The organism is Kribbella antiqua (genome assembly GCF_004345665.1).
In the GTDB taxonomy this organism is placed as follows: Bacteria; Actinomycetota; Actinomycetes; order Propionibacteriales; family Kribbellaceae; genus Kribbella; species Kribbella antiqua.
Genome location: NZ_SLWR01000007.1, coordinates 342074 through 397353, shown reverse-complemented (window position 1 = coordinate 397353; position 55280 = coordinate 342074). Strand labels below are relative to the sequence as shown.

The following is a 55280-nucleotide window of genomic DNA, read 5'->3' as shown; positions in this document are numbered from 1 at the left end:
AGGTAGAACGGCGCGTACTGGTTGACCATCGCGCCGTTCGCACGGTCCTGGATCAGGTACGCCTTCAGCCCGAGACCCTCGAAGTCGTCCAGCCGATGCCCGGTCGTCTCGACCCGGCGCCGGATGATCCCCATGTCGTAGTCGGTCGGCAACGAGATCTCGTACTGCATCGCGAACACGTCGTACCCCTCTCGATCGGTCCGGAACATACTAGTAGGTACAGAGCTAATTCGGGAGCGGATTCACCCGGGCATCCGGCAGGCTGGGGCGATGGGAGACGTGAACGAACGGGTCTGGGCCAAGCTGCCGGAGGGCAGCCGCGACGCGTTGATCGACGGATTGAGCCCGACGGATCTGCAGTCGGTGCTGCTGGACGTGAGCCGCGGCCGGGCCGCCAAGGTGACGCCGGCACGGCTGCTGCAGCGCTGGCAGCAGGATCGCTTCGTACGGCCGTCGACCACCGATCCACGGCAACTGGTGAAGACCCAGCAGCGGCTGTGGGACGCGTTGCCGGCGCAGTTCGAGGGCGTGGAGCTGTCTCCGGTGACGCCGCTCGGCACGTGTTCCGCGATCGCCACCATCAACCAGCACCAGGTGCTCAGCACAATGCGCACCACCGAAGTCGCCAGCGACCCCACCAACGAGCTCGCGATCGAGGCCGCCGTACGACGTCGTGCGGGGCAGGCGCGGGTCGACCTCGCCGCCTGCCAGCGCGTCGTACGGGCGCAGGCGGTGGAGGGGCCAGGGATGTTCGCGCATTTCCAGTTGTTCGCTCTCGTGTCGAGTGCGCGGGACGCCGGCTCCGGGCGGACCGAAGCCGAGCTGCTGCTCGATCACCTGCGCTACTGGTACGACGTACTCGGTGACGCGGCTGAGTTCACCTTCACCACCTTCAGCCCGTCCGCTGTGCGGGAGCTGATTGACGACACGGTCCGGCCGGCCTTGAAGGTCGGCTTCACCGAGGACACGGAGCGGACCAAGGGCGCGAACTACTACTCCGGTACGGCGATCGGCATCGGCCAAGGCGGCGCAGAACTGGGCGACGGAGGCTTCACACGATGGACCGCCGACCTACTCGGCGACGCCAAGGAGCGCTGTCTGATCTCCTGCATCTCGACCGAACGACTGACCGCTATCTCAACTTGAGCAACGCGGCGTCGGTCGGCCGGAAGCCGCAAGCGTCAACGTAGAAGGCGGTCAGGTGCGGCTCGTAATCCACATGCAACCACTCACACCCGGCCGCCTTCGCCTCCTCCGCCGCCGCAAGCACCAGCCGCTTCCCGATCCCCTTGCGGCCATGCTCAGGATGTACGGCGGTGTCCAGCACGAACGCATGGGCGCCGCCATCCCAGCACACCTGCACGAAGCCGATGAGCTGGTCGTTGCTAAAGGCACCTACCCACGTCAGCGCATGCCTGGCAAGCCGCGCGCCCCACGCCGTCACCTCGACCTCGCCCCCAAAGGCAAGCGCATGGAGAGTCGACAGCTCGCGGTCGTCCACCGCGAACTTCACGCGGATATCCGTCACGGGTGGGCTGCCTCCGTGCTGATGAGGATGATTGTGCTGTCGCGGCTGAGGTCAAGGCGGGCCGCTCGGAGACCGGCGAGAGTGGCGGCGCCGCTAGGCCCGGAGGAGATGCCAGCCGCTGCGAGGTCGGCTGCTGCCTGTAGGGCCGCGTCGTCTTCGACTGTCACGGCGTAGTCCAGGCCGGAGCGCAGTATTGGCCAGGCGAGAGTGGACGCCGTACCGCAGTTCAGGCCGGCCATCACGGTCTTGCCGGTGGGCACAGTGATCAGCTCACCGGCCAGAAGGCTCGTGGTGACGCAGGAGGCGCTGGCGGGCTCCACACCGAGCAGAGTGGGTGCAGCCGGACCACTGCGATAGTGCGTGACCGCAGCCTGAGCCACAGACCCCACCCCCATCGGTACAACGACCAGGTCAGGCTGTACGTCGATCTCCCGGAACAGAGTGGAGTAGCCGTCGACGATGTACTGCGGCACCACCTCGTAGCCAGGCCAAGCCGAGTCCTGGATCAGCAGCCGGTTGTCCACGGCGTACGACGCTGCCTCGGCGACTGCGGCGTCGTACGAGTCCGGGACGACTGTCACCGTCGCGCCCTCGGAGCGGATGGCGTCGATCGCCGCGTCACTCACGACGTCAGGGACGAACACGTGCGACGGCAGGCCGAGCATGGTGGCTCGGCGGGCGACCGCGCGGCCGTGGTTGCCGTCAGTCGCGGTGACGAGCTCCACGGGACCGGGGTGGTCCTGCAGCACGCGGTGGATCGCCCACCAGGCGCCCAGTGCCTTGAAAGCGGGCAGGCCGAGTCGCCGCGACTCGTCCTTGACCAGAACCTGACCGACGCCCAGCTCGGCCGCCAGGGCCGGCACAGGTGTCAGCGGGGTCGGGCGGTAGCCGGGCACGCTCTGGTGGAACGCCAGTACCTCGTCCGGGGCAGGCGTCGTACGCCAACCGCGTGCGGTCGGGTTCTCGTACCAGCGCACCAGCTAGGCGACCAGGGCGAACGCCTGAGCGGAGGCGGAGTAGGCGCTAGGCGAGGAGGTGATGCGCTGGGGAGCGGACTGCTCGACGCGGATCGCGGCGGTCTGGAGCCGGATCGGCAGCGTGGACCGGACCGCGGTGGTGAGGTCGAACTGCACCGCGGCCAGCAGGTCGGTCAGCTCCAGGTCCAGCGCGCGGCAGATCGCGGCGAGGATCTCCGAGGACGGCTCCTTGCGGCCGCGCTCGATCTCGGACAGGTAGGGCACCGACACCTGAGCCAGCTCGGCGAGCTCGCGCAGGGTGATCCCCCGCTCGCGCCGCAACCGGCGGAAGACGTTCCCGATCACCTGGCGTAGCAACACGTCTGGCCCTCCTCGCCTCCGGATGTCCTGTACCGAGTGTGCCATCCTCACCAGGTCTGCGGACGGCAGATCTGCCACGGGCAGATTCCTGAGCTTCAACAGGCAGTGTGCGCGCAGGCTGGACGACATGAGTGAGATGCCTTTCAGCAACCTCGACAGTCACATCTACCAGCGCCTGCTCTGGCAGCGCATCCTCGTGCTCGGCGACGAGATCAAGGACGAGAACGCCAACGCCCTGTGCGCGCAGCTGATCCTGCTGAACGCCGAGGACCCGAAGGCGGACATCTCGCTCTACATCAACTCCCCCGGCGGCTCGGTGTCGGCCGGGCTGGCGATCTACGACACGATGAATTTCATCAGCAACGACGTGGCGACGTACGCGATGGGGCTGGTCGCGTCGATGGGTCAGGTGCTGTTGACCTGCGGGACGCCGGGCAAGCGGTACGCGCTGCCGCATGCGCGGATCATGATGCACCAGCCGACGGGCGGGATGGGCGGTACGGCGTCCGACATCAAGGTGCAGGCGGAACAGGCGATCAAGGCGCGGGAGGATCTGGCTCGACTGATCTCGGAGCGCACCGGGCAACCACTGGATCGGATCGAAACCGACTTCGACCGGGACCGCTGGTTCACCCCGGACGCAGCCCGCGACTACGGCATCATCGACCGAGTTCTCACGCGGCCCACGCCGGTGCCCGCCTGATTCAGACCTGGGCGAGGGCTTGGGCCAGGTCGGCGGTCAAGTCCTCGGGGTCTTCCAGGCCGAGGCTGAGGCGGAGGAGGTTGGTTGGGGGTTTGGCTTCGGGGGTGACCAGGCGGTGGGTCAGGGCGGCGGGGTGCTGGATGAGGGTGTCCACGCCGCCAAGCGAGACCGCGTGGGTGATGAGCTGGAGGCTCGCGGCTACTCGGGCTGCGGCTTCGTAGCCGCCGGCGACCGTGAACGCGAGTACGGCGCCTGGGCCTGATTGTTGGCGTCCGATCAGCTCGTGCGGGCCTGGGTAGTAGACCTGCTCGACGGCGGGCTGGGCTGAGAGCCAGTCCGCCACCTTCATAGCGGTCGCCTGCTGCGCCCGTACTCGCACTGGCAACGTCTGCAGTCCCCGGTGCAGTTCGTACGCCGCCAGCGGGTGCAGCAGCCCACCGGTCACAGCCCGGATCTGGCGGAGCCGGGCAATCCACTCCACGCCGGCCGCGACGACGCCGCCCATGACGTCGCCGTGGCCGCCGAGGTACTTGGTTGCCGAGTGCATCACCAGGCTCGCTCCGTGCCGAGCCGGCTGCTGCAGGATCGGCGTCGCGAAGGTGTTATCCACAAGCACCGGGACATCACCCGCCTGCCGCGCCACCGCCGCGATGTCCACCAGCTCCACCGTCGGGTTCGCCGGCGTCTCCACAATCACGAATCCGGTGTCGGTCCGGATCTCCGCCGCGACATCGCTCGGCCGGGCCCAGCTGACCGTCGTACCCAGGAGGCCTGTGGACAACAGGTGGTCCGAGCCGCCGTAGATCGGTCGTACGGCGACCACGTGCGGACGGCCGGCGGCGACGGTGGCGAGCAGGCAGGCGGTGAGCGCGGCCATGCCGGAGCCGAACGCGACGGCGCCGTCGGTGTGCTCCAGCTCCGCGAGCGCGGTCTCGAAGCGGGCGACCGTCGGGTTCCACAGGCGCTGGTAGACGAGGCTGCCGCCGTCCGGGCCGTTGCCTTGGGCGAGTTCGTCGTACGACGTTCCGCCGCGACCGACGTCGGGCAGCGGATAGGTGGTGGACAGGTCGATCGGCGGGACGTGAACGCCGAGCGCGGTCAGGTCGTCGCGACCGGCGTGCACGGACCGGGTGTCGAGCTGGAACATGGCCTGCCTCCTCGGGGGGTGACTCGGCGACGAGGATGGAATCTTCTGCAGATTGATGGCAATGGTTCCGAAGAAAATTCATCCACAGGGTCATGCACACGCTGTAGATTCTGTGGATGAGCTCTACAGTGGTGCCATGCCGAAGGATCGTCGGAGCCCTGGACCGGCTCCGCGGCCGGTTCCGGGCGGGCTCGACGAGGTCGATCGGGAGCTGGTCCGGCTGCTGACCGCCGACGGGCGGATGCCGAACAACGCCCTCGCCGAGGCGACCGGGATCGCGCCGTCGACCTGCCTGACGCGCGTACGGTCACTGCGAGAGCGTGGGGTGATCCGCGGGTTTCACGCGGAGGTGGATCTGGCGGCCCTGGGCCAGCCGATCCAGGCCCTGGTCGCGGTGCGCATCGGGGCGCACTCGCGCGACGAGATCAACCGCTTCCGGACGAAGGCGCCGGAGCTACCGGGAGTCCTGTCGCTCTTCCATGTCAGCGGTGCGAACGACTACCTGCTGCATGTGTCAGCGCCGTCGCCTGACGCGCTGCGTGAGTTCGTGCTCGATCATCTGACGGCCGATCCGGCGGTTGTGCACGCCGAGACGAGCCTGATCTTCGAGCACGTCCGGGGTGCTGGGGTCTAGGTCCCGTCTGGTAATCCAGCGCCGTAGCGAGCAGGTGCTCGGTGCGGTGCATCGGCGTGCTGGAGCGCAGGTCTCGATGCGGAGCATCGTGGCCTGTGCGCCAGTGCGGCGAGGTGCCGTGCCGAGTGCCGCGCAGTAGGCGATGGATTGCCAGACAGGGCCTAGCGCAGGCCCCAGGCCTTCGCGAGCAGCTCGAAGGACTGCCGGCGTTCGGCCGGGTTGTGGATATTCGTGGTGATGATGAGTTCGTCGGCGTCCGCGGACTTGGCGCGGCGGGACAGGTCCGTGGCGACTTGGTCAGGGGTGCCGACGGAGACCAGGCCGGACCATTCCTCGACGGCGGCACGCTCCGCGTCGCTCCACGGGTAGGCGGCAGCCTCCTCGGGCGACGGGAGTGGGCCGGGCCGGCCGGAGCGGAGGCGGAGCATGGAGAGTGCGTTCGCCTGGGCGAGTTGCTGAGCGCGTTCCTCGGTGTCGGCGACGATCGCGGCCAGGGCGAGGATGACGTGCGGCTCCGACTGGTGATCCGAGGGCTGAAAGTTCTCCCGGTACGACGCGATCACCTCGGCCGGATCCAAGGTGCCGAAGTGGCCGGCGTAGGCGAAGCCCGTGCCCAGCGCGGCGGCCGCCTGACCGCCGTACGTGCTGGATCCTAGGATCCACACCGGCGGCAGCGGTACGTCGTCCGGTTGGGCGGAGATCGGGGCGAACGGGTGGCCGGCCGGGAAGCCCTCGGCGTACGCGCGCAGTTCGGCGTACTGCTCGGGGAAGTCGTCGGCACCGAGTGTCTCGCGGCTGCGGCGGAGGGCGAGCGCGGTGCGCTGGTCGGTGCCGGGGGCGCGGCCGATGCCGAGGTCGATGCGGCCGGGATGCAGGCCGGCCAGGACGCGGAAGGTCTCGGCGACCTTGAGCGGTGAGTGGTTCGGCAGCATGATGCCGCCGGAGCCGACGCGGATGCTCGAGGTGGCCGCGGCGACGGCCGCGATCATCACCTCGGGACTGCTGCTGACCACGCTCGGGATGTTGTGATGCTCAGCCAGCCAGTAGCGGTGGTAGCCGGCGGCCTCCGCGGTGCGGGCCAGCTCGAGCGTCTCGTGCAGCGCCTGCGACGGACGTGATCCCGTCGGCACCGGCGAAAGGTCGAGCACGGACAGGGGCATCGGTTCGGCGCTCACTTGAATCCCCAACCGCCACTCGCCCCCACCTATTCCGAAGCCCGCCGACCCCATTTGATTGGTTCACCCACGAGATGGTGGGTTCCCCAACCGCATACGGGCTGCGAACCCACAATTTGATGGGTGAACCCATCAAAGGTCGGCACGTGGGCCGGGGCGGCGGGGTGGGGTTAGGCGGGGTAGGGCGATTGGGTGCGGGCGTCGCGGAGGGGGCGGGACCACCAGGCGAGTTGGGCGAGGAGGGCGGAGGCGGCGGCTGGGGTGGTGGGGTCGGTGGGCTCGCCGGCGGCCGTGAAGTCGGCCTCGTGGAAGCCGAGGGTGTCGCGGATCGTGACTGCGTGCAGCTCGGCGAAGACCAGCCGGAGCTGCTCGGCCGCGCGCAGTCCACCGGACCGGCCGCCGTAGACGACGAACGCGACCGGCTTCCCATACCAGGGCCGTCGTACGGCGTCGATCGCTGTCTTCAGGTCGCCCGGATAGGCGTGGTTGTACTCCGCTGTGACGATCACCACGGCGTCGGCTTCGTCGATCCGGGCCGGCAGCTCAGCCAGCGGTACGGCGCTGAGGTCGATCAGGTCGAGCTTGAAGTCGTCGGATCGCTCGGCCTCGCGGGCGAACCAGCGCGTGACCAGCGTGCCGAACCGCCCGGCGTCGACGTTGCGCGTGAGCAGCGCGAGCCGGAGCGGATGAACAGTCACCGGCGTGACGCTAGTACCTCAACAACGCTTGAGGTCAAATGCATCTCAGCCCTCGGGTGCGGCAGGTGGTAGCGATGGCGGTGTGCTCGGTTCGAGTTCTGTCTGGGCGGCACGCATGAGGTCTTCCGACGAGGCCGCCCCGGTCAGAACGCCGACGGTTTGCCAGGCCTTGGTGACTGCGGTCAGTTGGGGTGAGCCGTCGCCGAAGAGGTTGCGGGCGCAGGCCTGGGTCGCCTCGGCGAAGTCGGTGAAGGTCGCGGTTTCCGCGAGGGCGCCGGAGGTGAGGGTGGCGTACCAGATCTTGCCGGGGTCGTCGTACGCGTTGCCGCCGAGCTCCGCTGCGACCAGGTAGAACGCGCGGTTGGGGATGCCCGAGTTGATGTGCACGCCGCCGTTGTCGTCCTCGGTCTCGACGTAGCCCGACATGCGCGAGGGCTGCGGATCCTTGCCGAGCCGTGGATCGTCGTACGCCGTCCCCGGTTCCTTCATCGAGCGGAGAGCCACGCCCTGGACGCTGTCGGTGAAGAGGCCGGCGCCGATCAGCCAGTCGGCAGCCTCGGTGCTCTGACCGAGCTGATGCTGCTTGGCGAGCGAGCCGAAGACGTCGGAGATGCTCTCGTTCAGCGCACCCGATTGGCCTTCGTACGAGAGCTTCGCCGTGTACTGGGTGACGCCGTGGGTCAGCTCGTGTCCGGTCACATCGATCGAGCCGGTGAAGCCCCGGAAGATCTCGCCGTCACCGTCGCCGAAGACCATCTGCGCGCCGTCCCAGAAGGCGTTCGCGTACCCGCGGTCGTAGTGCACCGACGACGTCAGCACCAGCCCTTGACCGTCGATCGAGTCGCGGCCGAAGCACTCGCTGAACATGGTCCAGGTCGCGCCGGTCCCGTCGTACGCCTGATTCACCGCCTCGTCCTCGACCGGGTCCGCGCCCTCGGCCCGGGCCGGTCGACCTGGAAGCGTGGTCTCGTTCTCGGCGTCGTAGACGGCTCGCTGCAGACCACCGGCAGCAGCCGTGGCAGTCCCGGCCGCGGGACGGGTTCGCAGTACGGCGTCGTGCTGCAGCGACTGGCGATAGCGGGCACGGAGGTTGGGGTCGTCCACGGCTCGCTCGAGCTGCTCGAGCAGGTACGGCGGGACGATGTAGTGGCGAGCCATGCGGCAGATCCTGCCCGTTCGGGCAGTCCACATAACAGAGGCGCTACAGAAAATGTGCGGGAGAAGATAAACTCAAGGATTTGTGGCTGCTACCAGAGAAATTCCACAAATGATTCTCTGGGAACCAACGGCGCATAGTTTATCACAAGGGGTTGGAATTGCCGAATCCGGTCCAGGCTGAACAGGTTCACCTGACGACGTTCTACGCCGCGCTCGACGCCGAGCGCGAGCGCACCGAGGCCCGCAAGCGCGACGAACAGCTCGTCGGTACCCGCAACGCCCAGGCCCTGCACCAGCGCGACGGCCGGATCCGCGACCTCAACGTGCGGCTGGCCCGGCTCAACTCGGCGGAGGAAGGGCTGTACTTCGGCCGGCTGGACGACGTCGACGGCGAGGTCCTGCACATCGGCCGCCTCGGCCTGCACGACGACGACTACGAACCCCTGCTGGTCGACTGGCGTGCACCCGCGGCCCGCCCGTTCTACATCGCGACCGCGGTGGCGAACGAGGGCGTCGTACGACGGCGGCACATCCAGACCCGGCTGCGGAAGGTGGTGGACGTCCAGGACGAGCAGCTCGACCTCGAGCACGACGCCGCCGACGCGTCCAAACCCGGCACCGGGGTGATGGGCGAGGCGGTGCTGCTGAAGGCACTGGAGGCCCGCCGGACCGGCCGGATGGAGTCGATCGTCCAGACGATCCAGGCCGACCAGGACCGGATCATCCGCTCGGAGCTGCCCGGGATCCTCGTCGTCCAAGGCGGTCCCGGGACCGGCAAGACCGCTATCGCCCTGCATCGCGCCGCCTATTTGCTTTATACGCACCGTGAGCAACTGGAAAAGCGCGGAATTCTCGTGGTCGGGCCGAATGCGGCGTTCCTGCGGTTCATCGGCCAGGTGTTGCCGTCGCTCGGCGAGGACGGCGTACGCCTGGTCACGGTCGCCGAGCTGTATCCAGGGCTGACCGCGACCCGGCCCGAGGACGCCGAGAGCGCCGAGGTCAAGGGCCGCGCGGTGATGGCGGACGTGATCGCCAAGGCGGTTGCCGACCGGCAGTGGGTCCCGAGCCGGCCGATCCGGGTGACCGTCGACCGGACCGAGCTCCGGCTCGACCCGTCAGTGTGCGAAGAGGTACGGCGGCGAGCGCGCGCCCGCAACCTGAGCCACAACCAGGCCCGGCCGCTCTTCCTGACCGAGATCATCGATCACCTGACGAACCAGTACGCCGAGCTGATCGGCACCGACCCCCTCGACGGCGAGATGATCCTCGACGAGTACGACCTTGCCGAACTGCGCAAAGAGGTCGTCGCCGAGCCGGCGGTCCAAGCATTGCTCGACCAGCTCTGGCCGATGCTCAGCCCGCAGAGACTGCTCGAGGACTTGTACGGCGATGAGGACCGGCTGGCTCTGGCCGCACCGCAGTTGAGCGTGCTGGATCGTGAACACCTGCTGCGATACGGCGACGATTGGAGCCCGTCCGACGTACCGCTGCTCGATGAGGCGGCTGAGTTGCTCGGCGATGACGGACGCGAGGCGGCCCGGGAGAAGGCGGCGCGAGCGCGCGCAATCGCTTATGCACAAGGCTCTTTGGATGTGCTGTCCGGCTCGGGATCGACCGACTTCGACGAGGACGACGAGTCGGAAGTCCTTACTGCCAAGGACATTCTCGACGCCGAGGCACTGGCCGAACGGTACGAGGCTGAGGACGACCGTACGCTCGCCGATCGCGCTGCGGCGGATCGGCGCTGGACCTACGGGCACGTGATCGTGGACGAGGCGCAGGAGCTGACCCCGATGGCGTGGCGTGCGATCGCGCGGCGGTGCCCCTTGCGCTCGATGACCGTCGTCGGCGATGTCGCCCAGACCGGTGCGATCGGCGGCGGCACCAGCTGGTCGGCCGCGCTGGGCGAGACGTTCGGGGACCGCTGGCGACTGGCCGAGCTGACGTTGAACTACCGCACCCCCGCCGAGGTGATGGAACTCGCCGGCGACGTCCTCCGTGAGGTCGACCCCTCGATCCCCGCGCCACGTTCGGTCCGGTCGACCGGCATAAAGCCTTGGTACGCCGATGTACCGGCCCCCGAGCAGGCCTTGTACGTCCACAAGATTGCCGGGGACGAGACCCAGCATGGTCAGGTCGGGGTCATCACATCGCGGCGCCGACTCGAGCTGGTCCAAGAGGCGGTCGCGGATCTCGCCGACGTCACCGTGCTCACCGCACGCAACGCAAAAGGGCTCGAGTTCGACTCGGTCCTCGTCGTCGATGCCGACGGCATCATGATCGAGTCCCCGCGCGGCCTCCGCGATCTGTACGTCGCCCTGACCCGATGCACTCAGCGACTCGGCGTCATCGGCACTCTCCCCGACGTACTGCGCTCCTCAACCGCCTGGAGTCAATGATCCGCGCAGCACTTTTGCTGGTGTTGGAGTTCGAAGGGGATGAGGAGGTTGCCGGCGGCCGGCTGGAGTTGGAGGACCAGGCGGCTGTCACGGCGGATCGGGCGGAGGAAGTCGCGGGTGTCGACCAGGGTGTCGTCGGTGATGGGCACGCCGCCGACGGCTTCGAGGTGGTCGATGCCGCAGCGGATCCGGAGCTCTTTGGCGAGGAGGATGCCGCGGGCTTGTTCGTGTCCAGGCCAGCGGACGACGCGTCCCGCCGTACCCAGGGCTGCTTCGACGGCGGCGACGTACGCACCACGGACGAGGTGACTGGGGCCGGCGAGCTCCGGCTCGGACGCTTGAGGGCGGGTGATCGCCAGGCCGACGTGGTGCTGGTTGAAGCGGTGGCGAATGTCGTCAGCCAGGTCCGCGGCGCTCATGATCGAGACGGCGACGTGCGGGAGGTCGCCGCCTGACACCATGTGGGTGCAGGCGACGACAGGCTGGTCCATAGCGTCCAGCAGCTCGTACAGCAGGTGGTCGGCCTCGGCCGTGTCCCGGCTGTCCGCGTCGATGGCGACGATCACTTGGGCAGCACCCAGATCGGGTTGGTGTAGAACCACAGGTCGACCCACGGGTCCGCGTCGCCGACCACGTCGAGCTTCGGGCCGGCCGGATCGACCGCCGCGCCGAGGTAGCCGGGCTGGCTGCGGTTCCCGTCGGTGCCGCGAACGCGCACGTAGAACGGCTCCTCCGCGTTGCCCAGCGGGTAGACCAGCTCGAACGTGCCGCGCCGGCCGGACGTGTCCCACTGCCGGACGACCTTGGTGTTCGGCGTGGTGAAGGTGTCGCGGTCGGTGACCAGGCCGTTGACCGAGCCCTGGATCACGTCGACGCGGTTGAGACTCGGGACGAAGTTCGCCCAGTTCGGCAGTGTTTGCGCGGTGATCCGTACGACGAGCTCCACCGGGCGGCCCTTGCGCGTGACCAGCGCGCCGCCGAGCGGTTCGCCGTACCGTTTGCCGACTTCGCGGACCTCGACGTCGACGCCCTTGACCAGCGCGCCGTGGTCGACCCAGACACGGCCGTTGCGCAGACCCTCCATCACCGCGAGGTAGTCGCGGCGATCGGCGCCGACGTGGGTGCGGCTGTAGAAGCCGGGCCAGAAGTCGCTCGCGGTGGAGTTGACCGCGTTGCTGTACACCGGGTCCATGTAGCGGCCGTCGCGGTCGAACTGCGCCTGGCTCGAACCGTCGGGGCGACGGGCGGTCTCGTTCCAGTTCTGGTGTGAGTCGGAGTTGGCGCTGATCCACCACGGCTTGCCTTCGGCGAGCAGGCTGCCCCACAAACCGCCGACGGTCGCGGTCATCCAGTCGAAGCCACCCCAGGTGCGGTAGCTCTCGGCCGGGTAGCCGGGGAAGGAGTTCGCGTTCGGCGAGTTGCCGTAGAGACCGCGGGCGCTCGCCGCCCCGTACGGCAGACCCGCGGCCTGGTGACCGGGCGCACCCTCGAAGCCGACGGCGATCCGCGGGTCGGCGTCGCGCCAGTTGCGGATCTCGTGCGGGCTGTCGATGCCGTTGCGAGCCGGGTGGTTGGCGAGGAAAAGGGCGTCCGCGACCCGGCGCTGGTCCACCTGTTGACCGAGCCACTGGATGCCGGACACCGCGAGCGCTTCGTTGGTGGGGGTGTTCGCCCCGGCGCCCTTCACGCTGCCGTCGTACTCGTTCTCGAACTGCTTGAGTACGTCGACCTCGCGGCTGCCGGGCGCGACGAAGATCGTGCCGTGTTCGGCGGCCGGAATGTTCCACTCCAGGCCCTGGAAGATCAGCGTGTTCTTGAGCTCGGAGCGGGCCGCCTTGATCTGCGGGTTGACCAGGTCGACGCCGATCCGGGCGTGCGTCGCGCCGCCGTGGTCGGTGATGACGAGCCAGTCGAGCCCGTACGCCGCCGCGTGCCGGGCCTGATCGATCACCCGGTACAGACCGTCGGAGCTCAGCTGGGTGTGGATGTGGTGGTCGCCGGCCAGCCAGACGTTCGGGCGGTTGCCTGGCTGGAAAACCCAGCCGTAGTCGTTGGCCGCGGCGACCTGGGCTCCGGTGATGCCGAGGGCCGCCGTACCGCCGAGGATGCCGGCTGAGCGGAGGAGAGCGCGGCGGGAGACCTCGGTCGGCGAGAGGTCGCTGTCCGGCACCGACTCGTCGAGCGCGGCCAGCGTCGCCGCGTCGAGCTCGGTATTCGGGTGGTGGTGGTCGTGACCGTGCTCGTGGGTGTGACCGTGCCCGTGCCCGTGTCCATGCCCGTGGCTGTGCGGGTGGTCGTGCGTGTGACCCATCGGGGTGTCCTCTCGGATGGCGGAATCCGGCGAGATCATCACCTTTTCCCATGACCGGAAGGTGTTCCCCCGGTGAACGCTCAGCCCGCCCAGGGATCGGTGAACTCCCCACGAGCGATCGCCGCCAGCGACGCCCCGTCGTTCCGGTAGCGCAACGGAATCACCGACAACGGCAACGCCTCACCGGTCAGCCGTGACCGCGCCGCCACCGGCCGAAGCGCCGTACGCGGACCAGGCCCCCGCTCCATCCACTCCGCCAACGTCGGCCACAAATCCCCGAACGGATGCCGAATCAGTACCTCGACGTCCTCCGGGCGGATCTCCATCCCGCCACTAGACATCACAGAGCGACGAAGCTTCAATGCCACGTGGGCAATCTCGTGTCGGCCGCGGCGGTGGTGACTGGGATCGGTCTGCTCGCGCTGTCCACAGCCTGCACGTCGAACCCACCGGCTGGGGATGTCGCTCGTACGCCGACAACCAGCGCCACGACCACACCCCCGGTGACGAGCACCGCCACTAGATCCCGCCCGCAGCCGTCGCCATCGTTGCCGTCGGCTTCGTTGCCGTCGGCAAAGACTGTCTATGTGTTTCCGATCGCGGGCTGCAAGGCGTCTGCGTCGCAGAGTCATCATGACTATCCAGCCTCGGACATTTTTGCCCCAGTCGGGTGTGAGTTCGTTTCACCGGTGGACGGTCGGGTCGACGAGGTGACGACGGTGGATCGTTGGAACCCGAAGACCAACATCGGGCGGGATCGCGGCGGTCTGGCCGTCTCGGTGGTCGGCGTCGACGGCGTCCGGTACTACGGCTCACACCTCTCCGCGATCACCACCGGCATCAAGCCCGGCCTACAGGTCCGTGCCGGTCAGCGCCTCGGCTTGACCGGCAACACCGGTAGCGCCCGCGTCACTCCACCCCACCTGCACTTCGGCATCAGCTGGCCCACCCCCGCCAACCACTGGTGGATCCGCCGCGGCACCGTCCCACCCCAACCCTTCCTCACCGCCTGGCGCAACGGCCGCCAACTCTCCCCCGCCCCCACAGTCCTCAAAACCAAACGCACCTACGGCCCCGACACCACCTGCCGCTCCTACTGCTAGCCAAGTGGCGCTCAACTCCTGAAGACGGCTTCGGCACCGTCCACCAGCAGTTGTGCTTGCTTGACCGCCGCTTTGGCCTTCTGCGAACCGACGAACACCATGCCGTAGTGTGCGCCGTCCTTGATGTCGAGCAGCCGGTCCAGCGCCCGAGCCATCGCGCCGCCATGACCCGCGATCGTTCGGACGAGATCGACTGCCTGGCGGTGGTCCTTGCCACGGGGCCGCTCTCCCAGCGCGATACAGCACCCGGCGTCGGCTGCGGCAATTCCTGCAAGCGAAGCGGCCACGCCGGGATGTGCGAGGTCGTCCTCCTCGCTGTCGATGAGCTCAGCCACCTCGAGAAAGGCCCTGGCCTGGGTCAGGCGAACGCGCGCCTGCTCGCGACCGCACTGCTGGGTTCGGCCGGATGCTTTCGGAGTCATCGCCCGTCCCGTTGCGACGTACGGATGTGACGAAAGTCGACCCCGGCAACGGTGATCGCGTCGCGGTGCCATTCTGCGACGATCGGCTCGTCGGCGGCGAGATGCTCATCGAGTTGCGAGAGGCTGAGCTCGTACATCTGAGCGCGATTCCCGGTCCAGCGGTACACCTGCTGGGCGAGGTCGTCCACCTGGTCGGCCCACTCCGCTGGTGGTAAATCCGGGTAGTTCTCGTGGATCAGCAAGATGTCAATGTCGCTATCCAGACCACCCTCGCCGCGAGCCGCCGAGCCGAACAGGCTCGCGTGCACTGGCGGGGTCGGCCAGTCTGCGATGGCGTCGTGGATTCTGTCGATCAGACGTTGCCGCAGGTTGATCAACTGCTCGATCGTGGCGGCCGCGATGTGCTGCCTGTTGAGGAGATAAAGGGTGCTCGCACCTGCCTGGGAGGCTCCGACCAGGCCGGTCTCCGTCAGCCGCAGAAGGACCTTTCGCACGCCGGATTCACTGCCGGCACCTGCCAGCTGCTGAATCCTGCGGCCCGTCAGTGGCTCCGTGGTCCGGGCGAGCACGGTCAGCACGGGGCCGTCGAGCGACGGAACCACCGTGCTGATCGGGTGAGACAAGTCCACGCCGCAATCCTTACTATAGTCTCTATATCAGCACTATAGTATCAGAATCATCACTTTAGTCGTGATCGCCTGAGCGCTTGGACATCCTCGAGCATGGCGTTGGATGGCTCAGCGGGCTCGGCCTTCTGCGAGCAGGGTGATGGACTTTTCGAGGCGGCGGGTGCGGGTTTCGGGGGTTTTGGCGGAGGTGGCTTGGGTTACGTGCCATTGCTGGTTGCTGTAGCTGAGGGTGTCCCAGAAAGCCTTGGCCTTCGGGTTGGCGGCCAGGGCGGCGGCGAAGTCGTCGGGGACCTCGACCTCGCGGGGTGCGGTGTCGAGGTCCACGTCGACGTCGAGGACGTCGCCGGCTGAGATACCCGCGGCGGTACGGCGTTCCGCGCTGACGCCGAGCAGGTAGCGACCGCCCATCCGGGCGATCGAAGTGCGGAAGGTGAAGCCGTTGACGGTCACGCTGACCTTCGGGTGCGCACCGCCGCCGAGGCCTTCGACGACCTCTTCGGGTACCTCGAAGCCGGCTGTCGTCTTGCCGGTGGACTCGAGTTCGGCGTTGAACCTCATCACACACTCCCCTCCGCGCGACTGCGCTGCACGATGTCTCGGACCGTAGCCCGCCGAGGGTCCATCAGAGGTTGGCGTAGTACTCCGGCTTCATCTGGATGAGCTGGACGTAGTTGCCGTCTGGGTCGATCAGGGTGGCGAAGTGGCCGATGCCGCGGTCTTCGGGGTGGACCAGCCAGGTGACGTCGAGGGTGCGGAGGTGGGCGGCGGCTGTCTCGATGTCGTCGACGGCGAAGTTGATGATGAAGCGTCCGGGTTCGACGGTTTTGGTGGCTACGTCGTCGCGGTGTTCGATGACCAGGCCGAAGCCGCCGAGGTCGAGGTTGCCGTAGCCGTCGACTTTGGCGTGGAAGCCTTCGCGGTACCAGGCCTTCAAGCGGTCGGGGTCGGTGCTGCCGAGCAACATGCTGTTCAGAATCACGAGCTTCTCCAACGTCTCGGGGACCTAACGCCTGGTACGTCGGAACTCGCCGGCGCCGCTCGACATCGCCGTACAAAGAAAAACGCCCGCACCGGGACCTTGGGGAATCGCCGGTGCGGACGGGGTCTTTTCTGTTGTCAGGCGCATTCAGGGGAGAAATGGGCGGCAGGCGAGGGGCAGAGCGCCCGCGCTCGCCTGCCGCCGATTGGCCGGTACCTTTGGTGATCGAGGTGAGGTTCTCGACCTGCCGCGTTCCGGGTGGGTTGTCTGGTGAGATACGGAACGCGAAAAGGTACCGGGTGTCTTCTCAGCGGGGTGCTACGTCCCACATGCGCTCGCCGGGCAGGGGGTCGGGGAGCCGATCGACGGCCGGCATCGGGTCGTTGGTGACCCGCAGACCGGCGAACCGGCGGCTCATGGCGTGTGCGTACCGCTCGGCCAACGCCGGCTCGGCGTTGTAGTCGGCGATCACGTGCTCACCGAACCAGACTCGGACGCGCCGGCGCTCAGACGTCTGGGTGGCGGTGGCGGTTGTCACTGTTCCTCCTGGCTGTTCTTTCGAGAGGTGGCCGGCCTGGAAACGCGGAGCGAGCGCGGTGCCGGTGCGCCGTGTGTTCACCGTCACGTCAGATCCAACGGAGGACGGAGACCCTAGGTCACGCCCCGATTCCGATTTGTCCGGGTCGCGGGAAACTTTCTCGAGAACAACCAGGCTCGAATTCTTCGAGCCTTTGTTCGATTACCAATCCGGCCGGGGTTCAGCTGAATGGACCGCGCACCGAAACGCCGCCGTCCAGGACCAGCTGCTGGCCGGTCATGTAGGCGGACTCGTCCGAGGCGAGATAGACGACCGCGGCCGCCACCTCCTCGGATCTGCCGAGCCGGCCGACCGGCACCTCGTCGACCCAGGAGCCGTCGCCGGCCGCATTCGCCACCGCCGTCGCGACCGCACCGGCCGCCGCGACGTTCATCCGGATCCCGTCAGCCGCATACTCGGCCGACACCGTCCGGGCCAGGCTGAGCAGGCCTGCCTTCATCACCCCGTACGCCGCCTGCTGGGGCGCGGCCATGAAGCCGGTGACCGAGCCGACGCTGACGATCGTGCCGCCACTGCCCTGCTCCAGGAAGACCCGCAAGGCCGCTCGTACGGCGCGAGCGACGTACCGAAGGTTGACCTCGTAGATGGTGTCCCAGTCCCTGTCGGCCATCTCGTGGAGCTTGACCGCGGGCACGAACGCGACCTGCCCGCCGACCACGGTGACAAGGACGTCGAGACCGCCGAGCTTCTCCACCGCCCCGGCGACCATCGCCTCGATGTCGGTGAGAGACCGGACGTCGCCGGCCACGCCGTACGCCGTGAAACCCTGCTCCCGCAGCGCATCGGCCGCCTCCGAGGCACGGTCGGCGTCGATGTCCGCCACCACCACCGCAGCACCTTCAGCTCCGAACGCGTTGGTGACAGCCCGCCCGATCCCGGCGCCACCTCCACCGATCACCAGCGCACGTTTCCCGCTCAGCCGCATGAGCGCGAGCGTATCAGCGGCGACCGAAGCCTTGTTCGAATACCGATTCATAGCGTTCTCTCAGGAAAGACACGCCGGGCTGTCGGCGGGACTCCGTACGCTGGATCGCGTGACCATCGAAGACGCTGGAACGAAGGCCCTGGCGGTGCCCGAACGGGTGGCTGACGGGGTCGTGCAACCGCAACCCACTGGTCTCGCAGCAGTTCAGACCGAGCAGCTGATCAGCGATGTCGGTGACGCCCTCCGCCTGCTCGATGCGGTCGAGCGAGTCCGCGGCCACGCTCACCCGTTGATCCTCGGCCTGCAGGACGCGGTCGGGATGAAGATGCCGGCCGCGCTGGTGCTGAGCGCGATCGCGAACGGATGCAACACCATCGACGCCGTTGCCGAACAGGTCGGTACGACGTCCGGCGAAGCCGAGCTCGCCATCGCCGAACTCGAGGCGCTCGGCATGGTCCGGACCGACCCGCGGCTCGTCGTCAGCTCGCTCGGCCACGCCCGGCTCTCCCAGCTCGACGGCCTGACGGTCCGCGTCCTCGACGTCGTCACCGGCATCCTCGGCCCAGCCGACGCCGCGCACCTCGTCCGCCTTCTTCACACCGTCGCCGACGGCCTGGAGTCCGCGGCCGTCTCCGCCTCGGTCGCCCAGGTCGTCCCGCAAGCAGCCCTGCACAACTGATAGACCGAGCCGCCGCGCGGGTGCAGCATGTCGAGAGAGGCACCTGTGGCCTCGACGTACCAAGAAAGGCGCCTGTCCAGGGGCGCTGGGAGGAGAGGTGCGTGATGTTGCAGGACGCGAAGGCATTCAGCAGTTTCTCGGCGAATGACATCGGGGCGGCGAAGGAGTTCTACGCCGGCAAGCTCGGGCTCGAGGTGACGGAGCGGAACGGGATGCTCGGGCTGCACACCGGCGGCAGCGAAGTCATGGTCTACCCGAAGGACAACCACGTCCCGGCCGAGCACACCGTGCTGAACTTCCAGGTCGACGACATCGACAAGACCGTCACGGAGCTGACCGAGCGCGGCATCACCTTCGAGCGGTACGGCGACAAGCACGACGATCTCGGGATCCTCCGCGAAAGCGAGGGCCCCGCGATCGCCTGGTTCAAGGACCCGGCGGGAAACACCTTGGCGATCATTCAGGAGTAGCTCGTGGCTGGTGATCCAGCGCCGTAGCGAGCAGGTGCTCGGTGCGGTGCATCGGCGTGCTGGAGCGCAGGTCTCGATGCGGAGCATCGTGGCCTGTGCGCCAGTGCGGCGAGGTGCCGTGCCGAGTGCCGCGCAGTAGGCGGGGGATCACCAGCCACGACCTTTAGGTACGGCGTCGTTGTATTGACCCAAGCGGCCCTGGTAGCGGATGCCGTTGAAGTACGGCCATGAGTACGGCGTGCAGCCGTGTAAGCCGAGGGTCTGCTGCTGCATGACCGGCGCCGGCCGGCCGGGTCCCGGGCACAGCTCGTGGCCGCGGCCAAGCCGGTGGCCGGTCTCGTGGTTGATCATGTACTGCCGATACGCGGTCAGCGGAGCGCCGTAGTTCGGCACACCGTGCACCCAGCGGGCGACATTGAGGACGACGCGATCGCCGATCCGGCAGCTGGTGTAGCGGTCGTAGCCGCCACCGCACAGGATGTCGCGCGTCGCCGGAGTCACCAGCATCAGCGTGAAGTCAGCGGCCTGGCCCGGGCCGACCTGCCGGAACCGCCAGAGCCCATGAGAGGCCCAGCCCTGCGGTGCGCCGTACGTCGCCCGCACGAACTGCACCAGCGCGTTCCGGTCGACTCCGTTGATCCCACCCTCGATCGCGATCTGGAACGTCATCAGCCGTCCACCCTTGCCGATGATCCTCGGGTCACCGGGCAGAACGCCGTACGAGACCGTGCCTTGGGCGGGGTAGGTGATGCGCACCGGCGCACGTTTCGGAGGCGGAACTGGGCGCTCTGAAGGTACGACGGCCGGTCCGGATGTCGTGGCCTGTACGGCCGGGCGTTCGGCGTAGCCGCGGCGGGCCAACGGGCTGGCCGGCAGTTGGTACAGCGCGCAGATCGCGACGACCACCGCGACCGCCAACCCGGTCATCCGGGCAACACTCCTACGGCGCATCTAGCTGAGCTCCTCACAGCACCCAGGCGGGCGTTCTCACTTCGTTCTTGCCTGTGTGCCCAAAAACCCTTCTCAACCTACGCGGGTCACCCGCAGGCGCAAGCTCGGGTAGTGGCTGTCCACGAAGCCGAACGCACGGTACAGGTCGATGCCGTCGTTCGTCGCGTGCAGCTCGACCTGACCGACGGCGGTCTCGTCGCGGAACCAGTCGAGCAGCGCGGCCACGCATGCCCGGGCCAGACCGCGGCGGCGGAAGGCGGGCTCGGTGCTGACGTTGTAGAGGTGACCGCGGAGGGTGCTGAGGTCCTTCGGGCCCGGCGCGTGCGCATAGACGTTGCCCGCCGCGCCCGCGACCACGCCGACGGCCGGGTCGTCGACGACGTACGCCGCGAAGGTGTCCGGCGACGCCAACTGCTCGGTGAACCACCTGAGGGCGACGTCCCGCCAAGGTCCGCTGACGTCCACACCCATTGCCGCCAGCATCAATCCTCTGAGCCGGACGAGTGCCTCGGCGTCGTCCGGCTTCGCCCGCCGTACCTGAAAATCGCTCACCGGACCATGATCTCAGCCGAACTTTTTGTCCACTGATGGAATCTCAGTGACAGGACGCGCACCGGGGACGCGTCCATCCGCCCTGTCGCCGGCCCTGAGTTGGAGCCCATGTCCCAAGCGCGTCGCGCCACGAGGCGTGCCCCTGGCCGTGCCCGGAGAGCCAAACTTCGGCAAGGGGCTGCGCTCGCCGCGCTGGTGATTGCGGTCCTCGGTGCCGTCGTGCCCGGTACGGCGTACCTGGCCGCGCGGCGGTTCCGGCTGGGCGCAGTAGTGACGACGATCAGCCTCGCGCTGTACGGCGGAGCGTCGTACGCCGGTCTGGTCCGACGCGACGACGTGATCCGGTGGGCGCTGGATCCGGGGTTGCTGCTGTGGATGATCGCCGGTCTGGTCGCGGCCGGGCTCGGCTGGGTCGTCGTACTCGTCACGTCGTACAAGATGTTGCGGCCGCTGACCGCAGGCCCGGGCACGCGGCTGTTCGGGTCGGCGGTCGTCGGGCTGGTGTGCTTCGCGATGGTGTCCAGTACGGCGGTCGGGACGCAGAACCTGATGGCGCAGCGCAGCCTGGTGCAGAAGGTGTTCGCGGGTGGGGACTCGAAGAGCCAGACGCGGCCGACGATCACGAACAGCAAGGACCCGTGGGCCCAGCTGCCGCGGCTGAACCTGCTGCTCCTCGGCGCGGACGACGGCGAGGGGCGCGACGGGACGCGGACCGACACGGTAATGGTCGCGAGCATCGACACCAAGACCGGCGACACCGCATTGATCTCGCTGACCCGGAACTGGATGCGGATGCCGTTCCCGAAGGACTCGCCGCTGTACAAGCTCTATCCGACCGGGTTCTGGGATCCGGACGGGGACAAGGAGCAGTCGGAGTTCTACCTGGACGCGATGTACCGGAACGTCCCGAAGCTGCATCACGACATCCTCGGGCCGTCGGACAACGAGGGCGCCGACGTCCTCAAGCTGTCGGTGGGTGAGGCGCTCGGGCTGAAGCTGCATTACTACGTGCAGATCAACCTGGCCGGGTTCGAGCAGCTGGTGCAGGCGCTGGGCGGGATCACGGTGAACATCAACTACCCGGTCCCGGTCGGTGGGAACGACGACAAGAAGATCCCGCCGAGCCGGTACCTCGAGCCCGGCAAGGACCGGAAGCTGAACGGCTTCGACGCGCTCTGGTTCGCCCGCGGCCGCTACAAGGTGCAGGGCGCGGACTTGGCCCGGCAGGCGCGCCAGCGCTGCACGGTGAAGGCGATCGTCGAACGTGCCACCCCGCAGAACGTGCTCGCCAACTACCAGTCCATCGCCAAGGCCGGCGAAAAGCTGATCCGCACCGACGTCCCGCAGGACCTGCTGGCTGACTTCGTCACTCTCGGTGCCCGGGTCAAGACGGCCAAGATCACCAACATCGACCTCGACAAGAAGAAGAACTACCCCAACGGCCGCAACCCGAACTACGCCGCCATGCGCGAGATCGTCGCCCGCGCCCTCACCCCGCAACCCACCGCCAAACCCACCCGGCGACCGAGCACCACCCCGACCCGCAAACCCGCGACCGCCAACCTCACCGACGAGTGCGCCTACAACCCTCGGTAGTCGTCCGCCGAGCCTTGACCACAAGGGTTGTTAGCGCTCACAATTGCCACGCGACCGCCCCTGCCGACGGCGCGCGGAGCACTGCCCACTGGAGTTGCGATGAGTTCGAGCGAGATCCGGCGCGCGCCGGTGATGGCCGACGTCGCGCAGCTCGCCGGGGTGTCGCACCAGACTGTGTCCAGGGTCCTCAACGACCACCCGAACGTCCGCAGCGAGACTCGCGACCGAGTACTCGCGGCGATCGACGACCTCGGCTACCGGCGTAATCTCGCTGCCCGGGCGCTCGTCACCCGGCACAGCCGGACACTGGGCGTAGTCAGCTTCGACACCACGCTCTACGGCCCGGCCAGCACGCTCTACGGCATCGAGCAGGCCGCCCGGGCCGCCGGGTACTTCGTCAGCATCGTCAGCCTAAAGACGCTGACCGCGGAACACGTGGTCGAAGCGGTCGAGTTCCTGTCCGACCAAGGCGTCGACGGCATCGTCGTGGTCGCACCGCAGCGAACCGCTGCTCGCGCCCTGGCGGGTCTCAGCACGCAAGTGCCGGTCGTCGCTGTCGAGGGTGGGCGAGCCGGCGGCAAACCTGCTGTCAGCGTGGATCAGGCGGACGGCGCCCGTCAGGTGGTCGAGCATCTGCTCAGCCTCGGGCACGAAACCGTCTGGCATGTCGCGGGGCCGAACGATTGGCTCGAAGCCGAAGGCCGCGCCGAAGGCTGGCGCAAGGCGCTGACCGCGGCCGGCCACCCGATCCCGGACCCGCTCATCGGTGACTGGAGTCCACGATCCGGGTACGACGCCGGCCGCCGACTGGCCGAGGTGCCCGGTCTCACCGCGGTGTTCGTCGCCAACGACCAGATGGCACTCGGCCTGCTGCGCGCCTTCGCCGAGCTCCGGATCCGGGTGCCCAGCCAAATCAGTGTGGCCGGCTTCGACGACATTCCGGAGGCGGAGTTCTTCAGCCCACCGCTGACGACCGTCCGGCAGGACTTCGGCGAGGTCGGCCGGCGCAGCATCGAGATCTTGCTCCGCCGAGTCGAGTCCGGCGAAGACTTGGGCTACGAGCATTCCGTGGTCCCGGCCCGGTTGGTGGTCCGGGAAAGCTCTGCCCGCACGAAAACCGCCTGATCAACCGCAACCGAGGAAAGGCTGACAATGAGCGATGATGTGAACGCTCACAGCGGATACGTCATAGGGGTCGACTTCGGCACCCTGTCCGGCCGGGCCGTTGTGGTCAGGGTCGCCGACGGCGCTGAGCTGGGCACCGCCGTACACGAGTACGAGCATGGCGTGATCGAGGACCGGCTGCCGGGTTCCGGGGTGAAGCTCGGGCCGAGCTGGGCCTTGCAGTCGCCTGAGGACTGGCGCGCCGTACTCCGCAACGCCGTACCGAAGGCTGTTGCTGCTGCGGGCGTCCCGGCGGCTGAGGTGATCGGCATCGGGACCGACTTCACCGCGTGCACCGTGCTCCCCGCTCTGGCCGACGGGACGCCGCTGTGCGAGGTCGACGGACACGCCGACCGGCCGCATGCGTGGCCGAAGCTGTGGAAGCACCACGCCGCGCAGCCGCAGGCCGACCGGGTCAACGCGGTGGCGGAGGAGCTCGGCGAGGCCTGGCTCCCCCTGTACGGCGGGAAGATCTCGTCCGAGTGGGAGTTTGCCAAGGCGCTGCAGGTCCTGCAGGAGGACCCGGACATGTACGCCCGGGCGGATCGCTGGATCGAAGCAGCAGACTGGATCATCTGGCAGCTCACCGGCTCCGAGTCCCGCAACCTCTGTACGGCCGGCTACAAAGGCATCCACACCGAGGCCGGCTATCCGTCCCGCGAGTACCTGACCGCGCTGGATCCGGGTTTCGCGGACTTCCTAGCCAAGCTCGAGCACCCGCTGTCGCCGCTGGGTGGTCTGGCCGGACAGTTGACGGCCGAGGCTGCGGCCTGGACCGGGCTGCCGGAAGGCATCGCAGTTGCCGTGGGCAACGTTGACGCGCATGTCACGGCGGCTGCGGCGAACGCCGTACACACCGGTCAGATGGTTGCGATCATGGGCACGTCGACCTGCCACATCATGCCGGCCGACCAGCTCGCCGAGGTGCCGGGCATGTGTGGCGTCGTACGGGACGGGATCGTCGACGGCCTGTGGGGCTACGAGGCCGGCCAGTCCGGCGTCGGCGACATCTTCGGCTGGTTCGTCGACACCTCGGTCCCGGCGGCATACGAAGCTGAGGCCGACCGACGTGGCATCAGCGTTCACGACTACCTGGTGGAGCTCGCGGAGAAGCAGCAGGTCGGACAGCACGGCCTGGTCGCGCTGGACTGGCACAACGGCAACCGCTCGGTCCTGGTCGACCACGACCTGTCCGCCGTCGTCGTCGGCCAGACCCTGGCGACCCGTCCTGAAGACACCTATCGCGCCCTGATCGAGGCGACCGCCTTCGGCACCCGCCGGATCGTCGAGGCGTTCGAAACGTCCGGGGTCGCCGTCGAGGAGTTCATCGCCGCGGGCGGCCTGCTGAAGAACCGCTTCCTGATGCAGGTCTACGCCGATGTGCTGCGCCGGCCGCTGTCGGTCATCGGCTCGGAGCAGGGACCCGCGCTCGGCTCGGCCATCCACGCGGCGGTCGCAGCCGGCGCGTACGCCGACGTACCGGCGGCAGCGGCTGTGATGGGCCGGCGGACCGAGGCTGTCTACGTTCCCGACGACGCCCGCGCTGACGGTTACGACCGGTTGTACGCCGAGTACCGCGAACTGCACGACCATTTCGCCGGCGTCGCACACGGCGGATCCGGCGTACTGCACCGGCTGCGGGCGATCCGAAACGAGGCGGTCCGATGAACAAGCTCAGACAAGAACTGGTCGCGTTGCACGCGGAGCTGGTCCGCTACAACCTGGTCGCCTGGACGGCCGGCAACGTCTCGGCACGCATCCCCGGTGAGGACCTCTTCCTGATCAAGCCGAGCGGCGTCTCGTACGACGACCTCTCGGCCGAGTCGATGGTGTTGTGCGACCTGGACGGCAAGCTGGTCGAGGGTGAGCTCTCGCCGTCGAGCGACACCGCGGCCCATGCCTACGTGTACCGGGCGATGCCCGAGGTCGGCGGAGTTGTCCACACCCACTCGACGTACGCGACGGCCTGGGCGGCCCGGGACGAGCCGATCCCGTGCGTACTCACCGCGATGGCCGACGAGTTCGGCGGGGAGATTCCAGTCGGGCCGTTCGCGCTGATCGGCAACGACGACATCGGCAAGGGCATCGTCGCGACACTGTCCGGCCACCGCTCGCCCGCCGTACTGATGCGCAATCACGGCGTGTTCAGCATCGGCAAGGACGCCCGCGCCGCGGTCAAGGCCGCGGTCATGTGCGAGGACGTCGCCCGGACCGTGCACATCGCCCGGGCCGGTGGACCGCTGGTGCCGATCGCGCCCGGCGACATCGACGCCCTGTACGACCGCTACCAGAACGTCTACGGCCAACGCTGAAGGAGTCGACCAATGAGTTCCGCAACGACCGAGATCTGGTTCCTGACCGGAAGCCAGGGCCTGTACGGCGAGGAGACGCTGCAGCAGGTCGCGGACCAGTCCCGGCAGGTCGCCGACGCACTGGACGCCGCCGACGAGATCGGTGCCCGGGTGGTCTGGAAGCCCGTGCTGAAGGATGCCGAGGCGATCCGCCGGATCTGCCTGGAGGCGAACGCGTCCGACGAGTGCGTCGGCGTGATCGCCTGGATGCACACCTTCTCCCCCGCGAAGATGTGGATCGCCGGCCTGGACGCGCTACGCACCCCGCTGCTGCACCTGCACACCCAGGCGAACGTCGAGCTGCCCTGGGCAGACATCGACATGGACTTCATGAACCTCAACCAGGCCGCGCACGGCGACCGCGAGTTCGGCTACGTGCAGTCGCGGCTCGGCGTCGCGCGGACGACCGTCGCCGGTCACGCGTCCGATCCCGCCGTACGGCAGCGGATCGGTGTCTGGGCACGGGCGGCCGCCGGCTTCAACGCGCTGCGGACGACCAAGCTGGCGCGGTTCGGCGACAACATGCGCGATGTCGCCGTCACCGAAGGAGACAAGGTCGAGGCGCAGTTGCGCTTCGGCGTCTCGGTGAACACGTACGGCGTGAACGACCTGGTCGCGGTCGTCGACGCGATCGAGGACGCCAGCATCGACGGCCTGGTGAAGGAGTACGCCGACACCTACCGGCTGGCGCCCGAGCTGGCCGCCGGCGGCGACCGGCACGACTCGCTGCGCTACGCGGCCCGGATCGAGCTCGGCATGCGGGCGTTCCTGGAGGACGGCGGGTTCACCGCGTTCACCACGAACTTCGAGGACCTCGGCGGACTGCGGCAGCTGCCCGGACTCGCGGTGCAGCGGCTGATGGCCGACGGCTACGGCTTCGGCGGCGAGGGCGACTGGAAGACCTCGCTGCTGCTCCGCGGGCTGAAGGTTGCTGCTGGCAACAGCCCGGGCGGGACCTCGTTCATGGAGGACTACACCTACAACCTGACGCCGGGTGAGGAGCGGATCCTCGGGGCGCACATGCTCGAGGTCTGCCCGTCGATCGCGGCCGACACCCCGAGCTGCGAGATCCACCCGCTCGGGATCGGCGGCCGCGAGGATCCGGTCCGCCTTGTCTTCGACGCGACGCCCGGCCCGGCCGTCGTGGTGGGGCTGGCCGACATGGGTGACCGGTTCCGGCTGGTCGCGAACGAGATCGACGTGGTTCCGCCGGACCAGCCGCTGCCGAAGCTCCCGGTCGCCCGGGCAGTCTGGAAGCCGCGGCCCGACCTGCGGACGTCGGCCGAGAGCTGGCTGACGGCCGGTGGTCCGCACCACACGGTCCTCTCCTCCGCCATCGGCGCGGAGGAGCTCGAGGATCTGGCCGAGATGCTCCGCACGGAGCTGCTGATCATCGACGCGAACACGACCACCAGGCAGTTCCGCAAGGAGCTCCGCTGGAACGCGGCCTACCACCGCCTCGCCCTGGGACTCTGATCACATTCCCCCCGGGGAGTGAGACGGTTCACTCCCCGGGAGGAGGTCGTGCACAGCCTGTCGGGCGCAGAGTGGTCTCGTGACCACGACGGTGACAGCTGCGCCGAGGGTTCGTGATGTGCTGGCGGTCGGGCGGCCGGCCTTCTGGGTGGTGTCGATCGTGCCGTACTACGTGGGCATCCTGCTCGCCACGCATCGGCTCGTACCGCCGCTCGCCGACTGGCCGCGGCTGATCGTCGGCGCTGTCGTCATGGGTCCGCTGGTGTGGCTCGCGGTGCTAGGGATCAATGACGCGTACGACCTCCCGAGCGACCGGCTGAATCCGCGGAAGTCGCAGTCCCCGTTGCTCGACGGCCGCATCACCCTTCGCGCGGTGAAGCGGATCGCCTTTGCTGCCGCGGTTGCTGCGGTCGGGATCAGCCTGCACGTCGGGATCGTGTTCGCCCTTGGCGTCCTGCTGGCCGTCCTGCTCGGCTATGCCTACAGCGTTCCGCCCGTACGGCTGAAGACGCGGGCCGGCTTCGACGTCGCGGTCAACGCGCTGGCGCTCGGCGCGTTCGGGCCGCTCGCCGGATGGGCAGCGGTCAATCCGGATCTCAGCGACTTCCCGTGGCTGATGGGTCTCCAAGGGACGCTGGCCGCGATCGGTCTGTACTTGCCGACGACGCTGGCTGATCTCGAGGCGGATCGGGCCGCCGGGTATCACACCATCGCGGTCCGGTTCGGCGCCCGTACGACGTACCGGATCGGGTACGGCGCCTGGATCGCGGCGGCGGCGTTGTCGGTGATCCTGGCCGCGACCGGCACGATCATCCCGCGCAGCATGCTCGTGCTCGAGGTGGTGATGGTGCCGGTGCTGATCGCGGCGTACCGGAAGCTGATCGGGCCGGGGCAGAGGTTCCGCGGCGTGATCGTGCTGGCCTCGCTGTTCCTGTTTCCCTGCGGCACCTTCGCGCTGACCTACACCGGCGTGCTGTGATCTGACCATGTATCCCGAGATCGAGCATCCCCGGCGTGCTCATTCATGGCCGGCTGGACATCAGCAGTCCGGCGGACATCGCCTGGCGGATGGCTCAGGCGTGGCCGGATGCCGAGCTGCACCTGGTCGAACAGGAGGGCCATGGCGCCGGTGGAGGTGAGACCCAGGAGCTGATCCTGGCCGCACTCGACCGCTTCGCGCGAACCGCAAAGATTTGATCACTGATCTTTACATCGTTGTTCAGCCCCGGAAACCTATGGGGATGACGTTGACCCGCCCCGAGCTGGAGACCGGCTACACCCTCAGCCGGTCCGCCCTCGCCCACTTCGCCGAGCACGGATTCGTGAAGCTGAAGAACGTGCTCAGCGCCGAGACGATCGCGGCGTACGAGCCGGAGATCACCGGCAAGGTGATCGAGCTGAACACCCAGCACCTGCCGCTCGAGGAGCGGGACACGTACGGGAAGGCGTTCCTGCAGGTGACGAACCTGTGGCAGGACAGCGAGCAGGTGCTGGAGTTCGTCTCGTCACCGCGGCTGGCGCGGATCGCGACGCAGCTGCTCGGCGTCCAGTCGGTGCGGCTGTACCACGATCAGGCGCTCTACAAGGAGTCCGGCGGTGGCATGACGCCGTGGCACGCGGACCAGTATTACTGGCCGTTCGCAACGGATCGGTGTGTGACTGTGTGGATTCCCTTGCAGGAAACGCCGATGGAGATGGGTCCGCTCTCGTTCGCCGCCGGTAGTCACGCCTTCGAGCACGGCCGGGACCTGCCGATCAGCGACGAGTCCGAGCGCGTGCTGCAAGAGGCGCTGTCCGAGCAGGAGTTCCCCGAGGTCTCCGAGCCGTACGAGCTGGGCGAGGTCAGCTACCACCTCGGCTGGACCTTCCATCACGCGCCGGCGAACCAGAGCGACGTACCGCGCCGGGTGATGACGATCATCTACGTCGACGCCGCAATGGAGATCGCTCCACCGGCGAACAAATACCAGGAAAGCGACCTCGCCAACTGGATGCCCGGCAACCAACCCGGCGAGACAGTCTCCTCCCCACTCAATCCGGTCCTGTACTGATCAGAGCGTCCGCTTCTGCGGATAGATCGTCTCGCCGCGAGCGAGCTGCTCGACGATCTGGCCGATCCTCTTCGCCCGGGTTTCCGCCCGCTTCGGCGAGGTCACCCGGTAGACGACCGCGAACCGGTTGGCGCTGGTCAGGATGTCGAACATCGCCTTCGCCCGCGGTGCGGCGGCCAGCGCCTCGGCCAGGTCCGCCGGGATCTCGAGCTCGCTGGCGCCGCCGTACGCCCTGTCCCAGCGTCCGTCGGCTTTGGCTCGCTCGACCTCCTCGCGTCCGGCGGAGACCATCCGGCCCTCCCGTTCGAGCCGCGCGATGATCCCCACGTTCCGTTTCGACCACATGCTGCGGGCCCGCCGCGGGGTGAAGCGCTGCAGGAAAGTCTTCTCGTCGCGACCGTTCCGCTGGCCATCGATCCATCCGTGGCACAGCGCTTCCTCCAGTGCCTGGTCGTAGGTGAGGCTCGTCGGCGTGGTCACGTCCTTCTTCGCGAGGACCAGCCAGACGCCGTCGCTGTCTTGGTGATGCTCGGTCAGCCAGGTGTGCCAGGCGCTCGCGTCGGGCACGACGAGTTCGCTGGTCACGACGCGGCGATGTGGTAGCGGGCGGCGAGCTTGGCGGCGGCGGTCTTCAGTTCGGCGGGGCCGACGAACTGGAGGTCGCATTCGAACATGCCGTAGGTGGCGGCCAGGCCGGTCCACGACCAGGCGCTCAGGATGAGGCGGCAACTGGTCGGCGTGATCTCCTCGACGATCGCATCGCGGCCGGCCCACTGCGCGATGTCGGACGCCTTTGCCTGCAGGATCGCCTCGCCCCGGCAGTTCCGGTTGTCCTGCCCACTGAATTTGCCGGAGATGTACGACGCCACATCCGGCGCCGGCAGCTCACGCGGGGTGAAGCGTGGACCGGTCGGCGTCTTCGGCGTCATCCGGTCCACCCGGAACGTCCGCCAGTCCTTCCGGTCCAGGTCCCAGCCGACCAGGTACCACCGGCCGCCCCATGTCACCAGGTGATGGGGCTCCACGTTCCGCGGCGGCAGCCAATCCTCGTCCTTGGCTCCTGGTGACGCGTAGTCGAATCGCAGTACCTCTCGTGCCCTGACCGCGCTTCCGATCGCGATCAGGTGTTCCGAGTCGACCGGCGTACGGCGTCTGTCGGCGTACTTGTCGACTGTCGTCACCTGCAACGCGTCCACCCGCTGACGCAGCCGCGCGGGCATCACCTGCCGAACCGTGGCGAGCGCACGCAACGCACCCTCCTCGATCCCGGCGACCGTTTGGGTTGCGGTCTGCAGAGCGACCGCCACCGCGATCGCCTGGTCGTCGTCGAACAGCAGCGGGGGCAGGTCCGCCCCCGCGTCGAGGCGGTAGCCGCCGTCCGGGCCCTTGGTCGCGCGCACCGGGTAGCCGAGATCGCGCAGCCGGTCGACGTCGCGGCGGACCGTGCGCGGGCTGACCTCGAGACGTTCGGCCAGCAGCGCGCCCGGCCAGTCGCGGCGGGCCTGCAGCAGGGAGAGCAGCGAGAGAAGTCGAGCCGAGGTTTCGGACATGAGTTCAGATTGCCACGAGTAACGGCCAGAACCTGTCCTCTACTGCTGGAAATGTGATCAGTACCAAACCTCAGCGAAGGAGACATCGTGATCAGCACCCGAGAGCTCACCAAGGACTTCGTGGTGAGCCGCACCGAGACTGTGCACGCGGTCCGCGGCATCAGCCTGGACGTCGAACCCGGCGAACTGGTCGCCGTGCTCGGCCCGAACGGCGCCGGCAAGACCACCACGCTGCGGATGCTCACCACCCTGATCACCCCGACGGCGGGGACGGCGACCGTCGCCGGGTACGACGTGACCGAACACCCCAGCCAGGTACGGCGCCGGATCGGGTACGTCGGCCAGGGCAACGGCGCGGGCCATAACCAGCGAGCCGGTGACGAACTGATCGGCCAGGGTGTCATCTACGGACTCGACCGGCGCGCGGCCAGGCGTCGTACGGCGGAATTGCTCGACGCACTCGAGTTGACCGAGCTGGCCCGACGCAAGGTGTCGGAGTTGTCCGGTGGCCAGCGGCGCCGGCTGGACGTCGCGATGGGGCTCGTGCACGCGCCGTCGCTGCTGTTCCTGGACGAGCCGTCGACCGGGCTCGACCCGCAGAACCGGGCGAACCTGTGGGACCACATCCTGCGGATGCGCGAGCAGTACGCGATGACCATCGTGCTGACCACGCACTACCTGGACGAGGCCGACTCGATGGCCGAGCGGGTGGTTGTCGTCGACAACGGTCAGGTGATCGCGGACGACACGGCCGAGGCGCTGAAGACCAAGCTGGCCGGGGATCGGCTTGCTCTGACCGTTGCTCCCAGCAACCTGTCTCGACTTGCCGAGCTGGCCGGGAAGTTGCCGGGGGCGAAGGAAGTGGTTGCCGTTGGCGACGAGGTCAGTGTTCGGGTGGCAGACGGCCCGGCCGCCTTGCCCGAACTGATCACGGCGGCTCAGCAGAACGGCGTACCGGTTGCGGCGGCGCAGGTGCATCGACCGACGCTCGACGACGTGTTCCTCAACCTCACCGGCCGCAGCTTGCGTGAGGACAACTCGAACGGAAAGGCAGCAGCATGACCATCCTCACTGTTCCCACGGTTGACCTCGCTGTGGACCAGCAGCCGCGACGGAATTTCGCGCGCGACGTCCGGATCGTGATGGCGCGGGAACTCAAGCCGGTGCTGCGGGATCCGTTCTCGCTGCTGTTCGGGATGATCCAGCCGCTGGTGTTCCTCGGACTGTTCGGGCCGCTGCTGTCCGGATCGATGGGCGGCTCACTCGGCGGCAATGTCTGGCAGTGGTTCGTGCCGGCGATCCTGGTGATGACGACGCTGTTCGGTACGTCGACCACGGGAGCCAACCTGCTGTTCGAGTTCCAAACCGGCGCGCACGAGCGAATGCTGGTGACGCCGCTGTCGCGGTCGTCGCTGCTGATCGGCCGGGCGCTGAAGGAGATGGTGCCGCTGTTCGGGCAGGCGATCATCGTGATCGCGGTGATGACGCCGTTCGCCTTCGACCTGCATGTCGGTGGCGCGCTGGTCGGGCTGGCGTTGCTGGCGGTATTCGGGGTCGGGCTGGGTTCGTTCAGCTACGCGCTGGCGATCGCCGTACGCAAGCAGGACTGGATGTTCTGGATGGTGCAGCAGACGTTCCTGTTCCCGCTGATGATCCTGTCCGGGATGCTGCTGCCGCTGGAGAGCGGGCCGGGCTGGATGAAGGTCGCGGCCAAGTTCAATCCGCTCTCGTACGTCGTCGACGCGGAACGGACGCTGTTCTCCGGTGACGTGTTCTCGAGCCCGGTGCTGTGGGGCGGAATCGCCGCGGTGGTGACCGCCGTACTGGGGCTGACCGTCGGCATCCGGGCGATGCTCCGCTCGGCGGATTGACCCAATTGAGCCAGTGGCTCTCCTGGGCCGCGCAAAGTGAACCGGATCACCTACGGTAGCGGGCAGATCACCCACCGCCCTCAAGGAGATCTGGATGAGGCCCCGCCCTGCCTTGTTTGCCCTGCTCAGTTGCCTGGCCGTCGCCGCGCTCGCCGCCCCGAGCGCGGCGACCGCCGTACCGCCCAACGAACCGCAGGCCGTCCTCGCCACCGACACCGACGGCGACTCGCTGCCCGACACCTGGGAGACAAGCGGGTACGACGCCAACGGCGACGGCACCATCGACGTCAACCTGCCCGCGATGGGCGCGAATCCGACGAAGAAGGACCTGTTCGTCGAGCTGGACTAGATGGCCGGCCGGCTCGCCAGCACGGCGGCTCTGAACCGGATCGTGCAGATCTTCGCCACCGCTCCGGTCAGCAATCCGGACGGCACCACCGGCATCCGGATCCACCTCGATGCCGGCTCGGCCGCCGGTACGACGTACGACCTGGGCGGCGGCAACGAGGTCCCGTACGACGCCGACCTGAACCCGGCGGCCACCGAGACGAACGCGATCAAGGCCGCGAACTTCAACACGGCTCGCAAGGCGATCTTCTACTACATGATCTGGGGCGACAGCTACGACGGCGGCTGCAGCAGCGGCCAGGCCTTCAACGTCCCGAACGACACGTTCATCGTCACGGTCGGCCCGAAGTGCAGCTGGAACGCGACCGACAACTACAACGTCGGGACGTTCGTGCACGAGCTCGGCCACAACCTCGGCTTCAAGCACGGCGGCACGGACAACCTGAACTACAAGCCGAACTACCTGAGCGTGATGAACTACCACTTCCAGCTCGGCGGCGTGCTCAAGGCCGACGGTACGACGTACTGGGGCTACTCGAACTCCCAGCCGACCTCGATCAACGAGGCCCGCCCGAGCGAGCCGAACGGCCTCGGCAGTTTGGGAGCCGCGTACAAGACGAAGTGGAAGTGCCCGAACGGCACCACCCGTACGACGGCCGGCGCGGCCAGCGCTCCGATCGACTGGAACTGTGACGGCGACACCACCGACAGCACCACACCGGCGGACATCACCGGCGACGGAGCGAACTCGATCCTGATCGCGCAGAACAACTGGGCGAACATCGTGTTCGGCGGCGGCGCTGTCGGCCAGGGCACCACGGTGCAGGCCAAGACCTCGCCGGCCGAGTTGCAGGAGCTGACCCACGAGGAGTGGATGCAGCACCACTGATCCCCGGGGCCCTCGCGCCTTCAGGTGGGCGCGAGGGCCTTGACGGGTTGTCACCAGACGCCGGTGCCGGCGGTTTCGCGAGCCCAGTCGGCGAAGTCACGCGGCTGGCGGCCGAGGACCTGCTGGACGCCGTCGGACACGTACTCCGAGCGGTGGTTGCGGATCACGGCGAAGAGGTCTCGGACCGCCTCGGCGTCTTCCTCGCTCAGGCCTTGCTCGAGTAGTTCGGCGACGTGCTGCTGCGGTTCGAGGTCGACGTACGTGATCTGGCGGCCGGTGGCGGCGGAGATTTCGGCGGTGGCCTCGGTCATGGTGAGCGTGCGCGGTCCGGAGATGGCGTAGGTCTGGCCGGTGTGGCGCTCGTCGAGCAGCGCCTCGGTCATCACGTCGCCGACGTCGTTCGTGTCGATCCAGGCCTCGGCTCCGGTGCCGGCCGACAGGCGGATCTCTCCGGCGAGGACGTGGTAGCGGAGGAAGTCCTCGCTGAAGCCCTGGGCGAACCAGGCCGGCTGGACGATGGTCCAGTCGGCGCCGCTGGCCTTGACCGCGTGCTCCAGGTCGAGGCTGCCGTCGTACACCGCGAAGTCGCGACCGGGGCTGCCCACGCCGCGACCGGACAGGAGGACGACCCTTCTGAGCCCTTCGTTGGCGGCTTGCTTGATGAATCTGCCGGCTTGAGCCAGGCCGGTCGGTCCGACCGGCGGTGCCAGGTAGGCCGTGTCGGCGCCGGCGATCGTCGGGGACCAGGTGCTGTCGTCGTACCAGTCGAAGCGTTGCTCGCTCGACCTGGACGCCAGCCGGAAGGGGACGCCGCGGTTGGTGAGCTGCTCGGCGACGCGGCGGCCGGTCTTGCCTTTACCACTGAGGATGAGAATCGGTGTGTTCGTCATGGCTTGAGTTCACCCTGGTTGGGTGAGACGAACCATGGCTGTACGGCTTGGTTTGATGTCTGAGACACTCAAGGGCATGGACGTGCTCGATGATCTGCTGGCCGGGACCCGTGCGCGCGGCGGCGTGTTCAACCTGACGATCATGGATCCGCCGTGGGCGCTGGAGATCGTCGACGAGGCGGCGCTCTCGCTCGCCACCATGGTCCGCGGTTCGGCCTGGGTACGACGCGATGGCATCGACCCGATGCTCATGTCGCCGGGCGACGTGGCCGTGTTCACCGGCCCCTCGCCGTACGTCGTGGGGGATGCGCTGGACACCGCGGCCCAGCTGCGGATCCATCCGGGTGGTGTGTGTGAACCGTTGCCTGGGGCCCCTGTCGACTACAGCGCCCGGCTCGGAGTTCGCACCTGGGGCGGCCGCGTCGAAGGCGCGGCAATGGTTGCCAGCGGCTCCTATCAGCTGGCCGGCGACGTCAGCCGGCGGTTGCTCACCGCGCTGCCTTCGGTGCTCGTCGTACCGGCGGCCGATGTGGCCGGGACCGTGATGGACATGGTCATCGACGAGATTCAGCGGGATGCTCCCGGTCAGCAGAGTGTGCTTGATCGGTGGCTCGATCTTGCGTTGATCACGACACTGCGGGCTTGGTTTGCGCGGCCGGAGTCGCAGGCGCCGGGGTGGTACCAGGCGCAGAGCGATCCCGTGGCCGGCGTGGCTTTGCGGATGTTGCACGACAACCCGGCACATCCGTGGAGCGTCGTCGAGCTCGCTGACCGGGTCGGGGTGTCACGGGCGAGCTTGGCACGGCGGTTTACTTCTTTGGTCGGCGAGGCGCCGATGACGTACCTCACCGGCTGGCGTCTTGCCCTGGCTGCGGACCTGCTGCGGTCGACCAACTCCACGGTCGAGACGGTTGCCCGGCAGGTCGGTTATGCGAACGCTTTCGCCCTGAGCGTCGCCTTCAAACGCGTCCGCGGTACGACGCCTACCGCGCATCGCCGGTCGTCGCCTTTATCAGCGCCAGAGCCTGCGGCCAGGCGAGACGGAACGCATCGGCGTTGACCGCCTTGTCGTGGCGGCCTTTGTCGGAGAAGCCGTGCTCCGCGCCGGGGAAGTACTGCGTGAAGGTCGCGCCGCTCGCCCTTGTCTGCAAGGCGGTTTCCAACGCCTGGAAGTCGGCGTTGGACACGAGCGTGTCGGCACTCGGGTAGCTCACCAGCACCGGCGCCGTGATCGCCGCGGCCTCGGCGATCGCGTCGTACGAATGATGTGGCGCCAGCTCCGACGGGACCGTCGGGTGGAAGGCGATCGCGTTCGCGACTCGGTGATCTCTTGCCGACAGCAACAAAGCGAACCGGCCGCCGAGGCACCACCCGATCACCCCGGCCTTCGTGCATCCGAGCTCGGTGAACAGGTAGTCCAGCAACTGCGACTGCTCGGCGAGCGCGGCGTCGTCATCCATCTGCTGCAGCAGCGCGCTGAGCTCTTCCCGGCTCGAGTTGTCCGTACTGCGGCCCTTGAACGGATCCCACACCAGCGCGGTGATCCCTTCCTCCCCCGCCAGCTCATCAGCCCACGCCCGCACCTGCTCGCCGATCCCGGTGATCATCGGCAACAACAACATCCCCGCCCGCCCGACCCGCGCGAGATAAGCCTCCTGCTCCCCAACCACCACACTCACACCCATGCGCGCATCCTAAGGTTTCCCGGCACGGAGCCAGAAGCGGCTCTTGGTGAACGTCACCGGGGTTTGCAGCGTGAGAAGTGTCGACGCGTACGCGTCGACGCTGAAGTCGAGCCAGCGCTCCCCGCCGTCGTACCACCATCCGACTGTACGGTCACATCCGCCGGTTTGCGGAACATAGTTTGCGCTCAGCGCCGACTATGTTCCGCAAAGGCCGAGTTACTTGCCCTCGACCTTGGGTCTGCCGCCGGATGGTGTGTCTGTGCTCCGGCGTTGGCCGGCGGGCGACCGTGGTTAGTTGCGGTGGGCGGTGAGCATGCGGAGGACGGCGGTGTTTACGAGGGCGAGGATCAGGGCGGAGAAGATGAGGAGGGCGACCTGGGCGGGGAGTAGGGCTATGCCTAGGCCGATTGCCAGGACGGGGATGGCTAGGCCGGCGTAGGCGATGAGGAAGAGCGCGGCTAGGACTTCGCCGCGGGAGGTGGGGTCGGCGAGGGACGCGGCGGTGGCTACGGCGCCGCGGAAGACGAGGCCCACGCCCGCGCCGGCGATGATGCCGCCGGCGACGAAGAGCCAGAGGCTGGGGAGGAGGCCGCCGGTGGCGACGGCGATCAGGCCGACGCTCATCGCGACGAGGCCGATGCGGAGCTGGAGTTGCCGGGCCAGCCGGACGAAGACGACTTGGCTGCCGGCGCTGGCGATGAAGACGGCGAACGTCACCACGCCCGCGAGCAGACGCGAGGTCTGGTGCAACGTCCCGGACAGGAACGTCGGCGCCAGCGAGGTGAACAGCCCGAGGATCGCAAAGGCCGCAAAGGCGCCCATGGCCGAGGCGAAGAACAGCGGCTTCGCGGCCGACGGCAGCGCGACCCGCTGTGGCCGGTACGCCGGACGCTCCTCGAGCCGCTCCACAGTCTCCGGCACCAACGCGACCCCGAGCGCGCTGAGCAGAAGCAGCACAAGGAAGACCTCGTACGGGCGCTCGAGCGGCGACGACACGTACTGCGCGAGGACCCCACCCACGAGCGGACCGACGGCCAGCCCGCCGAGGTTCACCATGCTCGAGATGAGCGCCGACCGGCTCGGGTCCTCCTCCGGCCGCGCGACCTGCCGCAGCTCGGACAGATGCGCCGTCGCGGTCGCCGTGAGTACACCGACACCGACCCCACAGATGAACCGCGCGACCAGCAGCCCAGGCACGTCCTGCCAAAACAGGAAGATAGCCGCGGACAGCGCCTCCGCGAGTACGGCGAGCAGCGCGATCCGGCGGCGGCCGAGCCAGTCGCTGACGTGACCGGCGAGGTAGAGACTGGCCATCACGCCGACCGCGTAGCTGGCGAAGATGACGGTGATGACGTACGTCGGGAAGCCGTCACGGTGCTGGTAAATGGCATAGAGCGGCGTCGGGACGGTGGAGAACGCCATCGTGGTCAGGAAGGCGGCGGCGATCACCCAGAAGCCCGGACCGTGGGCGAAGCGGACCCGCTTCGACTCGAGCGGGCGCGAACTGGTCATCGTGGACATGTCTCCAGAGTGACTCGCCGGATCTATCGAGTCCAACGAAACTTCTTGCACGGTCTTATCGTCATTCACGATAATTGACCTCATGGACAGCCGGCAACTCGAGTACTTCGTCGCCGTCGCGGAGGAGCTGAGCTTCACCCGCGCGGCGCAGCGGCTGTTCACCGTCCAGTCGACCGTGTCGGCCGCCGTACGGGCGCTCGAGGCGGACCTGAAGACGACGCTGTTCGACCGCTCGACGCGACGCGTCACGTTGTCCGCGGCCGGGCAGGCTTTGTTGCCTGAGGCAAAGGCCGCGCTCGAGGCGCTGGATCGGGCCCGGGCCACGGTCGAGGAGGCGTCCATCGGACTCCGCGGCAGCGTCCGCATCGGCACACTCGCCCGGCTCAGTCTGGTGAACCTCGCTGAGCTGCTCGGCGCGTTCCACCAGAAGTACCCGCTGGTCGACGTACACGTGGCGACGTCGCCGACCGGGTCGAGCGGCCTGGCGGACGACGTACGCCACGGTCGGCTGGATGTCGCACTGGTAGGCCTCGCCAGGTCGGAGCTGCATGGGCTGGAGATTCGCGACATCGCGACCGTGCCGTTCGTCGTACTGCTGCCGTCGTCGCATCCGCTCGCGGCGCGTCCCGCCGTACGGCTGAAGCAGCTGGCGGGCGAGCCGTTCGTCGACATGCCGCGCGGGTTCGGCAACCGGAGCATGGTGGATCGGGCGTTCGACAACCTCGGGGTTCCGCGGCGGGTCCAGGTCGAGGTGCCGGAGCTGACCACGATCCCCGACTACGTCCGTGCCGGGCTCGGCGTCGCCGTCGTACCGGAACTGGAACCGGCCAAGGCACCCGGGGTCGTTCAGCTGCCGATCACCGGCGAAGACCTGAGTTGGACGCTGTCGGTGGTCACGCCCAGCGGCCGCCCGCCGAGCCGCGCCGCGAGCGCCCTCCTCGACCTGATGGCCGACTCGGTCCGCCCCGACGGCCTCTACTTCTAGTACGACGTAGCTCGAAAAACCCCGGCAAACAAGGTGATCAGCACCACGAGCGGGTTTAGTTGATGCATCAACAGACCGACCTACCATCGTTGTAGACGCCCAAGACATGGGCGCCCTTGCGACGGATCGTCCGGCACGTTCCTGCCGGCGAGGAAAGAAGCGCGACATGGCAACTGTCTCGTTCAAGGGAGCCAGCCGGGTCTACCCGGGCACCGACACCCCCGCGGTCGACAAGCTGGATCTGGACATCCAGGACGGCGAGTTCATGGTGCTGGTCGGGCCGTCGGGGTCGGGGAAGTCGACCGCGCTGCGGATGCTGGCCGGGCTCGAGGAAGTCAACGACGGTTCCATCTACATCGGCGACCGCGACGTCACCAACGCCCCGCCGAAGGAGCGCGACATCGCGATGGTGTTCCAGAACTACGCGCTGTACCCGCATATGACGGTCGCGGACAACATGGGCTTCGCGCTCAAGATGCAGGGTCTGCACAAGGACGAGCGGGCCAAGCGAGTCGCCGACGCGGCGAAACTGCTGGGCCTGGAGGAGTATCTGGAGCGCAAGCCGAAGGCGCTGTCCGGTGGTCAGCGTCAGCGGGTCGCGATGGGCCGCGCGATCGTACGGAATCCGCAGGTCTTCCTGATGGACGAGCCGCTGTCCAACCTCGACGCCAAGCTGCGGGTCCAGACACGGACGCAGATCGCTGAGCTGCAGCATCGGCTCGGCGTCACCACCGTCTATGTCACCCACGACCAGGTCGAGGCGATGACGATGGGCGATCGCGTCGCCGTGCTGCGGGATGGCGTCCTGCAGCAGGTGGACACCCCGCTGAACCTGTACGACCGGCCGAAGAACCTGTTCGTTGCCGGCTTCATCGGTTCGCCGGCGATGAACCTGATCGAGGCGGAGATCACCGACGGCGGCGCGAAGATCGGCGATTACGTCGTACCGATCGAGCGCAAGCTGCTGGCGAAGGCCGGGGACGACAAGACCCTCTTCCTGGGGATCCGTCCGGAGGCGTTCGATCTCGCCGACGAAGGGCTGCCGGTGAAGGTGGCGGTGATCGAGGAGCTCGGCGCGGACGCGTTCCTGTACGGGACCGCGGAGCACACGACGAATCAGCAGGTCATCGCGCGGATCGGCACGCGGCTGCACAACGAGAAGGGCGCTGTCGTGCACCTCGCGCCGAACCCCGACAAGCTGCACCTGTTCTCCAGCTCCACCGAGGAGCGCCTAGGCTGACCGGGTGGCGACGTGGGATCCGGATGCACCTGGTGTGATGGTCCTGCCGTCGGGCCGGCTGGTGCGCGGACGCGGTCTGCGCAACGGCCGCCGGCAGGTCGATTCGTCCGCCGAATATCCCGTTGACCACGGCCCACGACGTGGCGTTTGCTCGACCAGGTGACGATCGAGCGCACCAATCCCGACGGGCTGCACGCAACCCCGGGCTACCACCACGTGACCAAGGTCCAAGCAGACACGATGGTCTATCTCGCCGGTCAATGCCCACTGCAACCATCGGGTGAGCTGGCCGAGGGAGGACTGGAAGGTCAGACCGAGCAGGTGATCCGCAACATCCTGATCGCCCTCGACGCCGCCGGCGCCACCCCGGACGACGTCGTACGCACGGTCATCTACGTCGCGAGCCCGGTCCGCGAAGAGCTCTCCGCGGTCTGGGCTCAGCTCAACGCCTCACCTCTCGCTCCTGCCTTCACCACGGCCAGCACCCTTCTCGGCGTCGCGCAGCTCGGGTTCCCGAAGCAGCTGGTCGAGATCGATGTGACGGCGGCGCTCTGATCAGATCTGGTGGTTCGGAGCCAGCCGCTGGTTCGGGTCGTACCGCTTCCGGAGCTCGGTGAGCCGCTCGTAGTCGGCCGGGTCGAAGGCCTCACGGGCCTCGTCCGGGGTCAGCGGCCCGAAGCTGAAGTTCAGCGACCGGCCGATCACTGACCCCGCCCACGGCTCAAGGACACGCCGGTGCAGCCCGCTGGTGTCCTGCTCACCTGGCGACAGAACAGTCAGTGAGTACGCCGCATCACGGTGGCCAACGGCGTTGTCAGCGTCTCGGCTGAGCGCCCCGCCGAGGTGCCGGATGCCGATCACGCACATTGCCGACGCACCTGGACCGGCCAGCTTCGGCAGGGTCGCCAGCGCGCCGGGGTCGAGCTCGCTGAGCAAGACGTTGCGCGAGCGGTACGGGTCCGGCCGCACCGGTTCGGCAAAGATCTCGCCCGATTGGGTGTACGGCAACTCACGAATCGTGTCGAGCACGGGCTCACCGATCGCCCGCAGCGGTTTGATCGATCCCTCGCCATCGTTGCCCAGGACCACGACCTGTACCTGTGCGATGTACTTCCCTCGCAACGGCTCGGGAACCGGCGGGATGTCCGGCATCGGGACCAGCGCGACCGCCGACGTGACCTCGTCAGGCACGGTCCGGGTCCACTCGCGCCAGACCTCCAGCGCCGTCGGGTTCGCGTCGAAGTCGAAGTACAGGCTGCCGCCGTACACGGTCGGTACGTCGAACAGGTCGACCTCGATTCCGGTGACCACGCCGAAGTTGCCGCCACCACCGCGGAGCGCCCAGAACAGCTCAGGGTCGTCCTCCGCGTTCCGCCGTACGCCATCCGGCGTGACGACCTCGATCCGCCGGACATGGTCGGCCGCGAAGCCGTACCGCCGGGCCATCAGACCGGTCCCGCCGCCGAGCGTGTAGGAGATCGCGCCGACGCCGGGGAAGCTGCCGGACAGCGGCGCGAGTCCGTACGGCGCGGTCGCGTCGATCACCTGCTGCCACGTCGCCCCGGCCTCGATCCAAGCCGTCTTCCTCTCCGCGTCGACCGTGACTCCGTTGAACCGGCCGGTCGTGATCAGCACGCCGCCTTCGATACCTTTCGTAAGTCCGTGCCCGGAGGCTTGGACCGCCACCCGCAGGTCGTGCACCACGGCGTACGCGACCGCCTCCTGCACCTCCTCGGCACTGGTGACCGCGAAGATCGTCGAGGGCCGGTGCGGGTCCAGTCGCTGGAAGCCGAGTCGTGCCTCGTCGTATCCGGGGGTTTCCTTCGTCAGCATCATGCGACCCACGTTAGGAGCCCTTCCGGACACACCTTGTCCGCAAGGCAAGGCATCCTGGAGTTTGTGAGCACCCGTCGCGAGATGCCCGGCCGCTTGTTACGGCTGCTGTCGCTGCTGCAGAGCCGCAACGACTGGTCCGGCCGCGAGCTGGCCGAGCGCCTCGGCGTCACAGAGCGGACCGTACGGCGAGATGTCGACCGGCTGCGCTCACTCGACTACCCCGTGACGGGTACGACCGGGACCGCGGGCGGCTACCGATTGGGCTCCGGAACCAACCTGCCGCCGTTACAACTCGACGACGACGAGGCGATCGCGGTCGCGCTCGGTCTGGTCGGCGCGAGCGGTGGCGGGATCACGGGGATCGCGGCGAGCTCGATGAGTGCGCTGGCGAAGCTCGAACAGGTGCTGCCCGCGCGACTGCGGCCGCAGCTCGCGGCGGTCGGATCAGCGGCGGAGGCGATCCCGCGGCCGGACGTTCCACAGGTCGATGCAGGCGTCCTCGCGACGCTCGCACGATGCTGCCGGAACCACGAGATCGTTGCCTTCGACTACCGCAGCCGGCGGGGTACGGACACTCCTCGCCGGGTAGAACCGCATCAGTTGCTTTCCCTGACCTGGCGCTGGTATCTGCTGGCCTTCGACCCGTCCCGGGACGATTGGCGGATCTTCCGCATCGACCGGATCTCCGCGGTCGCGCCCGCGCTGCATCGGTTCACACCCCGCGAGTTGCCGGGGGACGACCCCGCGTCGTACTTGAAGGAATCGTTCGCGTTGGCGCAGTACCGGCATTCGGTCCGGCTGAGGGTGGCGTTGCCGGCTGACGAGGTGCCGGGACGACTGCCTCTCGGCAGTGTCGTCGAGCCGGACGGTCCGGACGCCTGCACGGTCCGCTTCAGCGCCGACCGCGCCTCCCTGATCGTGCAGGACGTCGCCTCACTCGTTGCCCTGGGCGCCGACTTCACCGTCGAGGAAGCGACGCCCGAAATCGCTTCACTGATCGCCGAGGTCGGCGCCCGCCTCGCCCGCACCTTCACGCCGTGATCAGGCCGATGCCAAGGGTCAGTACGCCGACGGCAAGCGAGGCGGCGCCGAGCCAGAGAATCCAGAGGAACTGGTTCGGCTGGGTGCGGTCCTTGCCTGCGGACGACGCGAAGAAGCCACCGGACATCAGGATCGCCGCGGTTGGGATCGCCAGCCGGGCGATCCAGAGCCAGAAGCCGGACAGGCCGGTCTGATCGACGTACAGGAGAGCGACCAGGCTGAGGATCACCAGTACGCCGGCGTGCGCGTGACCGGCTCGGGCGAACGACTTCTGGAAGTCCGTCATCGGGACCTGGCCGCGGACGATCTTCGTCATGAAGTAACCACCGAACTGGATCGTCACGATGGTGAGCAGGATCGCTCCGGCGATGATCCTGGATACGTCGGTCATGCGTGCACGCTCACTTTCGGTTCGGCCGGCTTTGATGCGAGCTGCGCCGTACGGGCCACCCACACTGCGACCGCGAGATAGAGGATCTGTTCGGGGATGCGCTGCCACAGCGGTGTCGCCTCGCCGCCGTCGAATGGTACGTCGGCGACGGCCGCGTAGATGTTTGCCGGAAGCAACGACACGAACAGCGCGGCCAGGGCGTATCCGGCAGCCCAGCGTGTCGCGGTCAGGACGAGACCGGCCGCACCGAGGAACTCCAGTACGCCGGTCACGTACACCAGCGCGTCCGCGAACGGCAGGAACGGCGGCACCATCCGGACCAGGTCGGCGTGGGTAGGCATCACCGTCACCTCGGCCGGGACGAAGTGAGCGGTCGCGGTGAACAGCAACATCACCGCCATCCCGTGCGCCGCACTCACCGGCCAGGTCGCGAACCGCCGAACCCCAAGCGCACCCAGCGCCCGGAACACCAGCGTCGCCAGCACCAGTACGAGGGGGATCATCCGCCCCAGCTCCTTCACTATGGATAGTCGAAATATCCGTTTATGGATACTGATACTATCCGTCATAGGTCGACGAAAGGCAAGCGCTATGCGAATCGGGGAGCTGAGCCGGGTCACCGGAGTGCCGGTGCCGACGATCAAGTACTACCTGCGCGAGGGCCTGCTCCCGCCGGGTGAGCTGAGCAGCCCGAACCAGGCGTCGTACGACGAACCACACGTCCGGCGGCTGCGGCTGATCCGCGCGCTGGTCGACCTCGGGCAGGTACCGATCGCGCAGGTCAAGAACATCGTCGAAGGACTGGACTCGAAGACTTTGCCGCTGCACGAGCAGATCGGGCGCGCGCATTACGCGATCACCCGGCCGCGCCAGCTCAGCACCTCGAGCGAGGAACCGTCGTACGCCGCCGCCGAGGCCCAGGTCACCGACCTGATCGCCCGCCGCGGCTGGACCATCCACGCCGAGGCGCCGGCACTGACCACCCTCACCGAGACGATCGCCGCGCTGCGCTCACTCGGCCAGGACAACCTCGTCGGCCACCTCGACGCCTACGCCGATGCGGTCGAAGCGTTCGCCGAACTGGAAATCTCCGCCGTCACCTCACCAGCGCCAGACGGCGCCGCCCGTACTCCCGACGCTGTCGCCGAGTCCGTCGTGATCGGCACCATCCTCGGCGAAACCCTCATCGCCAGCCTCCGCCTCCTAGCCCAGGAGTCCCTCTCAGCCCAGGGCTGGCGCTGACCGCTCAGTTGAACAGTTGGCCGTTCAGGGTCTCGCTTGCCCAGGTGACCCACTGTCGTTCCGTCCAGCCTGCTTCCAGGACGAAGGCGCCGTACGACTCGGGTCCCATCAGGAAATAGAGCAGATCCGCTGCTCGGCGCTGTGTCAGACCGGGGCGCAGCGGTGTCTTCTTGCGCAGCTCGGCGACGAGTGCGGCCATGTCCTGGCGTCGGAGTTCTTGTGAGCGGGCGTAGATCTCGCCGGCGGGTTCTTGGCTCACCGCACCGAAGACGGACTGCATCGGGGCGATCCTTGCATTCAGTTGTGCGACGCCGGCGACGATCTTGGCCAGCGCGTTCCTGGCGTCCGGCTCGCGCATCGCGGCGATGTGCCAAGGCTGCAGCGGCGGCGGCACTGGATCGTCGCCGAGCACGGTCCACTCGTGGACGGCGCGCAGGAGCTCGTCCTTGGTCCGGAAGTTGAAGTACACGGTCTGCACGGCGACACCCGCCTGCTTGCCGATCGCCTCCATCGTGGTCGCGCGATACCCGGTCGCACAGAACAGGTCGTACGCGGCACGGATGATGCGGGCACGCGTCGCTGCCGCCTTGCTCTGCATCTTCGAAGGCTTGACCCCGGCCATGCGCCGTAGTCTACTTTTAGTGGCAGCCACTAGTGGTTACCACTAAAAAATGACTGGGGGATCGAATGACCACGAAGCAAGGAGATGCCGTCTCTTCATCCCAAGGTCCGGCCGTGGCATCAGCGGTTGGCCTGGCCGGCGCCGTACTGCAACTCGGCTATGGAGCGGCCGCGATCGTCTTCCCCTACCCGGCGATCGCCGAACGCGGCTGGGAGCTGGTCTGGCTGGCAATCAACATCGGCATGATCGCGGGCGTTGCCGGCTGGTTGCTGCTCGACGTGGCAACCCCGCGCCGCCTTGCCCGGACGGGCGGCGGGGTGGCGATCGCCGGCTACCTGATCCGGATCGCCGTCTCGATCTGGCTGGTCGCCGATCCATCGGCGTACGTCGACCCCGCGATCGTCGCGAGCATCATCCTCATGTTCACCGGCATGGGCATCGTCGGTGTCTGCACCGCCCGCGGCCCCTTGACCGGTTGGCCCGCGTGGGCCCCACTAACGACCGTGGCTGCAGGCATCGTCACCGCAACCTTCTACTCCATCCACAAGCCCACCCACTTCATCCTGCTAGGCCTCCTCTGGGGCACGACCTGGCTCGCCCTAGCCCTGACAACCCGCAGCCTCCGCACCCAAACACCCCACCAGCAGTCAGTACCCGCGGCGAACTAACCCAGCGCCCTACCCGTCATGCGCCATATCCACAAACCGCGAGTAATGCCCCTGGAAGGCGACGACGACGTCAGCAGTAGGCCCGTTCCGATGCTTGGCAACAATGAAGTCAGCTTCGCCAGGCCGAGTCGACTCGCGCTCGTACGCATCCTCGCGGTGGAGAAGGATAACGACGTCGGCGTCTTGCTCCAAGCTGTTATGTAGAGCGATGCCTTCGGCTACGAAGTTGTGGGTGGCTAGGACGGTTGCGTCGTACACGGGCTGCTCGCCGACGCTCTCGATCGAGGTGACGGTGTCCCAGAAGATGTCGTTGGTGGCGAGGACTTCGAGGTCGGCGTTGTCGAGGATGTCGGCGACCTTGGCGAGGCGTTGCCGGCTCGGGGCGTGCTTCCACAGGGTCGATCCGGAGAATTTCGTGCCCATCGCGGCGGCGAACTCGCGGTGGCTGACCTTGCGTTCGGCGAGGACCTCGCGCACGCGGCCCCAGACTTCCTTGGGGACGGTGTCGAGGTTGGTGTTGCCGCGGATGTCGCGCAAAGCCGCGGCGACCTCCAGCACCTTGAGACCACGGAGGCCGTGGACGCCGATCTGGTCGCAGAAGCGCAACTGGTTCTCGGCGCCGTAGATGTAGAGGTGGTAGCCGTCGCGGTAGCCGGCCTTCTTGACGGTTTTGATCCGGCTGAAGATGTTGTGGCGGAGGAGGAGGCGGGCGAGGTCGTCGACCAAGCGGCGGCTGGTGGAGGCGTAGTAGATCCGGGCCTGGCCGGCCTTGGCGTCCCAGCGGACGGAGCCGTCGGTGGACCAGAGGTGGTGGATGAAGCGGGCGAGTTGTTCTTTGGGGAGGGCGAAGATGCCGTCCGGGATGAACTTCTCGTGGCTGCGGAGACCGAAGAGGCCGAGGTCGTCGAGCCACGCGGCGATCGGGTTCCGCTTACCGCGAGCGAGCCGGTACGGCGCGGGGAGGCGCAAGCTGGTCACGCGGGCGGCGGCGTGATCATCGCGGATAGCGGTGATGCCGAAGCGGCGGTGCGCGGCTTCGGCAACCGCGGTCAGGTTGGCCTCGTCGATGCTGGCGTAGCGGATCGGCTGGCGCTTGACGAAGGAGCCGTCGCCGAGCAGGTGGGCGAGGATGGTGATCTCGTCCTCGTCCCACGGCTTGACCTCGAGGGGTGCCGGCACGTGCCGGAGTGATCCCACCCGGCTGCCCGGAACCAGCTCACCGAGCGGCTTCCAGCCGGCGTACGTGAGGAAGGGGTGGTTCGCGGTCGCCTTGATCTCCCGACCGGACGCGAGCTTCACCCGGAACACTTCCTTCACGCCGCTGGGAAAGGCGTGCGTCAGCGTCCGCGGCACCAGCTTCAGCCGATCGTCGAGCGACCAGACCGGGATGTCCCGCGCGTCTGTGGCCAGCAGTTCGCCGAGCGAGATCTCGGCACCGGTGTCCGCCCGCAGCAGCCGGGTGTCCGCGGTCAAGCAGCCGGATTCGCGGAGGTCGGAGGCCATGGGGCGTTTGTCGGAGCGTTGTTCGGAGCCTCGGTTGAGCTGGCAGATGGCTACTACGGGGAGCTCTAGCTCTTTGGCGAGGAGCTTGATCGAGCGGGAGAACTCGGAGACTTCGAGCTGGCGGGACTCGACTTTTTTGCCCGACGTCATCAGCTGGAGGTAGTCGATGACGATGAGGCGGAGGTCGTGGCGTTGTTTGAGGCGGCGGGCCTTGGCGCGGATCTCCATCATGGTGAGGTTCGGGGAGTCGTCGATGAAGAGTGGGGCCTCGGAGACCTCGCCCATCTTGCGGGCCAGCCGGGCCCAGTCCTCGTCGGTCATCTTGCCGTTGCGCATGTGGTGCAGCGGCACCTTCGCCTCGGCCGAGAGCAGTCGCATGGTGATCTCGTTGCGGCTCATCTCCAGCGAGAAGATGCACGAGGTCAGGCCGTGCTTGATCGACGCCGACCGGGCGAAGTCCAGGCCGAGGGTGGAGTTGTGGGTCGGGATCATCGTCTTGCCGGCCAGGTAGAGGTGGTCGGGGTTGTCGACCTCGACGCACCGCACCGGCACACCCTCGACCGGGTCGACCCATTCCACCCGGCGCTCGTCCTCACCGGCGAGCGCGGCCGGGAAACCGTGCCCGGTGATCTGCCGTGGCGCCGACCCGGGAATCGACGGTGTCAGCCCGGGACTCGCGGACATCGCCGTACGTAGGTCGGCGGTCGTGCAGACCACCGGGCGGCCGCCGTCCTCGACCCGCCACTGGTGCTCGGCGTCGGCGACGATCGTGCTGCCGTCGGAGAAGAACAGCCGGAAGCAGGGCCGGTCGAGCATCACGTCGGTCGCCGCCACCACCGTCGTCGGCAGGCCGTTGACGTCGAGCAACTGGTCGCCGACGGCGACCTCGCCCATCGTGGTCCAGCCGGTGGGCGTCGGCAGCGGGGTGTCGAGAGCGAGCGCCTTCCCCATCGCGGGACGGGCCGCGACGATGATCATCTGGCCCGGGTGCAGCCCGTTGGTCAGCTCGTCGAGGTCGGTGAACCCGGTCGGTACGCCGACCATCGCGTCGCCGCGGGAGTCGATTGCCTCGATCTCGTCGAGGGCGCCCTCCATGATGTCCTTCAGCGGCGCGTAGTCCTCGGCGGTGCGCTTCTCGGTGACCGAGTAGATCTCCGCCTGGGCCTCGTCGACGACATCGTCGACCTCGCCCTCGCCGGCGTACCCGAGCTGGACGATCTTGGTGCCGGCCTCGACCAGCCGGCGCAGGATCGCCTTCTCCCGGACGATGTGCGCGTAGTACCCGGCATTCGCGGCGAGCGGGACGGAGGCGACCAGGGTGTGCACGTACGGCGCGCCGCCGATCCGGGCCATCTCGCCCCGTCGGTTCAGCTCGGCCGCGACGGTGATCGCGTCCGCGGGCTCGCCCCGCGCGTACAGGTCGGTGATCGCGTTGAAGACGGCCTCGTGCGCCGGGCGGTAGAAGTCCGTGCCGCGGATGGTTTCGATGCAGTCGGCGATGGCGTCCTTGCTCAGCATCATCGCGCCGAGCACGCACTGCTCGGCGGCCAGATCCTGCGGCGGCGTGCGGTCGAAGCCCATCTCCGGGCTGCGCTCCTCCTGGCCGCCGCCCTGTCCCCCGCGGAACTCCGCCACGCTCACTTCGTCCGACCTCCTCGGCCCACCGACCCGGCTGCCCCGAACCGGATTCGAACACCTGATCGAACCTTAGCCGAACCCGCCGACACTTTCGTCCCGCGACCGTACGCCGGTCTTGTCGCCGGGCGGTAGTCAGTCATCCACAGGGGGTGTGGACGAGCTGTGGGAAACCCCGGGAACAGGTGTGCACAGGTTGGGCATATACCTGTGGATATCTGGGGACAACCATCCGCAACATCCCCCTGACCTGCGGTTTCACCAATGCACAACTGTGGAGAAGAAAAAGTTTCGGACCTTCTGCACAACTGCCGGATCCGCCGGCTTGTGCACAGCTGGCGTCAGGCACAATAGGCCCCATGCTCATGACAAGCCACCCGGCGCAGTGAGGCTCGGGGAGCAGGACCGGGAGATCCTGCGGCTTGCCGTCCCGGCGTTCTTCGCGCTGGTCTCCGAGCCGCTCATGTTGCTGGCCGACTCGGCGATCGTCGGGCATCTCGGTACGCCGCAACTCGCCGCGCTCGGTGTCGCCGGGACGATCCTGCAGACGCTGGTCGGCGTCTGCGTCTTCCTTGCCTACGGCACCACTTCGGCCGTCGCCCGCCGGATCGGAGCCGGCGACCACCGTGGCGCGCTGGCGCAGGGCATCGACGGACTCTGGCTGGCTCTGCTGCTGGGCGTCGTACTGGCGGTGGCTGGGTTCCTCCTCGCCCCGGCCGCCATAGCGGCGTTCGACCCTTCACAGGACGTCGCCGACCACGCCGTCACCTACCTGCGCATCTCCTGCATCGGCATCCCGTCGATGCTGCTGTTGCTGGCGGCGACCGGCGTACTGCGTGGTCTGCAGGACACCAAGACGCCCATGGTCGTAGCAATCACCGCCAACCTCGCCAACATCAGTCTGAACGTCCTGTTCGTCTACGGCCTCGACATGGACATCGCCGGCTCAGCACTCGGTACGGCGCTCGCACAGACAGCAGCCGGCGTAGCACTCGTCGCTGTGGTGGTCAGAGGTGCCAAACGGGACGGCGCCAAGCTGCGACCGGACCGGCCCGGCATCCTCGCGTCAGCGCAGATGGGCGTGCCACTGATCGTCCGCACGTTGACCTTGCGCGTGGCGATCGTTCTGCTCACCTTCGTCGCCACAGCCCTCGGTACGACGTCCGTCGCAGCACACCAGGTCGCCTTCACGCTGTGGTCGTTCCTGGCTCTGGCACTCGATGCCATAGCCATCGCCGCACAGGCGCTGACCGGCCGCTCACTCGGCGCCGGTGACGTCGCAGGAACCCGCGCCATCACCCGCCGGATGATGTGGTGGGGCCTGCTCTCCGGAGTGGTCGGTGGACTCGCACTCTGGGGCCTGCGGGGCGTCTACGTGCCGTGGTTCACCGCGGATCCCGACGTACGACGTACGTTGGCCGCCGTACTGATCGTCGCAGCGCTCTGGCAACCCGTGAACGGCGTGGTGTTCGTGCTGGACGGCGTACTGATCGGTGCGGGTGACGGACCGTACCTGGCGATCGCGGGGGTCATAGCGCTCGTGCTGTACGTCCCGCTGGCGTTGAGCGTGCTCTGGCTCGGCGGCGGCGTTGTCGCCTTGTGGTGGGCATTCGGCGGGTTCATGCTGCTGCGGCTGCTCACCCTCGTCACCCGCGAGCGGCGCGACGCGTGGCTGGTCACAGGGGCTATTCGCTGACCCGCGCGTGCGGCATCGTGGAGCCCGGAGAAAGGAGCCGCATGGCCGACACCGAGGACGAGCAGACCGTCGACGAGGACGAGGAACTCCGGCAGCGCCGCGAGGCGATCGAACTCGCCCAGGACCAACTCGAACTCGAGGATCGGCTCCGCAACCGGCGCGACCAGCAGTCCGCCACGGCCGAGACGGCCCTGGCGATTCACCTGGCCGGCGTCGCCGAGACGGCGCGTGATCACCGGCTCAGCGAGGCCGACGAACTACAGCACCGAGCCCGCCTCGAACGGGCCCGCGGCAACCACGACCTCGACCGAACGGCAGTGGAACCAGACGCGCCCGGCGCGGACGAGACGGCAGCGAGAGGCCGGGTGCACCGCCGGAACGCGGTCGCCGCGGATGATCAGGCCAGGGCCAACGATCGCGTCGCCAACAGGTACGACGCCGAAGCGCGGGCCCTGCGGAGCGAGGTAGAGAGCGCGCAGCAACCCGGGCAGCCGCCCGCATCCGACGCCGCCTACCGGCCAGAGCGAGCACCCGAAGCACGGGTCATCCGCCGCAGGGAACGCAAAAAGCGCCTCGAAGAAGAGGAAGACCCGAACGCGCTGCGCCACAAGGGCCTCGGCCTTTAACGGTCGGGGCTGAGCCCCTGCCGGTGGATGATCAGCAGATTCGCGGCCACGAGTACGACGAAGACCACGGCTGAGACGGGGTGCCCGAGGCTCCACAGCGCAGCACCCGCGAGACCGAAGACAAGCACCTTGACCACGGTCCGCACCGCCGGCGTGGTGCGCTTGGCGGTCGGCGCCGCGAACAAGCCCCACACCACCGCGGTGATCGCGGGCAATCCGATCGCGAGCAGCAGCCGGACGAGCGTCGTACCGTCAACCGACCAACCCCACCAGGCAAAGATGCCTAGGGCAACCAACTCGGCGAGGAAGGAAGCCAGCAGGTTGCCCCACTTCCACATCTAGATGCCGCGCAGGTTGGGCTGGCGCTGGTCGAAGAAGAGCCCGGCCGGCGGCTCCTCCACCGGCAGCGGCGGGATCGGGTAGTCGGTGTGCGCGCCGCGGCAGGCCGCGAACGTGCCGTCCGGGTCGAGCAGCGCCATCATGTGCGGGTCCGCGTGGTCACGCCACCAGACCGACATCCCGGTCGCCGGGTCGAGCCGCAGGTGTTCCCAGGCGCGCCAGATCGAGTCCAGCCGGCTGAGCGCCTCGGCGTGCCGGTACCACTCGGGGCACCAGATGAACTGCTGCCCGATCCGCCGGGTGTAGAGGTAGATCAACCGGTCCTCGACGAACGCCGCGACATGCGGGTAGAAGAGTTCCTGTTCACCATCCACGACGCTGCTCCTCACTCTGTTCCCAGACCGGCACGCCCGGCATCGGCGCCGGCTTCGCCGGCACCTGTCCCGGTGGCTGCGTACCCGCCGCGACCCAAGGGTTCCCACTCGCCTGCGGTACGACGGTTCCGGACGCGCCCGGATCGTACTTCGCCAGCGACGACTTCACCGCACCGGCGTCCGAGCGGGTGAACCACGGTACGGTTTTCACCATCGTCGCCGGGATACCCGACGGGAACACGATGGCCCGCCCGGGCGGCATCGCGGCGAGGTCGGACACCTCGAGGATGTTGTGCCGCTGGGTCTGCCGGCTGGTGCCGCGCTCGCCCTTGTTGTACGACACCGAGCTGGAAATGATGTCGTAGTCGCCGATCAGCTTGCTCAGCCGTTCGAGGAAGTTGGCGTCCGACGCACCACCGCCGTACACCCGGATGTTGGCGGCGGACCAGAGCTTCTCCATCCCGTGGTCGCCCCAGCACTCCTGGCCCTGGGCCCAGGACTGCAGGATCGTCATCAGCACGATGCCGCGGGAACCGAAGTGGCTGTAGAGGTCGGGCAGGTTCTTCCAGCGGCAGACGTTCGCCGCCTCGTCCAGGACGCCGACCAGCGGGTTCGGCATCCGGCCCATCGGGCAGCCCTTGGCGAACTCCTCGGCCGCCTCCACGACGGCCACTGTCAGCGCGGTGACCAGCGGTCCCGCCGTACCGGCGCCTTCCTTGGAGAGGCTGTAGAGCGTGCCGCCCTGGCGGACGAACTCGTGCGGGTTGAACTGCGGGCGGGTGTCGTTCGGGCCCTGCGGGATGACCCAGCGGGTGACCTTGCGGTTGACCAGGAACTGGGCGCTCTGCTGCGCGGTGCCGTACACACCGGCGCGCTGCTTGTCCGGCGCGTTGATGACACCGGACAGCGCGTCCGCGGACAGGTGCAGGCCCGGGGTGTTGCGCAGGATCCGCTCCGGCTCGTCGTTGCGCTGATCCGCGAGCCAGCTGTAGACCTGGGTGATCGGGCGCTTCGCCACCGCGGCGGCGAGCAGCAACCCGGCCAGCAGGTCGGTGCCGGCGGCATCGAAGAACGCGTCGGTCTGGGCTTCGAGCTTGCGCTGCGACGCGACGAAATGCTCGGCCATCTCGCGGGCCTTCGTCTCGTCCGTGATGTAGGTGAGCGGGTTCCACCACCAGTTCGGCGGCTCCTCGCAGACCTCCTGCGGGTCGAACACCCACACCGGGCCTTTCTTCTCCCGCGGCTCCCGGGTGGCGTCGACGATGTCCCGCTTGTTCGAGGTGGCGACGACGGAGCCGGGCGCGTCCAGGATCGCCGGGACGGCGCGGGAGGTGGTCTTACCGGTACGCGGACCCCAGATGTCGACGTGCATGTCTTCCCAGGACCCGAAAACGTCGATGTTGTCGCGAACCGTCCGGCCGATCATGATGCCGGGACCGGCGTGCGGGGCGCCGAGCCGGTTGGCGATCTCCTGGGCACCCTCCCGGGTGAGCTTGTAAATCTCCGACCGCTTCGACATCAGGAACGCGGACTTGTCCACCCGGCCGACGGAGCTCTGCCGCTTCCGGAGCAGGAACCAGACGCCGCCGGCGATTCCAGCCAGCAGCACGAACTCCAGGATGAGTACGCCGGTGGCCGCACCGGACCATCGGACCCGGCCGTTGATCAGGTCGATCACCGCGGCGAACGGACCGGGGATGCCGCGGGTGTTGTTGATCGCCGCGGCGGCCTTCAACGCACCCCAGATGGTGCCGACACCGACGGCGAACGCACCGATGCCGATGAAGATGAGGACCGACTCCGTGGACAGCCCGCCCGGCCCGGTGCTTTTCTTGCCGCTCGCCATTACTCGTCAACTCCCGTCCTGGCGACCACCCGGGTGCTCGGGTCCGGCGCCGGCAGCAAGGCCGGGTCGTCGAGGCTGTACTCCTCGAGGACCGCCTCGGAGCCGTCGGCGGCGACCTCCACCTTCAGCGGCCGGCCGTCGGCGCCGGTCTTCCACAGCTTGTTGGTGTCGTTGATCTCGCGCTCGACCGAGGTGAGGCCGACGTGCACCGGGATGCCCGGGCGGCCTCCGACCTTGACCAGGAAGTTGCCGCGGCCGGGTGGTGCCGCCTCCTCGCCGGTGGCCGGGTCCCACGCCGGCGGGTCCTGCCAGCCGATGAGCATGTTCTGCTCTTCCTCGGACATCGGCACGACCTCGGTCAGGTTCTCCATCTCCGCCCGCGGCAGACCACCGCAGATGACCATGCCGGAGCGCTCGACGAAACCCTTCGCCTTCATCCGGTCCTCGGGGTGCTCCAGGGCCAGCAGGTCGGACATGGTGTGCGAGATCATCGCCATCCCGACACCGCGCTGCCGGTTCAGCCGGGTCAGCGCGTCGACCCGGTCGACCAGGCCGCGGCCGGCGCGCAGTACCCGCCAGAGCTCGTCGAGGATGACGAAGTAGTGCCGCCGCGGCTCCAGCCCGGCGTCCGCCAGGGCCTGCGCGACCGCGACCGCGCCGAAGCCGTAGGACCAGCAGGCCAGCAGTACGGCGGCCTGCAGGTTCGTCTCGGAGTCGTCGATGTTGGACACGTCGAACACGACCGGACGGTCCATCTGCATCGGGTTGTCGGTCTGCTCGGAGAAGATCTCACCCAGCCGGCCGCCCCCGACCAGACCGATCAGCGACGCCTCGAGCCCCTCGGTGATCTGCCGGTACCGGTCCAGGCTGCCGCGGTCGAGCGCCACGTTGCGGACCCGGTCCGGTGCGTCCTGGACGACCTGCAGCAGGTCGCGGAGCACCGGCGTACCCGGGTGTCGCTCGTCGAGGACCTTGAGGGCCTCGTCGATGATGGTCTCCTCGCGGTCCGTCGGCGGCGCCGCGCGCATGATCGAGATCAGCGCCGACACCATCGTCGTACGACGTCCGTGCGCGTCCGCCTGGATCGCCTCGCGGGCCTTGCCGGTGAGCCGGAGCGCGGCCTCGCGGGACTCGCCGGGGTCGAGCACGTTCAGGTGCCCGCGACCGCGGCCGAGCTGGATGACCTGGCCGCCGAGTGCCTCGATCAGGTCCTTGTAGTCGGGCTTCAGGTCGCCCAGCACCAGCGGCTGAATGCCGTACCCGGCCAGGCCGAGCGCCATCCGCCGGGTGATCGTCGACTTGCCCAGGCCCGGCTTGCCGAGCACGAACATGGACGGGTTGGAGATCAGCTTCGCCCGCATGAACCAGCTGATCGGGTCGCAGCACATGGTCGCACCGGACAGGATGTTGCGGCCGATCGGTACGCCGACCATCGGGCTGCCGGTG

The 55280-nt window shown here is 68.1% G+C and carries 61 protein-coding genes (2 of these 61 running past the window's edge); 28 read left to right on the top strand and 33 right to left on the bottom strand.

Annotated features, from left to right (window positions below):
• Nucleotides 1-209 carry the beginning of a DUF4865 family protein gene (locus EV646_RS21995; RefSeq protein WP_241996238.1) on the bottom strand. It extends 403 nt beyond the left edge of the window, so the window shows 209 of its 612 coding nt (coding positions 1-209); its start codon is at nt 207-209; its stop codon lies beyond the left edge, outside the window.
• 61 nt (nt 210-270) lie between these two features.
• On the opposite strand from EV646_RS21995, the gene EV646_RS21990 reads away from it, so the two are divergent.
• Nucleotides 271-1146: a hypothetical protein gene (locus EV646_RS21990; protein WP_132151411.1), complete on the top strand. Its 876-nt coding sequence runs from the start codon at nt 271-273 to the stop codon at nt 1144-1146.
• Here the strand turns inward: EV646_RS21990 and EV646_RS21985 are convergent.
• The 3 genes from EV646_RS21985 to EV646_RS21975 are packed head-to-tail and all read right to left on the bottom strand — an operon-like array spanning nt 1133 to nt 2865.
• Nucleotides 1133-1528 (bottom strand): GNAT family N-acetyltransferase, encoded by a 396-nt coding sequence (locus EV646_RS21985; RefSeq protein ID WP_132151409.1) that lies wholly within the window; start codon nt 1526-1528, stop codon nt 1133-1135. The genes EV646_RS21990 and EV646_RS21985 overlap by 14 nt on opposite strands.
• Nucleotides 1525-2505, bottom strand: coding sequence for a pyridoxal-phosphate dependent enzyme (locus EV646_RS21980; RefSeq protein ID WP_199237113.1), 981 nt, complete (start codon nt 2503-2505; stop codon nt 1525-1527). Before EV646_RS21980 ends, EV646_RS21985 begins: the two co-directional genes overlap by 4 nt.
• Nucleotides 2506-2508: 3 nt before the next feature.
• The gene (locus EV646_RS21975) at nt 2509-2865 is read right to left on the bottom strand and encodes a helix-turn-helix domain-containing protein (protein WP_132151405.1); all 357 of its coding nucleotides are present in this window, start codon (nt 2863-2865) and stop codon (nt 2509-2511) included.
• 127 nt (nt 2866-2992) lie between these two features.
• Between EV646_RS21975 and EV646_RS21970 the strand changes: the two genes are divergently transcribed.
• Nucleotides 2993-3568, top strand: a complete 576-nt coding sequence (locus EV646_RS21970; protein WP_132151403.1) for a ClpP family protease — start codon at nt 2993-2995, stop codon at nt 3566-3568.
• A 1-nt stretch (nt 3569) separates the two neighbouring features.
• On the opposite strand, the gene EV646_RS21965 is transcribed toward EV646_RS21970, so the two are convergent.
• Nucleotides 3570-4715: a trans-sulfuration enzyme family protein gene (locus EV646_RS21965; RefSeq protein ID WP_132151401.1), complete on the bottom strand. Its 1146-nt coding sequence runs from the start codon at nt 4713-4715 to the stop codon at nt 3570-3572.
• A 136-nt stretch (nt 4716-4851) separates the two neighbouring features.
• On the opposite strand from EV646_RS21965, the gene EV646_RS21960 reads away from it, so the two are divergent.
• Nucleotides 4852-5349 carry an Lrp/AsnC family transcriptional regulator gene (locus EV646_RS21960; RefSeq protein ID WP_132151399.1) on the top strand — a complete coding sequence of 166 codons (498 nt, stop codon included), beginning with the start codon at nt 4852-4854 and terminating at the stop codon, nt 5347-5349.
• A 161-nt stretch (nt 5350-5510) separates the two neighbouring features.
• Here the strand turns inward: EV646_RS21960 and EV646_RS21955 are convergent, their stop codons facing one another.
• From EV646_RS21955 to EV646_RS21945, 3 genes are all read right to left on the bottom strand, one after another.
• Nucleotides 5511-6524, bottom strand: coding sequence for an LLM class flavin-dependent oxidoreductase (locus EV646_RS21955; RefSeq protein WP_241996236.1), 1014 nt, complete (start codon nt 6522-6524; stop codon nt 5511-5513).
• A gap of 170 nt (nt 6525-6694) precedes the next feature.
• The gene (locus EV646_RS21950) at nt 6695-7222 is read right to left on the bottom strand and encodes an NADPH-dependent FMN reductase (RefSeq protein ID WP_132151397.1); all 528 of its coding nucleotides are present in this window, start codon (nt 7220-7222) and stop codon (nt 6695-6697) included.
• Nucleotides 7223-7267: 45 nt separating this feature from the next.
• Nucleotides 7268-8380, bottom strand: coding sequence for a M4 family metallopeptidase (locus EV646_RS21945; protein ID WP_132151395.1), 1113 nt, complete (start codon nt 8378-8380; stop codon nt 7268-7270).
• Between the two features lie 158 nt (nt 8381-8538).
• On the opposite strand from EV646_RS21945, the gene EV646_RS21940 reads away from it, so the two are divergent.
• Nucleotides 8539-10779, top strand: coding sequence for a HelD family protein (locus EV646_RS21940; RefSeq protein ID WP_132151393.1), 2241 nt, complete (start codon nt 8539-8541; stop codon nt 10777-10779).
• Here EV646_RS21940 and EV646_RS21935 read toward each other — a convergent pair.
• The 3 genes from EV646_RS21935 to EV646_RS21925 form a co-directional block, all read right to left on the bottom strand.
• Complete coding sequence (locus EV646_RS21935; RefSeq protein ID WP_132151391.1) at nt 10773-11345, bottom strand: hypothetical protein; 573 nt, start codon at nt 11343-11345, stop codon at nt 10773-10775. The genes EV646_RS21940 and EV646_RS21935 overlap by 7 nt on opposite strands.
• Nucleotides 11342-13090: a histidinol-phosphatase gene (locus tag EV646_RS21930; protein WP_132151389.1), complete on the bottom strand. Its 1749-nt coding sequence runs from the start codon at nt 13088-13090 to the stop codon at nt 11342-11344. Before EV646_RS21930 ends, EV646_RS21935 begins: the two co-directional genes overlap by 4 nt.
• A gap of 80 nt (nt 13091-13170) precedes the next feature.
• Nucleotides 13171-13416 (bottom strand): hypothetical protein, encoded by a 246-nt coding sequence (locus tag EV646_RS21925; protein WP_132151387.1) that lies wholly within the window; start codon nt 13414-13416, stop codon nt 13171-13173.
• Here EV646_RS21925 and EV646_RS21920 point away from each other — a divergent pair.
• Nucleotides 13375-14193 carry a M23 family metallopeptidase gene (locus EV646_RS21920; RefSeq protein ID WP_132151385.1) on the top strand — a complete coding sequence of 273 codons (819 nt, stop codon included), beginning with the start codon at nt 13375-13377 and terminating at the stop codon, nt 14191-14193. The two genes, EV646_RS21925 and EV646_RS21920, sit on opposite strands and share 42 nt — an antisense overlap.
• 11 nt (nt 14194-14204) lie before the next feature.
• Here the strand turns inward: EV646_RS21920 and EV646_RS21915 are convergent, their stop codons facing one another.
• The 6 genes from EV646_RS21915 to EV646_RS21890 all read right to left on the bottom strand — a co-directional run bounded on the left by EV646_RS21915 (nt 14205) and on the right by EV646_RS21890 (nt 17797).
• A complete protein-coding gene (locus tag EV646_RS21915; protein ID WP_132151383.1) occupies nt 14205-14615 on the bottom strand; it encodes a hypothetical protein in 411 nt (136 codons plus the stop codon).
• Complete coding sequence (locus EV646_RS21910) at nt 14612-15244, bottom strand: nucleotidyltransferase domain-containing protein (protein WP_132151381.1); 633 nt, start codon at nt 15242-15244, stop codon at nt 14612-14614. The genes EV646_RS21915 and EV646_RS21910 overlap by 4 nt, the downstream gene beginning before the upstream one ends.
• A gap of 108 nt (nt 15245-15352) precedes the next feature.
• On the bottom strand, nt 15353-15802 hold the full coding sequence (locus EV646_RS21905; RefSeq protein ID WP_132151379.1) for a YdeI/OmpD-associated family protein: 450 nt from the start codon (nt 15800-15802) through the stop codon (nt 15353-15355).
• Between the two features lie 64 nt (nt 15803-15866).
• Entirely contained in the window at nt 15867-16223 is a 357-nt protein-coding gene (locus tag EV646_RS21900; RefSeq protein ID WP_241996235.1) for a VOC family protein, read from the bottom strand.
• A 307-nt stretch (nt 16224-16530) separates the two neighbouring features.
• Nucleotides 16531-16761, bottom strand: a complete 231-nt coding sequence (locus tag EV646_RS21895; protein ID WP_012924486.1) for a hypothetical protein — start codon at nt 16759-16761, stop codon at nt 16531-16533.
• Between the two features lie 220 nt (nt 16762-16981).
• The gene (locus EV646_RS21890) at nt 16982-17797 is read right to left on the bottom strand and encodes an SDR family NAD(P)-dependent oxidoreductase (protein ID WP_199237111.1); all 816 of its coding nucleotides are present in this window, start codon (nt 17795-17797) and stop codon (nt 16982-16984) included.
• A gap of 58 nt (nt 17798-17855) precedes the next feature.
• On the opposite strand from EV646_RS21890, the gene EV646_RS21885 reads away from it, so the two are divergent.
• Complete coding sequence (locus tag EV646_RS21885) at nt 17856-18425, top strand: MarR family transcriptional regulator (RefSeq protein WP_132151377.1); 570 nt, start codon at nt 17856-17858, stop codon at nt 18423-18425.
• Between the two features lie 104 nt (nt 18426-18529).
• Nucleotides 18530-18895, top strand: a complete 366-nt coding sequence (locus EV646_RS21880; RefSeq protein ID WP_132151584.1) for a VOC family protein — start codon at nt 18530-18532, stop codon at nt 18893-18895.
• A 147-nt stretch (nt 18896-19042) separates the two neighbouring features.
• On the opposite strand, the gene EV646_RS21875 is transcribed toward EV646_RS21880, so the two are convergent.
• Together EV646_RS21875 and EV646_RS21870 are read right to left on the bottom strand one after the other, a co-directional pair.
• Complete coding sequence (locus EV646_RS21875) at nt 19043-19822, bottom strand: DUF3152 domain-containing protein (protein WP_241996234.1); 780 nt, start codon at nt 19820-19822, stop codon at nt 19043-19045.
• A gap of 96 nt (nt 19823-19918) precedes the next feature.
• A complete protein-coding gene (locus EV646_RS21870) occupies nt 19919-20398 on the bottom strand; it encodes a GNAT family N-acetyltransferase (protein WP_132151375.1) in 480 nt (159 codons plus the stop codon).
• A 195-nt stretch (nt 20399-20593) separates the two neighbouring features.
• Here EV646_RS21870 and EV646_RS21865 point away from each other — a divergent pair, with 195 nt between their 5' ends.
• The 8 genes from EV646_RS21865 to EV646_RS21830 all read left to right on the top strand — a co-directional run bounded on the left by EV646_RS21865 (nt 20594) and on the right by EV646_RS21830 (nt 29036).
• Nucleotides 20594-21994 (top strand): LCP family glycopolymer transferase, encoded by a 1401-nt coding sequence (locus tag EV646_RS21865; protein ID WP_241996233.1) that lies wholly within the window; start codon nt 20594-20596, stop codon nt 21992-21994.
• Between the two features lie 99 nt (nt 21995-22093).
• On the top strand, nt 22094-23119 hold the full coding sequence (locus EV646_RS21860) for a LacI family DNA-binding transcriptional regulator (protein ID WP_132151372.1): 1026 nt from the start codon (nt 22094-22096) through the stop codon (nt 23117-23119).
• A gap of 27 nt (nt 23120-23146) precedes the next feature.
• Nucleotides 23147-24826, top strand: a complete 1680-nt coding sequence (gene araB / locus EV646_RS21855; RefSeq protein WP_132151370.1) for a ribulokinase — start codon at nt 23147-23149, stop codon at nt 24824-24826.
• Nucleotides 24823-25470 (top strand): L-ribulose-5-phosphate 4-epimerase, encoded by a 648-nt coding sequence (locus tag EV646_RS21850; RefSeq protein ID WP_132151368.1) that lies wholly within the window; start codon nt 24823-24825, stop codon nt 25468-25470. Before araB ends, EV646_RS21850 begins: the two co-directional genes overlap by 4 nt.
• A 12-nt stretch (nt 25471-25482) precedes the next feature.
• Nucleotides 25483-26985, top strand: coding sequence for an L-arabinose isomerase (araA, locus tag EV646_RS21845; RefSeq protein ID WP_132151366.1), 1503 nt, complete (start codon nt 25483-25485; stop codon nt 26983-26985).
• Between the two features lie 79 nt (nt 26986-27064).
• Nucleotides 27065-27964, top strand: a complete 900-nt coding sequence (locus EV646_RS21840) for a UbiA prenyltransferase family protein (protein WP_132151364.1) — start codon at nt 27065-27067, stop codon at nt 27962-27964.
• 35 nt (nt 27965-27999) lie between these two features.
• On the top strand, nt 28000-28182 hold the full coding sequence (locus EV646_RS21835; protein ID WP_132151362.1) for a hypothetical protein: 183 nt from the start codon (nt 28000-28002) through the stop codon (nt 28180-28182).
• Between the two features lie 44 nt (nt 28183-28226).
• On the top strand, nt 28227-29036 hold the full coding sequence (locus EV646_RS21830) for a phytanoyl-CoA dioxygenase family protein (RefSeq protein ID WP_132151360.1): 810 nt from the start codon (nt 28227-28229) through the stop codon (nt 29034-29036).
• Here the strand turns inward: EV646_RS21830 and EV646_RS21825 are convergent, their stop codons facing one another.
• Entirely contained in the window at nt 29037-29621 is a 585-nt protein-coding gene (locus tag EV646_RS21825; RefSeq protein WP_241996232.1) for a YdeI/OmpD-associated family protein, read from the bottom strand. It lies immediately after the preceding gene.
• Entirely contained in the window at nt 29618-30586 is a 969-nt protein-coding gene (locus EV646_RS21820) for a helix-turn-helix transcriptional regulator (protein ID WP_132151356.1), read from the bottom strand. Before EV646_RS21820 ends, EV646_RS21825 begins: the two co-directional genes overlap by 4 nt.
• Before the next feature lie 87 nt (nt 30587-30673).
• Here EV646_RS21820 and EV646_RS21815 point away from each other — a divergent pair, with 87 nt between their 5' ends.
• From EV646_RS21815 to EV646_RS21805, 4 genes are all read left to right on the top strand, one after another.
• Nucleotides 30674-31648, top strand: a complete 975-nt coding sequence (locus EV646_RS21815) for an ATP-binding cassette domain-containing protein (RefSeq protein ID WP_132151354.1) — start codon at nt 30674-30676, stop codon at nt 31646-31648.
• Nucleotides 31645-32457, top strand: a complete 813-nt coding sequence (locus tag EV646_RS21810; protein ID WP_132151352.1) for an ABC transporter permease — start codon at nt 31645-31647, stop codon at nt 32455-32457. Before EV646_RS21815 ends, EV646_RS21810 begins: the two co-directional genes overlap by 4 nt.
• A 94-nt stretch (nt 32458-32551) precedes the next feature.
• Entirely contained in the window at nt 32552-32806 is a 255-nt protein-coding gene (locus EV646_RS40180; protein ID WP_241996231.1) for a hypothetical protein, read from the top strand.
• Nucleotides 32807-33694, top strand: a complete 888-nt coding sequence (locus EV646_RS21805; protein WP_241996230.1) for a zinc metalloprotease — start codon at nt 32807-32809, stop codon at nt 33692-33694.
• A gap of 50 nt (nt 33695-33744) precedes the next feature.
• On the opposite strand, the gene EV646_RS21800 is transcribed toward EV646_RS21805, so the two are convergent.
• Nucleotides 33745-34584, bottom strand: coding sequence for an NAD(P)H-binding protein (locus tag EV646_RS21800; protein WP_132151350.1), 840 nt, complete (start codon nt 34582-34584; stop codon nt 33745-33747).
• A gap of 76 nt (nt 34585-34660) precedes the next feature.
• Between EV646_RS21800 and EV646_RS21795 the strand changes: the two genes are divergently transcribed.
• Nucleotides 34661-35644 carry an AraC family transcriptional regulator gene (locus tag EV646_RS21795; protein WP_132151580.1) on the top strand — a complete coding sequence of 328 codons (984 nt, stop codon included), beginning with the start codon at nt 34661-34663 and terminating at the stop codon, nt 35642-35644.
• Here EV646_RS21795 and EV646_RS21790 read toward each other — a convergent pair.
• Together EV646_RS21790 and EV646_RS21785 are read right to left on the bottom strand one after the other, a co-directional pair.
• Nucleotides 35568-36269: a dienelactone hydrolase family protein gene (locus EV646_RS21790; RefSeq protein WP_132151348.1), complete on the bottom strand. Its 702-nt coding sequence runs from the start codon at nt 36267-36269 to the stop codon at nt 35568-35570. The genes EV646_RS21795 and EV646_RS21790 overlap by 77 nt on opposite strands.
• Nucleotides 36270-36560: 291 nt before the next feature.
• Nucleotides 36561-37790, bottom strand: a complete 1230-nt coding sequence (locus EV646_RS21785) for an MFS transporter (RefSeq protein WP_199237110.1) — start codon at nt 37788-37790, stop codon at nt 36561-36563.
• A gap of 82 nt (nt 37791-37872) precedes the next feature.
• On the opposite strand from EV646_RS21785, the gene EV646_RS21780 reads away from it, so the two are divergent.
• The 3 genes from EV646_RS21780 to EV646_RS21765 all read left to right on the top strand — a co-directional run bounded on the left by EV646_RS21780 (nt 37873) and on the right by EV646_RS21765 (nt 40570).
• A complete protein-coding gene (locus EV646_RS21780) occupies nt 37873-38775 on the top strand; it encodes a LysR family transcriptional regulator (protein WP_132151346.1) in 903 nt (300 codons plus the stop codon).
• Nucleotides 38776-38941: 166 nt separating this feature from the next.
• The gene (locus tag EV646_RS21775; RefSeq protein ID WP_132151344.1) at nt 38942-40015 is read left to right on the top strand and encodes an ABC transporter ATP-binding protein; all 1074 of its coding nucleotides are present in this window, start codon (nt 38942-38944) and stop codon (nt 40013-40015) included.
• Nucleotides 40016-40174: 159 nt separating this feature from the next.
• Nucleotides 40175-40570 carry a RidA family protein gene (locus tag EV646_RS21765; protein ID WP_132151342.1) on the top strand — a complete coding sequence of 132 codons (396 nt, stop codon included), beginning with the start codon at nt 40175-40177 and terminating at the stop codon, nt 40568-40570.
• Here the strand turns inward: EV646_RS21765 and EV646_RS21760 are convergent, their stop codons facing one another.
• The gene (locus EV646_RS21760; RefSeq protein ID WP_132151340.1) at nt 40571-41851 is read right to left on the bottom strand and encodes an FAD-binding oxidoreductase; all 1281 of its coding nucleotides are present in this window, start codon (nt 41849-41851) and stop codon (nt 40571-40573) included.
• A gap of 63 nt (nt 41852-41914) precedes the next feature.
• Here EV646_RS21760 and EV646_RS21755 point away from each other — a divergent pair, with 63 nt between their 5' ends.
• The gene (locus EV646_RS21755; protein WP_241996228.1) at nt 41915-42892 is read left to right on the top strand and encodes a helix-turn-helix transcriptional regulator; all 978 of its coding nucleotides are present in this window, start codon (nt 41915-41917) and stop codon (nt 42890-42892) included.
• Here the strand turns inward: EV646_RS21755 and EV646_RS21750 are convergent.
• A complete protein-coding gene (locus tag EV646_RS21750; RefSeq protein ID WP_132151338.1) occupies nt 42882-43283 on the bottom strand; it encodes a hypothetical protein in 402 nt (133 codons plus the stop codon). The genes EV646_RS21755 and EV646_RS21750 overlap by 11 nt on opposite strands.
• Nucleotides 43280-43786 (bottom strand): DoxX family protein, encoded by a 507-nt coding sequence (locus EV646_RS21745; RefSeq protein WP_132151336.1) that lies wholly within the window; start codon nt 43784-43786, stop codon nt 43280-43282. The genes EV646_RS21750 and EV646_RS21745 overlap by 4 nt, the downstream gene beginning before the upstream one ends.
• Nucleotides 43787-43874: 88 nt before the next feature.
• On the opposite strand from EV646_RS21745, the gene EV646_RS21740 reads away from it, so the two are divergent.
• Nucleotides 43875-44525: a MerR family transcriptional regulator gene (locus tag EV646_RS21740; RefSeq protein ID WP_132151334.1), complete on the top strand. Its 651-nt coding sequence runs from the start codon at nt 43875-43877 to the stop codon at nt 44523-44525.
• 4 nt (nt 44526-44529) lie between these two features.
• Here EV646_RS21740 and EV646_RS21735 read toward each other — a convergent pair whose 3' ends face one another.
• The gene (locus tag EV646_RS21735) at nt 44530-45147 is read right to left on the bottom strand and encodes a TetR/AcrR family transcriptional regulator (protein WP_132151332.1); all 618 of its coding nucleotides are present in this window, start codon (nt 45145-45147) and stop codon (nt 44530-44532) included.
• A 113-nt stretch (nt 45148-45260) separates the two neighbouring features.
• Between EV646_RS21735 and EV646_RS21730 the strand changes: the two genes are divergently transcribed.
• On the top strand, nt 45261-45815 hold the full coding sequence (locus EV646_RS21730) for a hypothetical protein (RefSeq protein ID WP_132151330.1): 555 nt from the start codon (nt 45261-45263) through the stop codon (nt 45813-45815).
• Nucleotides 45816-45824: 9 nt separating this feature from the next.
• Here EV646_RS21730 and EV646_RS21725 read toward each other — a convergent pair whose 3' ends face one another.
• Nucleotides 45825-48959, bottom strand: coding sequence for a replicative DNA helicase (locus EV646_RS21725; RefSeq protein WP_422386721.1), 3135 nt, complete (start codon nt 48957-48959; stop codon nt 45825-45827).
• A gap of 379 nt (nt 48960-49338) precedes the next feature.
• On the opposite strand from EV646_RS21725, the gene EV646_RS21720 reads away from it, so the two are divergent.
• Both EV646_RS21720 and EV646_RS21715 read left to right on the top strand, forming a co-directional pair.
• Complete coding sequence (locus EV646_RS21720; protein WP_132151328.1) at nt 49339-50649, top strand: MATE family efflux transporter; 1311 nt, start codon at nt 49339-49341, stop codon at nt 50647-50649.
• A gap of 41 nt (nt 50650-50690) precedes the next feature.
• Complete coding sequence (locus EV646_RS21715; protein WP_132151326.1) at nt 50691-51275, top strand: hypothetical protein; 585 nt, start codon at nt 50691-50693, stop codon at nt 51273-51275.
• On the opposite strand, the gene EV646_RS21710 is transcribed toward EV646_RS21715, so the two are convergent.
• The 4 genes in view from EV646_RS21710 to EV646_RS21695 are tightly spaced (each overlapping or abutting the next) and all read right to left on the bottom strand, a layout consistent with a single transcriptional unit that may run on beyond the window.
• Nucleotides 51272-51613 carry a YrdB family protein gene (locus EV646_RS21710; RefSeq protein WP_132151324.1) on the bottom strand — a complete coding sequence of 114 codons (342 nt, stop codon included), beginning with the start codon at nt 51611-51613 and terminating at the stop codon, nt 51272-51274. The two genes, EV646_RS21715 and EV646_RS21710, sit on opposite strands and share 4 nt — an antisense overlap.
• Complete coding sequence (locus EV646_RS21705) at nt 51614-51988, bottom strand: DUF4913 domain-containing protein (RefSeq protein ID WP_132151322.1); 375 nt, start codon at nt 51986-51988, stop codon at nt 51614-51616. It abuts the gene before it with no gap.
• Nucleotides 51978-53834, bottom strand: coding sequence for a type IV secretory system conjugative DNA transfer family protein (locus tag EV646_RS21700; protein WP_132151320.1), 1857 nt, complete (start codon nt 53832-53834; stop codon nt 51978-51980). Before EV646_RS21700 ends, EV646_RS21705 begins: the two co-directional genes overlap by 11 nt.
• Nucleotides 53834-55280, bottom strand: the 3' portion of a protein-coding gene (locus EV646_RS21695; protein WP_132151318.1) for an ATP/GTP-binding protein. Its footprint extends 167 nt past the window's final position; 1447 of the gene's 1614 nt are visible here — the last part of the coding sequence; its start codon lies beyond the right edge, outside the window — the gene reads right to left on this strand; the stop codon is at nt 53834-53836. The genes EV646_RS21700 and EV646_RS21695 overlap by 1 nt, the downstream gene beginning before the upstream one ends.

Coding starts and splice junctions, on each gene's coding strand:
- EV646_RS21925 (WP_132151387.1), bottom strand. CDS start 13,416: ATGGAGATCCGCCCGGAGGACGTCGAGGTACTGATTCGGCATCCGTTC.
- EV646_RS21790 (WP_132151348.1), bottom strand. CDS start 36,269: ATGGGTGTGAGTGTGGTGGTTGGGGAGCAGGAGGCTTATCTCGCGCGG.
- EV646_RS21820 (WP_132151356.1), bottom strand. CDS start 30,586: ATGTCCGAAACCTCGGCTCGACTTCTCTCGCTGCTCTCCCTGCTGCAG.
- EV646_RS21715 (WP_132151326.1), top strand. CDS start 50,691: ATGGCCGACACCGAGGACGAGCAGACCGTCGACGAGGACGAGGAACTC.
- EV646_RS21775 (WP_132151344.1), top strand. CDS start 38,942: ATGGCAACTGTCTCGTTCAAGGGAGCCAGCCGGGTCTACCCGGGCACC.
- EV646_RS21745 (WP_132151336.1), bottom strand. CDS start 43,786: ATGATCCCCCTCGTACTGGTGCTGGCGACGCTGGTGTTCCGGGCGCTG.
- EV646_RS21960 (WP_132151399.1), top strand. CDS start 4,852: ATGCCGAAGGATCGTCGGAGCCCTGGACCGGCTCCGCGGCCGGTTCCG.
- EV646_RS21880 (WP_132151584.1), top strand. CDS start 18,530: ATGTTGCAGGACGCGAAGGCATTCAGCAGTTTCTCGGCGAATGACATC.
- araA (WP_132151366.1), top strand. CDS start 25,483: ATGAGTTCCGCAACGACCGAGATCTGGTTCCTGACCGGAAGCCAGGGC.
- EV646_RS21700 (WP_132151320.1), bottom strand. CDS start 53,834: ATGGCGAGCGGCAAGAAAAGCACCGGGCCGGGCGGGCTGTCCACGGAG.
- EV646_RS21740 (WP_132151334.1), top strand. CDS start 43,875: ATGCGAATCGGGGAGCTGAGCCGGGTCACCGGAGTGCCGGTGCCGACG.
- EV646_RS21890 (WP_199237111.1), bottom strand. CDS start 17,797: ATGAATCGGTATTCGAACAAGGCTTCGGTCGCCGCTGATACGCTCGCG.
- EV646_RS21735 (WP_132151332.1), bottom strand. CDS start 45,147: ATGGCCGGGGTCAAGCCTTCGAAGATGCAGAGCAAGGCGGCAGCGACG.
- EV646_RS21795 (WP_132151580.1), top strand. CDS start 34,661: ATGGACGTGCTCGATGATCTGCTGGCCGGGACCCGTGCGCGCGGCGGC.
- EV646_RS21970 (WP_132151403.1), top strand. CDS start 2,993: ATGAGTGAGATGCCTTTCAGCAACCTCGACAGTCACATCTACCAGCGC.
- EV646_RS21850 (WP_132151368.1), top strand. CDS start 24,823: ATGAACAAGCTCAGACAAGAACTGGTCGCGTTGCACGCGGAGCTGGTC.
- EV646_RS21945 (WP_132151395.1), bottom strand. CDS start 8,380: ATGGCTCGCCACTACATCGTCCCGCCGTACCTGCTCGAGCAGCTCGAG.
- EV646_RS21930 (WP_132151389.1), bottom strand. CDS start 13,090: ATGGGTCACACGCACGACCACCCGCACAGCCACGGGCATGGACACGGG.
- EV646_RS40180 (WP_241996231.1), top strand. CDS start 32,552: ATGAGGCCCCGCCCTGCCTTGTTTGCCCTGCTCAGTTGCCTGGCCGTC.
- EV646_RS21915 (WP_132151383.1), bottom strand. CDS start 14,615: ATGACTCCGAAAGCATCCGGCCGAACCCAGCAGTGCGGTCGCGAGCAG.
- EV646_RS21875 (WP_241996234.1), bottom strand. CDS start 19,822: ATGACCGGGTTGGCGGTCGCGGTGGTCGTCGCGATCTGCGCGCTGTAC.
- araB (WP_132151370.1), top strand. CDS start 23,147: ATGAGCGATGATGTGAACGCTCACAGCGGATACGTCATAGGGGTCGAC.
- EV646_RS21860 (WP_132151372.1), top strand. CDS start 22,094: ATGAGTTCGAGCGAGATCCGGCGCGCGCCGGTGATGGCCGACGTCGCG.
- EV646_RS21990 (WP_132151411.1), top strand. CDS start 271: ATGGGAGACGTGAACGAACGGGTCTGGGCCAAGCTGCCGGAGGGCAGC.
- EV646_RS21710 (WP_132151324.1), bottom strand. CDS start 51,613: ATGTGGAAGTGGGGCAACCTGCTGGCTTCCTTCCTCGCCGAGTTGGTT.
- EV646_RS21805 (WP_241996230.1), top strand. CDS start 32,807: ATGGCCGGCCGGCTCGCCAGCACGGCGGCTCTGAACCGGATCGTGCAG.
- EV646_RS21750 (WP_132151338.1), bottom strand. CDS start 43,283: ATGACCGACGTATCCAGGATCATCGCCGGAGCGATCCTGCTCACCATC.
- EV646_RS21830 (WP_132151360.1), top strand. CDS start 28,227: ATGACGTTGACCCGCCCCGAGCTGGAGACCGGCTACACCCTCAGCCGG.
- EV646_RS21785 (WP_199237110.1), bottom strand. CDS start 37,790: ATGTCCACGATGACCAGTTCGCGCCCGCTCGAGTCGAAGCGGGTCCGC.
- EV646_RS21760 (WP_132151340.1), bottom strand. CDS start 41,851: ATGATGCTGACGAAGGAAACCCCCGGATACGACGAGGCACGACTCGGC.
- EV646_RS21965 (WP_132151401.1), bottom strand. CDS start 4,715: ATGTTCCAGCTCGACACCCGGTCCGTGCACGCCGGTCGCGACGACCTG.
- EV646_RS21810 (WP_132151352.1), top strand. CDS start 31,645: ATGACCATCCTCACTGTTCCCACGGTTGACCTCGCTGTGGACCAGCAG.
- EV646_RS21920 (WP_132151385.1), top strand. CDS start 13,375: ATGCCGAATCAGTACCTCGACGTCCTCCGGGCGGATCTCCATCCCGCC.
- EV646_RS21780 (WP_132151346.1), top strand. CDS start 37,873: ATGGACAGCCGGCAACTCGAGTACTTCGTCGCCGTCGCGGAGGAGCTG.
- EV646_RS21905 (WP_132151379.1), bottom strand. CDS start 15,802: ATGAGGTTCAACGCCGAACTCGAGTCCACCGGCAAGACGACAGCCGGC.
- EV646_RS21800 (WP_132151350.1), bottom strand. CDS start 34,584: ATGACGAACACACCGATTCTCATCCTCAGTGGTAAAGGCAAGACCGGC.